Here is a 55,095-nt window from a genome sequence, read left to right as displayed (position 1 = left end):
CCACCAATCCCGCCGCGACGGCGAGCCACGGCAACCGGTGCCGTCGCGCACGCGGGCCCTCGTCCACGGGGGCCACGACGTCGGTCGGCCTGGTGTCTACAGTGGCTGGCATCGGGGAATCGGCCGCGGAATCGGCGACGGCCGCCGTCCGGCTGTCGTCCGGCACGACGTGGACCGTCACCGACCGTTGAGCGTCCTCCCATCGGCACCGCCACTGCGCCTCGTCGGCTTCGCAGACGCGGACGAACTCGCGGGTGGTCTCCCACGAGGGAAACCTCGTCCCGGCGGCGGCCTCGTGCAGCGTCGTGTGGGAGATCCGGCCCGATCGGCCGGCCATCTTCCGGAATGACGGATTGCCCGCGGCAGTCCGTAATGTCCGCAACTGCCCGGCGAACTCTTGGGCGACCATGCCGTCTTGCGGCGGCTCGGCGGCCGCACGCTGGTCTTCCATCCGGTCCCCCATGTCAGACACCGCAGTCAGGACTTGTCAGGCCGCGTAAGAGCGTACCGAAAGCGACGGGACGGGTATCAATGTGATGGCCGTGACATCGATGGCCCGGAGGCCTACCGACCGTCGTGATCGGCCCGGCTGGTGGTGCCCTCGCGGAAGTCGGTCGCGCTGCCGGGGAGGCTGTGCCAGGTGTGCCAGAGGGCGGCGTAGGTGCCGCCGGCCGCGACCAGCTCGTCGTGGGTGCCCAGTTCGACGATGCGGCCCTCGTCCATCACCGCGACCCGGTCGGCGTCGTGGGCGGTCTGCAGGCGGTGGGCGATGGCGATCACGGTGCGGGAGTGGAGGACCGCCGCCAGGGCCCGTTCGGCGGTGCGGGCGGTTGTCGGGTCGAGCAGGGCCGTCGCCTCGTCGAGGATGACCGTGTGCGGGTCGGCCAGCATGACGCGGGCCAGGGCCAGTTGCTGGGCTTCGGCGCCGTTGACGGGGTGGGCGCCCAGGTCGCGGTCGAGGTCGGTGGCCCAGGTCGCGCCGACCGTCGCCAGGGCCTGTTGCAGGGCGGCGTCCGGGCGGGGGCTCATCAGGTTGGCCCGCAGCGAGTCCCGGAACACGTGGTGTTCCTGGGTCACCAGCACGACCTGGCGGCGGAGCCGGTCGGGCGGCAGGTCGGCCACCGGGACCCCGCCGACGGTCACCGAACCGCTGCCGGGGCGGTCGACCCCGGCGAGCAGGCGGCCCAATGTGGACTTCCCGGCCCCCGACAGCCCGACGATCGCCAGGCGCTCGCCGGGCCGGACCGACAGGGAGACGCCGCGAAGCACGTCCGGGCCTCCGGCGTACGCGTAGTGGACGTCCCGAACCACGATGCTGTCGCCGGACGGCTCGCCCGGGTCGGCCGCCCGCGGCCGTGGCACCGCCGCCAGCCCCTCGACCCGCGCGAACGACGCGCCGCTGCTCTGGAGCTGCTCCACCCAGATCATGATCGAGTCGAGCGGGCCGGCGATCTGGCGCAGATAGAAGACGGCGGCCACCACCGAGCCGAGCGACAGCAGCCCCCGCAGGTGCAGGATGCCGCCGACGAAGAGCGCGACGACGACCGGTACGCCGTACGCGATCTCGGCCACCGGAAAGAGCACGTTGCGCAGAAAGAGGGTCCACAGCCGGGTTTTGCGGCTGTGGTCGACCGCCGCCTCGCCGGAAGCGAGCCGCCGGGCCTGCAGGCCGAGCGCCTCGATGGTGCGGGCGCCGCTGACCGTCGCGCCCAGTTCCTCGGCGACGACCGAGTTGGCCGCGCCCTCGGCCAGGTAGCCGTCGCGGGCCCGGGCCAGATACCAGCGCAGCACGAAGTAGATCAGGGAGAGCGTGGCGACGCCGATGCCGCCGGCCAGTGGTGAGACCACGATGACCGCGACGGCCAGGAACAGCACCTGGAGGATCGCGATGAAGACCGTCGGTACCGCTTCGGCGACGGTCTCGGCGACCGTGCCGATGTCGCCGGTGCCGCGGGCGCCGAGGTCGCCGGCCGGCACGCGTTCGGCGACCGAGGCGGGCAGGGCGAGGGTGCGTTCGACGAAGGTCTCGCGGATGCGCGCGGCCGTCCGCTCGCCGAAGCGGTGCCCGGTGAGCAGGGCATAGCGGGCCAGCAGGATCTGGGCGGCGGTGCAGGCGAGGATGGCGACGGCGTAGTGGTCGATCGGGGCGTCGCCGTGGCCGATGCCGTCGACGATGCGGCCGAGCAGCCAGGGCGCGGCGAGGCCGGCCAGGGTGGCGAGCACGTTGAGCGCGATCACGGTGGCGACGGCGCGGCGGTCGGCGGCGAGCAGCCGGACCGCGGCGCGGCGGACCTCGGCGCGGCCCGCGATCGGGAGCGCGGTCATGCGGCGCCTCCAGAAAGCACAGCGCCAGCGGGAAGCACGGCACCTGCGGAAAGCACGGGGCCTCCGGGAGATGCGGCCGGGTGCCGCGCGGTGCGGCTGGTCATCCTCGGGAAACCATTGCTCGGTAGTCCGGCACCTCGGCCAGCAGCGACCGGTGGGTGCCGGTGGCGACGACGCGGCCGTCGCGCAGGAAGTGCACGACGTCGGCCTGGTCGAGCAGGGCCGGCGAGGTGGTCACGATCAGCGTGCCGCGGCCCCGGCGGGCCTTGCTGAGCCGTTCGGCGATGGCGGCTTCGGTGTGGGCATCGACGGCCGAGGTCGGTTCGACGGCCAGGAGCATCTCCGGCTCTCGATAGAGCGCACGCGCCAGCCGTACGCGCTGACGTTGCCCCCCGGAGAGATTGCGCCCGTCGGGTTCGATCCGCCCGTTGATGTCGTTGGCGACCGCGATGTTGAGTGCCGCCTCGACCCGGTCCACGTCGACCGCCCCGCGACCGGCGACCACTTCGGCCAGTGTGCCGGCGAACAGGTGCGCGTCGTCGTCGGCGACCAGGATGCGTTCGCGCACCTCACCCCGCTCGATCTCGTCGAGGCGGATGCCGCCCCAGGTCGCGCCGGTCTCCCCGTACCGTCCGAGCCGGTCGACGATCGGCGCGGCACCGGAGCCGGCGAGCACGGTGAGAAGCCCCGGTTCGACGGTGACACCGGAGAACGGGTCGTAGAGCTTGGCCGGGCCGCCGGGCGGCGGGGTGAGGCCGGCGACCGGTTCGGGCTCCACGTTGAGCAGTGCGGTGACCCGCCGGGCGGCCACCACGGCCTGGATGATCTGCTGGCCCGACGAGATGAAGATCTCGACCGGCACGACCAGGATCGCCGCGTAGCCGTAGACCGCCGCGAGTTCGCCGATCGTGATGTCGCCGCGGGCGGCCAGGTGGGCGCCGAGCCACGTGACCAGGGCCAGGAACAGCGCGGGCAGACCGGTGGCCAGGGCTTCGATCCAGCTGGCGGCTGAGGCCACGCGGTAGCCCTCGCCGAGCAGGCCGGTGGAGCCGGCTCGGTAGCGGGCCAGCTGGGCCTCCTTGCCGCCGAGCCCGTTGAGCAGGCGCAGGCCGCCGACGATGTCGAGCAGGCGGGCCGCGAGCTGACCGGCCCGGGTGCGGTAGCGGGCGCCGGCCCGGTGCAGCGAGCCGAGCAGCGGGCCGATGGCCAGGCCCACGACCGGTACACCGGCGAGCACGGTCACCGCGAGCAGCGGGGAGACGCGCAGCAGCAGGACGGCCACCACGGCGTACCCGACAACGGCGCCGACGCCGGGCCCGGTGACGGTGAGCCCCCGCGCGATGATCCAGACGTCGCCGACGCCGATCGTGACCACCTCGCCGGCGGTGAGCCGGCGCGGGAGCGCCGCGCCGAGGTCGATCGCGTGGCCGAGGACGACCCGGATGGTGCGGTAGCCCGCATCCATCCTGATCTTGGTCATCGTGCGGTGCCGGGCCATGCCGAGGAACGCGCCGACGGACGTCAGCGCGAGCAGGACGGCGGACCAGGCGGCGAGGATGCCGTAGTGGTTGTCGCGCAGGCCGTGATCGATGGCCTGGCCGATCACCGGGGGCGCGAGGACGAGGCTGAGTGTCGATGCGCTGCCGAGAAGGCCACCGGCCGCGACGCGAGGCCACTGGCAGCGGGCCAGCCAGAGCAGGTAGCGCACTGGTCCGCGAGTCAAACAGCCCCCCTAGATCAGTTTGTTACTCTCCCGACCGTGGGCGAAGCAAAGAGTACGCGAGTCATCGCTGGGCGTAAATTCGATCTTACGCGACGTGTTGCCGTGATGGCGATCGTCAATCGAACTCCGGACTCATTCCATGACAAAGGCCGAACATTCGCCCTGGAGTCGGCGATCGAGGCGGTCCGGGCCGCGGCCGGGGCGGGAGCCGACTGGATCGACGTCGGAGGGGTCCCGTTCGCCCCCGGACCCGAGGTGAGCGCGGCCGAGGAGATCGACCGTGTGCTGCCGGTAGTCGAGGCGGCGCGCGATCTCGCTGTGGTCTCGGTCGATACGTTCCGGCCCGAAGTGGCCCGCGCGGTGATCGCGGCCGGGGCCGGCGTCATCAACGACACGTCCGGTTTGCGCGATCTCGCGATGGCCGATGCGGTCGCCGGAACCGACGCCCAATTGGTGATCACCCACAGCCTGGCCGCGCCCCGGACCCTGTGGCCTAGTCCGAAATATAGCGATGTAACGACCGAAGTGCGGCTATTCCTGAAAGGCGGGATTAAAAAGGCGCTCGACCGCGGCGTCAAACCCGAGCAGATCATCATCGATCCGGGTCACGACCTGAACAAGAACACCTATCACTCGCTGGAACTGACCCGCCGGCTCGACGAGATCGCCGCGATCGGCTATCCGCTGCTGGTCGCGGTGAGCAACAAGGACTTCATCGGCGAGACCCTCGACGCACCCCCGCCGGAGCGGCTGGCCGGCACGCTGGCCAGCGTCGTCTACAGCGTCCTGCACGGCGCCCGCATCGTGCGGGTGCACGACGTGCGGGCGACCGTGGACGCGGTGCGGATGACCGAGGCGATCATGGGCTGGCGGGAGCCGGTCTATGCCCGCCACAACGTCTAGGACGAACATCTAGGACGAACAGCTAGGCCGTCGAGCTGCCGCAGCCGGTGCAGAACATCTGGCCGGCGTTGACCTTGGTGCCGCACTGACCGCAGAACTTCGACGCCTCGGGCGCCGCCGCCAGCGGCGTGCCGCAGTGCTGGCAGTATTTGCCGCCGCCGCCGCCGCTGTCGTTGTCGCACGACGGGCAGCGGGCGGTGACCGGCTGGCCGTAGGTGACACCCTGCGTCCAGTCGACCTGCTCGATCTTGCCGCGCAACTGGTCGACCTGGGCCCGGGCCTGCATGCCGGCGATCTCCTGGTCGAGCTTGGGCGCGCAGTTGACGCAGACCCCGCGCTCGCCGTTCCAGCACACCTGGCCGCACACCCACTCGCCGCAGCGGTGGCACTGGTCGAAGTGCGGGCGCATCTCGTCGACCGCGGCGGCCAGTGCCTTGTCCCAGGTCTTGCCGCGGTTGCCGTCGCGCATCCACTGCGCGTCCCAGCCGAGCTCGGACGCCTTGCGGCCGATGTCGCCCCCGAGCAGGTCGCCACCCATCTGCAGCAGGCGGCCGCCGAACCCGGTGACCGAATGCTTGAACGACGAGGTGTAGCCGTTGCCGCAGCGCTCGCAGAAGAACTCGAACTGGTATCCCTCGCGCGTGGACCGGTCCTGATAGTTGTCCGTGAAGCCGATCATGCCGCTCATGCCGCCGTGTTTCTCCTCATCCCCCAAGCTCAGGGGCCGTACAGTACCCCGCCTACGCACTTTCCCCGTCGCCCAGGGTGGAGATCAGGTCACTCATCCAGGGCCGTGGCTCGACGGCTTCCGGACCGACCACGCGCATGGCACCGAGGCAGGTCAGGAGCATGCCGATCCCGAAGAAGTCGCGGGCCTCCTCGGCCGTGCACCCGGTCAGCTCCCGGACAGTGTCGTAGAGCCGTCCGAAGCCCTCCCGGACCGGCTCGCCGATCGCCGGATCGGCGCTCGCGGTGAAGCCGTGCAACAGCAGGGTGACCATCTCGCGGTTCGCGAGCAGTTCGTTGTACGCGTGGCCGAGCGTGTGCAGCGAGGGGTCGGGGACGGCGCGCCAGATCTCCTCGATCCGGTCGCAGGCCCGGCCCACGGCCGCGATGAACAGCTCCTGCTTGGTGCGGAAGATCCGGATCACGTACGGCTGGCTCACCCCGGCCAGGCGAGCCACCTGATCGGTCGTGGTGCCGGCGTATCCGCCCAGGCTGAACGCCGTGATGGCGGCGTCGATGAGCTGGTCCGAGCGTTCGGCGGCGGTGAGACGTGTCCGGGGCATGGTTGACAGGTTATCAGTCGATAACTACGCTCGTCCTCGTTAGTTATCAGTCGATAACAACTTTCGGGGAGAACTCTCATGACCGCCGCTACTCTCGCGCCACCCGCGGAGAAAACAGCGAAGACCCGGTCGATGGCGCTGATCCTGCTCGCCATCGGCATCCCGACCTTCATGGTCACGCTCGACAACCTGGTCGTGAGCACCGCGCTGCCGGTGATCCGCACCGACCTGAACGCGTCGCTGGAGAGCCTCCAGTGGTTCGTCAACGCGTACACGCTGCCGTTCGCCGCCTTCCTGCTCACCGCGGCGGCGATCGGCGACCGCATCGGCCGCCGCCGGATGTTCCTGGCCGGCCTGGTCGTCTTCACGCTCGCCTCGGCCGCGGCCGGGCTGGCCACCGAGTCGTGGCAGCTCACCGCGGCCCGGGCGATTCAGGGCCTGGGCGGGGCCGCGGTCATGCCGCTGGCCCTGACCCTGCTCGCGCAGGCGGTGCCGGAGAATCGCCGGACGGCCGCGGTCGGCATCTGGGGCGGCATCAGCGGGCTCGGCGTCGCGGTCGGCCCGGTGGTCGGCGGCGCAGTCGTCACCGGCCTCGACTGGCACTGGATCTTCTTCCTGAACGTGCCGGTCGGCGTGGTCGCGGTCATCCTCGCCGCGACCGTGCTCGGCGAGTCCCGGGGCGGCGCGAAGCGGCTCGACCCGCTCGGCCTGGTGCTCTCGGCGGCCGGCGTGCTGCTGATCATCTGGGGCGTCGTCGACGGCCCGGACCGGGGCTGGAGCTCGGCCCGCATCCTCTCGATGCTGATCGGCGGCGGCGCCCTGATGCTGGCCTTCCTGCTCTGGCAGCGGCGCAACCGGAGCCCGATGCTGCCGCTGACGCTGTTCCGCTCGCGCGGTTTCAGCCTGGTCAACGTCGTGCAGCTGACCTTCTCGGCCGGCACGTTCGGCGCGGTCTTCCTGCTCTCCCAGTTCTTCCAGGTGGTGCAGACGACGACCCCGCTCGAATCCGGCCTGCGCACCCTGCCCTGGACCGCCGCCCCGATGATCGTGGCGCCGCTGGCCGGCATCTTCGGCGACCGGATCGGCAGCCGCAACCTGATCGTGGCCGGTCAGGTGCTGCTCGCCGGCGCGATCCTCTGGATGGGCCTGGTCACCCAGGCCGACCTGGCCTACCCGCGGTTGATCGGCGCGTTCGTGATGGCCGGCGTCGGGATGGGCCTGACCTTCTCGCCGATCAGCACGCTGGCCCTGGCCAGCGTCAGCGCCGAGGAGCGGGGTGTCGCCTCGGGCACCAGCAACACGATCCGCGAACTCGGGGTGGCGGCCGGCGTCGCCGCGCTCGCGTCGATCTTCTCCACCTACGGCAGCTTCGCCACCCACCAGTCCTTCGTCGACGGACTCCGCCCGGCGGTGCTGGTCGGCGCGGCCGTGGTCGCGTCCGGCGCGGTTGTCGCGATCTTCCTCCCCGGTCGGCGAATTTCGGCCTGAAGTCCAGATTGTTGCATCGCTGAGTTCAACTATTGCGTTTCTGTGACGCGGACTGTCACGATGACCGTCGATCCGTTCTCCCCCTAACCGGATCGGCAGGAGTCCCCGATGGCCGTCAGTCGACGCACCTTTCTCTCCACCGTGGCCGCCGGAACCGCGGCGTCCTTTCTGATCGACGCATCCCCCGCCCGGGCCGCCTCCGGCCCGGGCGACGTCGTCGGAAAGATCAGCGTCGGTTACCAGGGCTGGTTCGCCTGCCCGGGCGACGGCGCCCCGATCGGCGGATGGTGGCACTGGAGCCGCGACCGCTCCCAGCCGCCGTCGCCGAGCAACACCACGATCGTTTCCTGGCCCGACGTGCGCGAGTTCGCCCACACCTACCCGACGGCCTACCCGAACCTCGGCAACGGGTCACCCGCGTCGCTCTTCTCCTCCTACGACGCGCAGACCGTCGACACGCACTTCCAGTGGATGCAGACCTACGGCATCGACACCGCCGCGCTGCAGCGGTTCAACCCGGTCGGCGACGAGGGCCCGACCCGCGACGCGATGGCGGTCAAGGTGCGGGCGGCGGCCGAGGCGCACGGCCGCAAGTTCTACATCATGTATGACGTCACCGGCTGGACGTCGATGCAGCAGCAGATCAAGGACGACTGGACGAACAAGATGAAGGCCCACACGGCCAGCTCGTCCTACGCCAGGCAGAACGGCAAGCCGGTGGTCTGCATCTGGGGCTTCGGCTTCAACGACGACGGGCGCCCGTTCACCCCGGCCGTCTGCCTCGACGTCGTCAACTGGTTCAAGGGTCAGGGCGTCTACGTGATCGGCGGCGTCCCGACCTATTGGCGCGAGGGCATCAACGACTCGCGGGCCGGATTCTCCGACGTCTATCACGCGTTCAACATGATCTCGCCGTGGATGGTCGGGCGCACCGGCACCCTGGACGGGCTCGACCAGTTCTATACGAACGTCAACACGCCCGACTACGCCGACTGCGCCGCCCACGGCATCGACTACCAGCCCTGCGTTCTGCCGGGCGATCTGTCGTCCGGGGCCCGTCATCACGGCGACTTCTACTGGCGCAGCCTCTACAACATGATCCGGCTCGGGTCGCAGGGGCTCTATGTGTCGATGTTCGACGAATTCAACGAGGGCAACCAGATCGCGAAAACGGCCGAGAGCGCCGCCTTTGTGCCGGCCAGCAGCGGCATTCGCGCGCTCGACGAGGACGGAACGGCCTGCTCGTCCGACTACTACCTGCGGATCACCACCGACGGCGGCAAAATGCTCAAGGGTCAGATCGCCCTGACCGCCACCCGCCCCACCCCGCCGGTGGCCGGCACCACTCCCCCGCCCCCGACGAGCGGCGACCTCGCGGCCGGGCGCCCGGTGAGTGCGAGCAGTGCCAACGGTCAATACGCCGCCGCCAACGCGGTCGACGGAAATACCGCCACGTATTGGGAGAGCAGCGGTTCCCTGCCGCAATGGATTCAGGTCGACCTGGGGTCTTCGCTGACCGTCAGCCGCCTGGTGCTGCGGCTCCCGTCCGGCTGGGGCGCACGCACCCAGACCATTACGGTCAGCGGAAGCACCGACGGTTCGTCGTTCGCGACGCTCGCCGGCTCCGCCGGCTACACCTTCGATCCCGGGTCGGGCAACAGCGTCACGGTCACCCTCCCCGGCGGCGCGGCCCGCTATCTGCGGCTGAGCTTCGCCGGCAACACCGGCTGGCCGGCGGCCCAGCTCGCCCAGATCGAGGCGTACGCGGCGGGCACCGCCCCACCGCCTCCCGCGGGCGACCTGGCCCGCGGCCGGCCGACGTCGGAGAGCAGCCACACCCAGACGTACGGCTCGGCGAACGTGGTCGACGGCGACGCCGGCAGTTACTGGGAAAGCGCGAACAACGCCTTCCCCCAGTGGGTGCAGGCCGACCTCGGCTCAACGGTGCCGGTCGGCCGGGTCGTGCTGCGCCTGCCGGCGGGGTGGGGCGCACGGAGTCAGACCATTGCCGTTTCGGGAAGCACAGACGGTTCGACCTTCCGCTCGCTTTCGGCCGCGGCCGCCCGCTCCTTCGACCCGGCGAGCGGCAACGCGGTGACGGTCTCCTTCACCGCGGCTTCCGTCCGTTACGTGCGGGCCACTTTCACCGCCAATTCCAGTTGGCCCGCCGGGCAGCTTTCGGCGCTCGAGGCGTACGGGAACTGACCCAGAAACCGCGAGAAACGCGACCAGCGTGCCCACCGGGGCCTCCGACCCGGCGCACGCCCGCCCCGGCGGCCGGCCATTCATCCCCGTCCTCACCGGCCGCCGGGGCATCCTCCGATGAGTTTCGCCCCGCCCCGACGTATCCCTCTCGATCTGCTTTTCTCTCGAGAGGTGCTCGATGAACATCCGGTCCGAATCCGTCGCCGAACGAACCGAACTGGCCGCCATGCTCGCCGCACTGGAACCGTCGCAGTGGACCGCGCCCACGCTCTGCGAAGGCTGGCGGGTCAGCGAGGTGGTCGCCCACATGACCATGCCGTTCCGCATGTCCGCCCCGCGGTTCCTCCTCTCCCTGGCCCGCTCCCGTTTCCGCTTCGACGCGATGGCCGACCGCGTGGCCCGCCGCGACGCCGCCCGGATGTCCCCCGCCGAACTGACCGAATCCATGCGCGTCAATGCCGAACACCCGTGGAACCCGCCCGGCGGCGGCCCGGTCGGCGCGCTCTCCCACGACGTGATCCACGGCCTGGACATCTCGGTCGCCCTGGGCCTGCCCCGGCGGCCGCCGGCCTCCCGCGTCGGGCTGGTGCTGTCCCACATGCGCTCCCGCAACGTCAGCTTCTTCGGGGTCGACCTGTCCGGCGTACGCCTGGAGGCCACCGACCTGGACTGGGAGTACGGCACCGGCGCACCGCTGCGCGGCACCGCCCAGGACCTCCTGCTGGTGATCTGCGGCCGGCGGCTGCCGGCCGACCTGCTCTCGGGGGCGCCCGCGGCCCGCTTCACCGGTCAGTCGTGACAAGCGTTCACCGCGTTGATCGAGGCCGACGGCGCCGATTCCTTCCGGGCGCCCGCCGGGTCGGTATTCGTGACCGACTCGGCTGACGGAAGGGAACAACCATGAACGACGCAGTGCGCGCGGTGATCGATTCCGCGTCGGAGGCGTGGGCCGCCGGGCACGCGGACGTGTTCGTCGATAACTACGCCGCCGACGCCACCGCGATCCTGCCCGGTTTCACCCTGATCGGCCGGGCCGCGATCCGCACCGCGATGGCGGCGGCGTTCGACGGGCCGCTCAAGGGCACCCGGCGCATCCACGAGGTGCGCAGCGTGCGGTTCCTCGACGACCTCACCGCAATCGTGATCACCCGCAGCAGCACCGAGCCGCCGGCCGGCACCTGGTCGAACGCGACGTGGCTGCTGTCCGGCCGGTCCGGGAGGTGGCTGGTCGAGGCCTATCACGACTGCCCGGCGTAGGCCGGGGCGACCTGGCCGTACCGGTCGCCCCAGGCCGGGATGTCCTCGGCGGCCAGGTGGGCGGCCAGCCGGTCGAGGTAGGCGTGCGTGCCGGGGATGAAGCCCTGGGCGTTGCGGGTGCTCAGGCCGTGGTGGGTGAAGACGAGGACGGTGTCGGCGCCGTCCGCGGTCAGCTCGTAGCGCACCACGCCCTCCTCGACGATCCGCTGGTGCCACTCGTGCTCGAACACCGCGGTCCCGGACGGGCCGGGCGGCTGCCAGGTGAGGATGCGGCCGGTCATCTCCTTCGACTCCGGGGCCGCGGGCGGGTCGTCGGGCATCATCGTGATCTGCCCGCCGGCCCGCGGCTCGATCGTCGTCGGGCCGAACCAGGCCGCGCGCTGGTCCCGGTCGGTGATGGCCGCCCACACGGCGTCGATGGGAAACGGCAGTCGGCGGCGGAAGGTCATCGTGGCCTGGTCGCCGCGCCGGTCGAGCCGGCCGAGGCAGTCGTCAGCGGTCATCGTCAGGTCCTTTCGACAGGTGATTTTCGATGGCGTCGAGATGCCGGGCAGGTGGGGCTTTTACCGAACGCGCCCCGTGGGTAGAGGGGTAGCCATGCCCCACCCAGGACAGTTGCTCGGCGATCGATACCGTCTCGACGACCGGATCGCGGCCGGCGGCATGGGCGAGGTCTGGCAGGCCACCGACACCGTGCTCGGCCGGGACGTCGCGGTCAAGACACTCAAGGGCGACCGGGCCACCGACCCGAGCTTCCAGAACCGGTTCCAGCACGAGGCCCGCGCGATGGCCGTGCTGCACCACCCGGGCGTCGCCGACGTCTACGACTACGGCCAGACCACCGACGGCGGCGACGCGTACATCGTGATGGCCCGGGTGCAGGGCGAACCCCTCAACCAGCTGATCGCCTCCCGGGGCCGCCTCACCCCGGTCGAGACGATGTCGATCGTCGCCCAGGCGGCGCGTGCGCTCGAGGCCGCCCACCAGGCCGGCATCGTGCACCGCGACGTGAAACCGAGCAACCTGATCGTCCAGCCCGACGGGACGGTCGTGCTGGTCGACTTCGGCGTGGCCCGCTCGGCCCAGTCGGCGGCGCTGACCGGGGCCAAGGAGGTGGTGGGCACCGCTCTTTACATCGCTCCCGAGCAGGTCTCCAAGCAGACCACCGGCCCGCCGGCCGACGTCTATGCGCTCGGCGCGGTCGCCTACCACTGCCTGACCGGCAACCCGCCCTTCCCGGGAACCAACCCCATCGCGGTCGCGATGCAACACCTTCAAGACCCTCCGCCCGCCCTTCCGGGCGACATTCCCGAGCCCGTACGCGTCCTGGTCGTCACCGCCCTCGCCAAGGACCCCGCCCAGCGCTTCACCTCGGCCGCCGCGATGGCCGACGCCGCGGACGCCGCCCGCCGCCTGCTGGCCGGCCCACCCGACAGCACGGCCGCCCTGGCCGCGGCCGTCGACGCGACCCGGCTCGCCACGGCCACCGCCCTCGGCGTCGATCCGGCGCTCGACCCCGACGGGCGAAGCGCCGGTCACGCGCTCCAACCCGACGGGCGAAGCGTTGGTGGCGCGCTCGAACCCGACGGGCGCGCCTTCGTGGCCGGTGCGGCCAACGGGCGTACATCTGGAGCCGGCGGCTTCGCGGCCGGCTCAGCCACCGTGCCGGTCGCCGGCCCGGCCACCTCGGTGATGCCGGCCCCGCTCGCCGACGCGACGCCGAAAAAACGGCGCCGCACGCTCCTGATCGTGGCCGCCGTCATGATCGCCCTCCTGGCCCTGCTCGCGATCCTGGCGTACGCCAGCCCGGGCGGCCACGACGACAGAAACACCCCGCGCCCGGTCTCCTCGGTCCCCGCCTCCCCCGCCCCGAGCGCCAAGACCAACCCGGCCGGCGCCGCCCAGCAGACCGGCACGAACCGTTCCCACCACACCACCGAGCCCACATCCGGCCATCCGACGACGACCTCGACCCGCGGCGGGGGCGGCGACGAGACCACCACGCCGACCGGAAAGCCCAGCCACACCCCGTCGACGACCCCGACCACCAAGGACACCCCCACGACGGCCCCCACCACCACCGGCGGTGACGGTGGCGATGGGGGCGGTGGGGGCGGCGGCGGTGACGACCCGCCCGCCACCGGCGAGGCCGCCGCGACGCCGGAAAGCTGAGCCGTCAGCCCGGTGTGGGCACGGCCATCCCGGCGACGATCACGCCGGCCGCCAGGTAGCTGAGCGCGCCCCGGGTCCTCAGCTCGCCACGGCGGGGCCCCACGGCGAGGAGCCGGGCGTTGCGCACGTTGAGCGGCTCACGACCAGCGGCAGCCGCACCCACCCGGACCGTGGCGCGCCCGCGACGGAGATGAAGGACCGGCGAGCCGCCGCGCCGCGGATGGCGGCGGCCGCGCAGGCCCTGTGGTCGGCGCGGAACAGCAGCTCGACGACCACGTCGCTGCCCGGAGGTCGAGCAGTGGGTCGACGCCATCGACGGGTTGAGTGGCCGCTGGTCAGCCGACGTGGACCCAGACGTCGTCGAGGCTGCCGTGGAACTGGTCGTTGTTGGCGCCGGCGCCCTTGCCGCCCAGGCGGAACGGCTGGGTCGACGCGACGGCCAGGGTGGCCGGGATGGCGACGCTCGACTGCATCTGGTCGTCGACGTAGACCGACAGCGTCGGGCCGGTTCGGTGGCACTCCACCGAGTGCCACTTGCCGTCGGCGATCGAGACGCGGGAGCGGGCCAGATAGAGCGTGGTCGCCGTCCGGTCGCTCATGCCGCAGCTGGGCTTGCCGGAGACGCCGTCGACCTGCAGCTTGTATTGGCCGCCGCCGGTCGAGTAGCCCTTCTGGAGGACGTTTTCGCCGCTGGTCGTCTCGGCCGCGCCCAGCAGGATGCCGGCGCCGTAGGCGAGCGGGCCCGAGCCCGGGTTCAGGTCGGGGGTGTCGGCCGCCTGCAGCACGAGCCGCGGGCACGTCGTTCCGGTGCACTTCGGCGGGAAGGTCAGCGCCTGGCCGGCGTCGTGCGGGCTCATCACGATCTTGCCGCCGTTGCGGACGACGGCGCGCAGCAGGTGGCCGTGGCCCGAGCCGTCGTCGAAGGTGCCGTCGGCGATGGTCGAGTCGAAGTTGTAGGAGGCGACGTAGGACGACGCCGGCGAGCTCTCCCTCAGAGCGGCCACGTCGAACGAGGCGAACCGTTTCCGGCTGCTGGTGTCGATGCGCGTGAAGTCGCCGCCCGCCGAGACCGTGTGCGAGACCGGGTCGGCGTTCAGGTATCGCGTCCCCACCACCCCGTTGGCCTGGGGCGCCCAGTCGAGCAGATTGCCCTGCTGGTCGATCGCGGCGAGTTTGCCCCGTGACACCGAGCCGTCGGTGCACACGCCCTTGATGCCGTTGTTCGTCGTGGTGCACGCCTTGTCGAAGTGCCCGCCGACGTAGATCGTGCCGTCCAGGGTGGCGATGGCCTGCGCGTCGCCGTCGAAGACGCGGGTCCACCGCAGCGCCCCGCCCGGCGTGTAGGCCACCGCACGGCCGCCCTGGCCGCCGAGCGCGGCATAAACGCCGGCCTGGTCGGTGGCCAGGCCGAAGATCTGCGACACCGGCTTCGGGAGGAAGCTCTTGTCGAGTACGCCGGTGGCCGGGTCGACCGCGGCCAGGCGCAACGTCGACCTGACGCCGTCGGTTTTGTGGAAGCTTCCGCCCACATAGACCCGGTTCGCGGTGTAGGCCAGCGCGTTCACTGTGTCGTCGGTGGTCGGCGCCCACGGGTCGAGGGCGCCGGTGCTCGTCGTGAAGGCGGCCAGGTTGGCCCGGGGCGTCCCGTCGACCGAGGTGATCCGCCCGCCGAGGTAGATCCGTCCCGCGCCGGCGACCAGCGCGTTCGGCTGGCCGAGGACGGTGTGCCGCATCGGGGTCACGGTTCCGTCGGCGGCGTCGATGCCGGCGATCGCGTCCCGCGTGAGCCCGCTGATCTCGTTGAAGTCGCCGGCCGCGTAGACCGTGTTCCCGTCGACCGCGAGGGCCCGCACGTTGTCGTCGGCGGCCGGTTTCCAGTTCAGAAGCGCGCCGCTGCGGGCGTCGAACGCGGCCAGGTGGGCCCGGGCCACGTTCTTGCCGTTGACGATCGCGCTGGTGAACTTGCCTCCGACGTAGACCGTGCCGCCCCGGTAGGCGATCGCGTACACCGGCCCGTTGAACGACGGCGAGGTCGCCGGGTCGGGCGAAACCACCTCGGCGAGCGCGGCCCCACCGGCCGCGACCACGACCGTGGCGACACCGACGATCAGGCTCCGGCGGACGACCGCCTTGACGCTTTTACGAGTGTTGAGCACATTGTCGGCTAACGCCGGGACCGCGCCGAGGACGCGGTACCGGCGCGATCGCAAATCCGACTGAACGGACCAATACCCCAGACCACGTGCGCTTCTCGCTGTCTTCGGTACGCTCCCGGCGTACGGAAATCGAAGAGGGAGAATCCCCATGCCGCAGCGACGCCTCGCCGGCCTGACCCTCGCAATGGTCGCGGCGGCGGCCCTGGCCGCCTGTGAGATCAAGGTCGACCCCGCGTCGATGCCGGCGCCGTTCAGCCAGGCCCCGGTGCCCTCCGCCTCGACCGGCCAGCCAGCCTACGTCTGCACCACGGTCTACCAGATCCTGACCTCGGGCGCCGCCGAGCTGAGCGATTCGATCGGCGGCCGGTCCGCGGCGGCGCGGCAGGCCACACAGCGGACGCTGGCCGACATGGCGACCCGCATCTCGGCCGAGGGCGCGAAGACCGCCGACCCCGGGCTCCGGCAGGCGACCGACGACATCGCGACCGAGCTGACCGCCGCCTCGAAACAGCCCGACCCGTCCTCCTACATCGACGGAGGCTTCACGACGATCAGCCGAAAACTGGACGGACACTGCGACTGACCCCACCCCCGCAAGCTCTTCGGCGCCGGCGGCACGAGGCGCCGGCCGCGTGGGCGCGATCCGCCCGGTGGCCGCGCTGGCGTCGGCCGCACATGCGCCGGATCTCAGCGCCGACGCGGTTATCTTCGCCGCCCGGGGGCCCACGATCCCGATCCAGCCGACGACGAGGCGGCCGAGTTCGCTCGGAGGTACTGCGCGGAGAAAGTAGATCCGCTTTAGGGTTGTCGCATGATCGATCGACCCGTTCGCGTGGGGCTGCAGCTGCAGCCGCAGCACATGGAGTATTCGACCATCCGCGAGACCGTCGCCGAGGCAGAGGAGCTCGGCGTCGACCTGCTGTTCAACTGGGATCATTTCTATCCGCTCTACGGGGAGCCGGACGGATTGCACTTCGAGTGCTGGAGCATGCTCGCCGCCTGGGCCGAGCAGACCTCCCGGGTCGAGATCGGCGCGCTCGTCGCCTGCAACACCTACCGCAATCCCGACCTGCTGGCCGACATGGCCCGCACGATCGACCACATCAGCGCCGGCCGGCTGATTCTCGGCATCGGCGCGGGGTGGTTCCAGCGCGACTACGACGAGTACGGCTACGAGTTCGGCACCCCCGGCACCCGTCTCGACGCGCTGGCCGAGGCCCTGCCCCGCATCGAGGCCCGCTGGGGCAAGCTCAACCCGCCGCCGACCCGGAAGATCCCGGTGATGATCGGCGGCGGCGGGGAGAAGAAGACGCTGCGCATGGTCGCCCAGCACGCCGACATCTGGAACACGCTGGCCAAGGGCGACGATCTGGTTCGCAAGATCGACGTGCTGAAGGGCCACTGCGCCACCGTGGGCCGCGACGTGTCGGAGATCGAGATCTCGGTCGGCATGGCCGACGCGCTCCCGGCCGAGAACGCCCAGGCCTATTACGACCTGGGCGTCCGTCAGTTCATCTGCAGCCAGGGCGGCCCGAAGCCCGACCTCGGCCCGCTGCGCGAGTGGCTGGCCTGGCGGGATTCGAAGAACTAAACCACCAGGCTCAGCAGCATCACGCAGCCGAAACCGACGATCGAGATGATCGTCTCCATGATCGACCAAGTCTTGATGGTCTGGCCGACGGTCATCCCGAAATACTCTTTGACCAGCCAGAACCCGGCGTCGTTGACGTGCGAGAAGAACAGCGAGCCGCACCCGATCGCGAGCGCGAGCAGCGCCACGGTCGGGTGATCGAGCGTGGTCGCCAGGGGCGCCACGATGCCGGCCGCGGTGATCGTGGCGACGGTCGCCGAGCCGGTCGCGACGCGGATGCCGACCGCCACCAGGAAGCCCAGCAGCAGCGCGTTGATGTGCGCGTCCTTCGCCGCGTCGGCGACCACGTTGCCCACCCCGGCGCCGACCAGCACCTGCTTGAACCCGCCGCCCGCGGCGACGATCAGCAGGATCCCGGCGATCGGCGGCAGGGAGCCGCCGATCACCGCCGAGGTCTGACGGCGGTCGAATCCGGCGCGGGCCCCGAGGGTCCACATCGCCAGGAGTACGCCGAGGAGCAGGGCGACCGGCGGATTCCCGAGCACGTCGAGCGCCGACCGGACGCTGTTGCCCTTGTCCAGGGTCAGCTCGGCGATGCCTCGGGCCAGCATGAGAACGATCGGCAGGAGGACCGTCAGGACGGCGGGCCAGACGCCCGGGTTCCGTCCTTCGATCTCCTCCGCCTCGTCCCGCTCCTTCTGCAGGGGCGGCGGCACCGGAACCGGCACCCGCTTGGAGATGAAGTTGCCGAACACCGGACCGGCGATGATCACGGTCGGGATCGCGCAGATCAGGCCGAAGATCAGGGTCAGGCCGAGGTCGGCGTGCAGGCTCGCGATCGCGACCAGCGGGCCCGGGTGCGGCGGCACCAGGCCGTGCAGCACGCTCAGCCCGGCCAGCGCCGGGATGCCGATGCGCAGCAGCCCGACGTCCGTCCGCCGGGCCACCAGCAGCACGATCGGCACCAGCAGCACGACGCCGACCTCGAAGAACAGCGGCAGGCCGATCAGTGCCGCCACCGCGGCCATCGCCCACGGCAGGGCGGCGCCGCCGACCCCGTCGACGATCCGCCGGACGATGCTGTCGGCGCCGCCCGATTCGGCGAGCAGCGCGCCGATCATCGAGCCGAGGGCGATCAGCAGGCCGACGGTGCCGACCGTGGTGCCGAGCCCGGTGGTGAACGAGGTGACGATGTCGCCCGGCCCGACGCCGGCGACCAGGCCGAGCACCGCCGAGCCGAGGATCAGGGCCAGGAACGGGTGCCATTTGGCCCACGCGATGAGCAGGATGACCACCGCGATGCCGAGCACCGCGGCGAGGATGAGTTGTCCGGATCCGGCGTTGGTGAGAGCCTCCGCGGCCAAGGTCGACATGCGGCGGCCCTTACCCACTTCCGTGAATCTCGAACCTTCGATTTTCAACCAGCCGCGGACAGGCCGCTCTTGACCGCGCGGGTGAAGTCGTCGGCGATGATCTCGGCCCGGCCGTCGGCGACGCCGTTGAGCGCGATCTCGGCGACGATCGCCGGATCCGTCTTCTGGTCGGCCGGGATGTGCGCGGCCATGTCGGTGTCCATGTAGCCGACATGCAGGGCGGAGACGGCGATGCCTTTCGGCGCCAGCTCATCGCGTACGGCGTCGGTCTGTCCCCAGGCGGCCGCCTTGGCCCCCGAGTAGGCGCCGATCGCCCCCGGGTGGGCCCAGGAGAGTACGGACAGCACGTTGAGGATCGCGCCGCCGCCGTTGCCCTCGATGACCGGCGCGAACGCGCGGGTGGTCAGCAGCGTCCCGAAGTAGTGGGTCTCCATCTCGAGCCGGATCTGGTCGAGGTCGCCGGCGATCAGGGTCTGCCCGGTCGACGAGCCGGCGTTGTTGATCAGGAAGGTGGCGTCGGGGGCGGCCTTGGCGGCGCGCTCGACGGAGGCCGGGTCGGTGATGTCGAGCCGCAGCGGGATCGCGCCCGGCAGGTCGACCGACTGGGGGTCGCGGGCGGCGGCGTACACCTTGGCGCCGCGGGCCAGCAACTGCTGGGCGAATTGGCGGCCGAGACCGCGGTTGGCACCGGTGACGACGACTACCGAGTTCGTGATGTCCATGCCGATTAGATTAGGATCGTAATCTAATCGCGGCAAGGTAATAGATGACACAAACCATCTAAGCTAAGCTCGGTGGTATGGGACGGGTTTCGCAGGCACAGGCCCAGGAAAACCGGCGCACCGTGGTCCGCACCGCGGGCCGGCTCTTCCGGGAGCGCGGCATCGACGGGGTGAGCGTCGCCGACATCATGGCCGAGGCGGGGCTGACCCACGGCGGCTTCTACAAGCAGTTCGAATCCAAGGAGGCGCTGGTCGTCGAGGCGGTCGCGGAGGCGTTCGCCGAACAGGCCGAGACGCTGCGGCACTACCGGGACCAGCCCGACCGGGCGGCGGCCCTCGCCGCGTTCTTCGGGAGCTACCTCTCGCCCGGGCACCGCGACGATCCCGGGCCGGGATGCCCGACCGCGGGCTTCGGGGGAGATCTGGCGCGGGAGGAGCACGAGACGCCGGCGCGCGAGGTGTACGCGAAAGGCATCGACCGCTACAGCCGCTGGCTGGGCAGCGAGACCGAGCCCGACCTGGTCACCGTCAGCACCATGGTCGGCGCGGTGATCCTGGCCCGGGCGACCGCCGGCCTGGAGATCTCCGACCGGATCCTCGAGGCCGCCCGGCAGGCGCTTACGCCGGGCCGCAGAGACTCCGCCGCAGCAGAGTGACCGCCTCGTCGTAACGCTCGACGTCGGCCGGGTCGACCATGCCTCGCTCGTCGGTCTGGATCGCCATGCCGACGCCGATCATCGCCCCCGCGATGGCCCGGCACTCCAGGTCGGGTTCCGGCTTGCCGGCCCGCTCGGCCAGCACCGAGGCGAAGAGGTCGATCGACGCCGTGACCTGCTGGAGGTAACGCGCCCGCAGCTCGGGCACGCCCTGGAACAGCCGCTGCCGCCGCCGCTCGGCCTTCCAGTCGTCGGGGGTCAGCCCGGAGACCATCGACCGCATCCCCGAGACCAGCGCGTCGGCCGGCGACAGCTCCGGCGGCTGCTCGCGGATGGCCGTCACCATCGGCGCGTCCCAGTCGTCGGCCAGGACCACGTCCTCCTTGGTCGGGAAGTAGCGGAAGAACGTGCTCGGGGAGACCTCGGCCGCCTCGGCGATCTGCTCGACCGTGGTGGCGGCGAAGCCCTGCTGCTCGAAGAGGGTCATCGCCGCCTCGCGGATGGCCGCGCGGGTCTTCGCCTTCTTGCGTTCCCGCAGCCCCGGTAGTGACGACGTCATATCCCGGATTCTGCCAGCACCGGGGACGGCGCTTCGAGCGCCGGCCCGGCCTTTTCGCGGGGCAGGAAGGCCAGGGCCAGGATCGCACCGGCGAGCGCGGCCCCGCCGCCCACCAGCAGGGAGAGGTCCATGCCGTGGACGAAGGCGGCGCGTACGCCCGCCAGCAGGCCCGGATCGCTCAGGGTGACCCCGGCCGAGATCCCTTCCCGGGCCACCGGCGGCGTGCCGGCCGGCAGGTGATCGCGGTAGCCGGAGTTGAGCACCGTGCCGAGAACCGCGACGCCGACCGCACCGCCGACCTGGCGCAGCGCCTGGAGAACCGCGTTGCCGACCCCGCTGCGCCGGGCGGTGAGAGCGCTCATCGCCACGTCGAGCGAGACCGGCATGGTCAGGCCCAGACCGAGCCCGGTCACCGTGATCCAGACGGCGATGAACCCGTAGCCGCTCGACACCGTGGTGAACGCCCCGGCGAGCGACGAGACCGCGATCAGCGCCAGCCCCACCGTGATCACCAGCCGGGCGCCGGTCCGGCGGGCGATCCGCTCCCCCAGCCTCGCCCCGGCCACCAGGCCCGCGATGACCGGGAGCAGCCGCAGGCCGGAGCCGAACGCGTCCTGCCCGCCGATCGCCGAGAAGAACTGCGGCAGGGAGAAGAGCAGCCCGAGCATCGCGAAGCTGGCGATCGTGGCGAGCACCGCACCCGAGGTGAAGGCCCGGGACCGGAACAGCGCGAGGTCGATCAACGGCGCCGCGGACCGGCGCTGCAGGATCACGAAGAGGCCGAGAAGCACCACGCCGGCGACGATGGTGGCCAGCGACCGGACGTCACCCCAGCCGCGGTCGCCGGCCGAAATGACGCCGTAGGTCAGCGCCACCAGCCCCGCGGTGGAGGCGACGATGCCGCCGAGGTCGAGGCGCCCGCCCCGCTCGCCGTGCGACTCGGGCAACCAGGCGGTCAGCGCGAGGATGCCGGCCACCACGACCGGGACGTTGATCAGGAAGACCGAGCCCCACCAGAAGTTGTCGAGCAGCCAGCCGCCGAGCAGCGGGCCGAGCGGGATGCCGAGGGCACTCGCGGTGACCCAGACGCCCATCGCCCGGCCGCGTTCCTTCGGCTCGAACAGCACGGTCAGCACGGCCCCGGACATCGGCATGATCACGGCGGCGCCGATCCCGAGCAGGGCCCGGGCGGCGATCAGTTGGCCGGCGCCCTGGGCGTACGCGCAGGCGACCGAGGCCAGGCCGAAGGTCGCCAGGGCCCCGATCAGCATCTTCTTGCGCCCGGCGCGGTCGCCGAGCAGGCCCGCCGGGAGCAGCGCCGCCGCGAGAACCAGCAGGTAGGCGGTGGTGAACCACTGCAGGTCGCCGGTCGACGCGTGCAGTTCCCGGGACAGGGTGGGCAGCGCGACGCTCAGCACGGTGGTGTCGAGGCCGACCGCCAGCGTGCTCAGTGCGAGTGCGGCGAGCGCGTACCAGCGAGATTTGGAAGTAACCATGTTTTGAGAGTAGCTGTCATTTAGTAGCTGCTGTCAAGTCTGATCTCTCCTACGATGGCGAGGTGATCGACTCCCAGGTGCCGGCCTTCTGGGCCGGCCTCGGCCTCCCCGGCCTCGCCGACGTGCACACCCACTTCCTGCCCCCGCGCATGGAGCGCCGCGTCTGGGCGCACTTCGACGAAGGCAGCCCGCTGATCGGCCGCGCGTGGCCCATCCGCTACCGGGACTCGGCCGAAGCCAGGGTCAAAACCCTGCAAAACCTGGGCGTACGCGTGTTCAGCGCGCTCGCCTACGCGCACCGTCCCGACATGGCCGACTCCCTGAACGCGTGGACGCTCGACTTCGCGTCACGAACCCCGGGGTGCCTGCGCAGCGCGACGTTCTTCCCGGAGCCCTCGGCGCCGGCGTACACCGCGGCGGCCCTCTCCCGCGGCGCCGAGATCTTCAAGCTGCACCTGCAGGTCGGAGCGTTCGACCCGCGCGATCCCCAGCTGGACGAGGTGTGGGGCATCCTGGAAGACGCCGGCGCGCCGATCGTCGTACACGCCGGGTCGGGGCCGGTGGCCCACGGCTTCACCGGGCCCGGGCCGATCGGTGACGTCCTGGCCCGGCACCCCGGCCTGGCCGTCGTGATCGCCCACGCGGGCGCACCGGAATACTCCGGCTTCCTCGACCTGGCCGAACGCTTCGAACGGGTCCGCCTCGACACGACCATGGCGTTCACCGACTTCTTCGAGGAGATGGCGCCGTTCCCGCCCGCGCTGCGGCCCCGGCTGCGCGACCTGGGCCTGGCCGGCAAGGTGCTGCTCGGCAGCGACTTCCCGACCATCCCCTACCCGTACGCCCACCAGCTGGAGTCCCTCCAGCGGCTGAACCTCGGCGACGATTGGTTGAAGGCCGTGTGCTGGTCGAACGCGAACAACCTGTTCGGAACCACGCCGCACGGGTGAAGATCCGCGAACTACATGCGTGGACGTGCCACGATCATGTACGCCACCGCCCGGTCGCGGAAGGGAGCCGGTCAGATGAAGAAGGTCATCGGCTGGATCGTCCTCATTCTCGTCATCTTCTATATCGGCACCAACCCGGGACCCGCCGCCGACATCGCCCAAGGCATCGGCCACGGCCTGGCCGACGCGTTCCGCAACATCGGCGTCTTCCTGCGCAACCTCGCCAGCTGATCCACCACGCTCGGGCATCCCGACCGACCGGGTGCCCGGAGCGCGTTGACATCGCCGCCTTGCCTCCACCAACCGGGGAGGCTGGGCATTCCCGCTGCGGCTGAGCCGGTGCGCGGTCGGACGACCAGGCCGGCAGCGGCGCGGTGAGACGGCCGAGGTTACCGCCGCGGCGCGGTGAGACGGCTGAGGTTACCGCCGCGGTCCGGAGGTCGAGCCGGGGTCCCGGGCGGCGTCGGGTTCGTGCCGGTGCCGGCGCAGCCGGCTGACCCGCCCCGGATGCGCTCAGGCGGCAAGTCCTCCCGGCGATCGGCCGGCAGGCGCCCGTCGCGAAGACGCCGGAACACCGTTTCGCGCCACGGAGCCGCCACTCCGGGGTGACGGCCGGCGGGTCGGCGCTGCTCACCGCCGCGGCGGGCGGGGGTCGGCCGAAAGTCTTAGGGGTGGGGGTGCGATCTGGGACCTCGGACCGATGCCGGCCGGTGGGTACCGCGCGAATGCTGGAGGGCATGACGACGACGGCGCAGTTGACGAGGGCCGACGCGGTGGTCCTGGAATATCTCGGGGAGTTGTGGGCGCACAGCGGTGGGCTGACGCCGCGGCTGCGCGACGAGCTGATGGTGACGGTGGCGCGATATATCACCTCGCACCAGCCGGCGGCCCGGGACACGGCCGAGGTGGTGCGGTGGCTGGGACCGCCGGAGGTGCTGGTGGCGGCGGTCCGCCGGGGTCAGCGGGTCTGATCCGGGTGAACCGGGCCCGGACCGGATGCCGAGGGTGCCGGCCAGCGCTCGGCCCGGCCTGAGCCGGCTGCCGCGGGTGCCGGCCAGCGCTCAGCCCGGCCCGACCCGGCTGCCGCGGGTGGCGGCCCGTGCTCGGTCCGGAATCAGGGCTGACTGAGGATCGCCTCGAGGACGATCGGCCAGAGGGCCTCCGGCGCGTATTCGTGGCCGACGCCCTCGAGCCAGATCAGGCGGGCGCCGGGGATCGCGGCGGCCAGGGCCTCGGCGCCAGCGGGGGCGAAGAACGGGTCGTGGGTGCCGTGGAGCACCAGCGTGGGCGCCTTGATCTCGTCCAGCCGGTCGCGGTAGGGCGGCCCCGGCGCGGCGATGAAGTGGTTGGTCTGGCTGGCCGCCATGTCGTTGGTGCGGTCGAAGACGCGCTCGGCCATCCGCCGCAGTTGGGGCTCCTCGGCCGTGAACGCGCCGCCGATCGACCGGACGCTCTCGACGATGTGGTCGACCGTGGCGCGGCGGTCGCTCCAATCGGGCTGGTCCTCCTCGGAAGGCGCCGAGGCGGCGGGCACCGAAGCAGCGGGCACCGAAGCAGCGGACGACGAAGCAGCGGACGACGAAGCAGCGGACGACGAAGCAGCGGACGACGATGACCGCGGGCCGCGGCTCGTGGAGATCAGGGTCAGGGAGCGGACGCGGTGCGGGCGTTCCAGCGCAATCCGCTGCGCCAGCATCCCGCCCAGCGACTGCCCGACCAGGTGCGCCTGGTGGATGTGCAGCGCGTCGAGCACGCCCAGCGCGTCGTGGGCCAGGTCCACACCCGAATAACCGGGGTCGCCGACCGGGAACGACGTCGTGCGGCCGGTGTCGCGGTGGTCGTAGCGGATGACGTAGCGCCCGCCCGCGGCCAGCCGGCGGCAGAACTCGTCGGCCCACCAGTCCATCGAGCAGGCGGCGCCGCCGATCAGCAGGACGGCCGGATCGGAGCGATCGCCGAACGTCTCGGCGCAGACCTCGATGCCGTTGACCGGCAGCATCATCTCGGTGACCACGATCTCATTCTGGCCTAGAGCCGGCCCAGACGGCGTCCCACGAAGTCGAAGGCGGCCGGAATCTGCCGCGACCAGTAGTCCATGTTGTGGCGGCCGTCGGTGTAGGAGCCGGCGGCGATGGGCTCCGGCAACACCTTCTGCAGCGCCGTGACGTTGCCGAACAGCGGATCCTGGCGCCCGCACCACAGTCCCACCGGGCTGCCCCGCAGCTGGCCGGCCGCCCCGAACACGTCGTCGCCCGGCTGCACCGCGGGCGAGAAGGCGGCCACCGCCGACGCCCACGCCGGGAACGCCTCGGCCAGCGACAGGGCCCCGTAGCCGCCCATCGACCAGCCCCACAGCGCCCGCCGGGACACGTCGAAGCCCCGCTGCACGCACCACAACGGAATCTCCTCGTGCACCATCCGCTGCGGGTCGTCGCCGCCCGCCGGGTGCCACGCCAGGCGGTCACCGTCGGCGCCGGCCAGGACGAACGGGGGCGCCCCCCGGCGTACGGCATCGGTGAGGAATCGGCCGAAGCCGAGCCGGGGAAAATCGGCCGGCCGTGCCGTTCCGCCGTGCAGGACCAGGCAGACCGGCAGGCCTTTGCCGTCGCCGTAGCCGGCGGGAACCGCCGTGTAGAAGTCGACCGTCTTGCCGCGCATGATCGAGCGGCGCTGTTCGACCCGCTCGTCGCCGGTCGGCGCGGCCGGGATGACCGGGTCGAACCCGGGCAGCCGGTGCCGGTAGCCGGAGATCGCCGCCGCCAGGGCGATCACGCCGGCGCCGACCAGCATTGTGCGTCGTCTCACCCCTTTTGCAACGCCCAGTCGTGCTCGGCGGTGACTGGCGGCGCGAGGACTATCAGTGCCACTCCGACGGCGATCATCGCGGTGGCGATCAACTCGCGGGGGCCGATCGGCTCCCCGAGCAGCCCGGCGCCGAGCAGCACCGCCACGACCGGGTTGACGAACGCGTAGGTGCCGGCGACGCGCGGCGCGACGTGGTCGAGCAGCCAGGTGTACGCGGTGTACGCGACGAGACTGCCGAACACGATGAGGTAGCCGAGCGCCGTCACCGAGCGTCCGGTCACGTGGATCCGGCCGGGCTCGCCGGAAACGAGCGCGAGCACGCTCAGCACACCCCCGGCGGCCAGCATCTCGATCGCGCTCGCCTGCAGCGCGTGGGCCGGGCGGGGAGCGTGACCGGCGTAGACCGTGCCGAGCCCCCAGCAGGCGGCGCCGCCCAGGGCGACCACGGTCGACAGCATGCTGCCGCCGCCCGCCGGACGGGCCAGCACGCCCACCCCCGCGATGCCGGCGAGCAGCCCGAGCGCGACCGGAAGGCCGATCCGCTCCCGGTCGGCGACGCGGCGGCCGAGCACGATCCAGAGCGGGATGGTGGCCAGCAGCAGCGCGGTCGTGCCGGACGGCAACTTCTGCTCGGCCCAGGCGGCGCCGCCGGTGCCGGCCGCGGGCAGCAGCAGTCCCTGGATCGCGCCGGCGCGCCACTGGGCACCGGTCGGCCGGGGCCACCGCCGGGCCAGGCAGAACGCGAACAGCAGCGCGCCGGCGATCAGGAACCGGGCGGCGTTCAGGGTCAGCGGCGGCAGCCCTTCCAGCCCGATCTTCTGGGCGAGGTAGGTCGAACCCCAGACGACATAGACGATGAGCAGCGGTCCGATGGAGGTCATAAGGGTCGCTTGCCCACGTTCGAATGGCACCTGTGCCATACCTGCGGCAGAATCTGCCAACATGCTGACCGACGTCGCCGTCGTGGTCGCCGAGCCGGTGCCGGCCTTCGAGGTCGGCGTCCTCAGCGAGATCTTCGGGCTCCCGCGGATCGATCCGGCGCTGCCCCGCTTCCGGTACGCGATCTGTGCCGCCGAGCCGAAGCCGTTACGCACGTCGACCGGCTTCCAGATCACCCCGACCGACGGGTGGGAGCGCCTGGCGACCGCCGACCTGATCGTGGTGACCGGGGCGAACCCGCCGGTGCCGCCGCCCGCACCCGAGCTGGTCCGGGCCCTGAACGACGCGGTCACCCGCGGGGCGACCGTGGCCGCGGTGTGCACGGGCGCCTTCGTGCTCGCCGATACGGGACTGCTCGACGGGCGGGCGGCCACGACCCACTGGGCGTACGCGGAGGAACTGGCCCGCCGGCACCCGGCCGTGACCGTCGTCCCGGACCGGATCCACGTCGTCGACGGGCCGGTGGCCACCAGCGCCGGCTCCTCGGCCGCGATCGACCTGTGCCTGCACCTGATCCGGCGCGAGCACGGGGCCGAGATCGCCGGCCGGGTCGCGCGGGAACTCGTCGTGCCGGCCCACCGTTCGGGCGGGCAGGCGCAGTTCACGCGTACGCCCGAAGCCGAGCCCACCGCCTTCGGTGACCTGCTCGAATGGGTGGCCGCCCACCTGGATGCCGACCTCTCGGTCGGCGCGCTCGCCGCCCGGGCCGCCATGTCGCCGCGCAGCTTCGTGCGGCACTTCACCGCGGCGACCGGGGCGACGCCCGGCGCCTGGGTGCGCGACCAGCGGATTCGCCGGGCCGAGGAGTTGCTGGAGTCGGACCGGGCGACCATCGCCGCGGTCGCCCGGCGGTGCGGGTTCGGCAGCATCGACACGTTGCGGCGGCATTTCCGGAAGGTCCGCGGAGTGACCCCGGAGTCCTACCGGGCGGCCTTTAGGAGTTTTACGGAGAGTGAGACCAGCGGATAGGATGATCATCCGAACGGACAGGTGATCACTCCTTGTCATGTCGCCTACGCTGCCTCCGTGCAGTTGATCCATCTCGCAGTAGCCTCAGCCGTGACCGTCAGTATCGCCGGCGTTTCTTACGCTGCGTTAAAGCCGAAGGATGTGGAGCACCAGGCCCGAGTAGTGGCCGCGCAGGCCGACTGCCGCGCGGTGAACGAGGCGATCGTCGCCTACGTCTCGATCAACGACCGGGATCCCCGATCCGTCAACGACCTGAGAACACTCGTCCAGGGCGACATCTCGGCCTACCGGATCGTGAGCGGCATGGCCGCGGGGCCGGGCTGTTAGCAAACCCAATACCATCCGTGTGAGCAAGGAATACACACACGGGAGTTGACGCGATGGAGACGTTGGAGTTCCAGGCCGAGGCACGGCAGTTACTGCAGCTGATGGTCCACTCGATCTACTCGAACAAGGACATCTTCCTGCGCGAGCTGATCTCGAACGCCTCGGACGCCCTGGACAAGCTGCGTCTGGCCGCGCTGCAGGACGGCCTCGAGGCGGACACCTCGGATCTGCACATCGACATCGAGGCGGACACCGAGGCCCGCACGCTGACCGTACGCGACAACGGCATCGGCATGACGCACGAAGAGGTCGTCGACCTGATCGGCACGATCGCCAAGTCGGGCACCGCCGAACTGCTGGCCAAGCTCAAGGAGGCGACGGACGCCCAGAAAGGCAACGCAGAGCTGATCGGCCAGTTCGGCGTCGGCTTCTACTCGACGTTCATGGTCGCCGACAAGGTCACCCTGGTCACGCGCAAGGCCGGCACCGAGGGCCACGGCACCCGCTGGGAGTCGGCGGGCGAGGGCACCTTCACGATCGACGATGAGCCGGACGCACCGGTCGGCACCAGCGTGACCGTGCACCTGCGGCCGGAGGACACCGAGGACGCGCTGCACGACTACGCCGCCGAGGCGAAGATCCGCGAGATCGTCAAGCGCTACTCCGACTTCATCTCCTTCCCCATCAAAATGCGTTCGGGCGAGCAGGTCGACACTCTTAATTCCATGAAGGCGCTGTGGGCGCGCCCGCGCTCCGAGGTGTCGGACGAGGAATACCACCAGTTCTACCGGCACATCAGCCACGACTGGACCGACCCGCTCGAGATCATCAACCTGAAGGCCGAGGGCACGTTCGAATACGAGGCCCTGCTCTTCCTGCCCTCCCGGGCACCCCACGACCTGTTCCAGCGCGATGCGCGCCGCGGGCTTCAGCTGTACGTCAAGCGCGTCTTCATCATGGACGACAGCTCCGAGCTGATCCCCGACTACCTGCGCTTCGTCAAGGGCGTGGTCGACGCGGCCGACCTGTCGCTGAACATCTCCCGCGAGATCCTCCAGCAGGACCGGCACATCCAGATGATCCGGCGCCGCCTGGTCAAGAAGGTGCTGTCGACGATCAAGGACCTTCTCGCGTCGAACCCGGAGAAATACGCGACCTTCTGGCGCGAGTTCGGCCGCGCGCTCAAGGAGGGCCTGCTCAGCGACCAGGACAACCAGAAGGCGATCCTCGACGTCTCGACCTTCGCCTCGACCGCCGGCTCCGAGCCGACCACGCTGGCCGCCTACATCGAGCGCATGAAGGAAGGCCAGGACGAGATCTACTTCCTGACCGGCGAAACCCGCTCCCAGGTCGAGAACTCGCCGCACATGGAGGCGTTCCAGGCCCAGGGCTACGAGGTGCTGATCCTCACCGACCAGGTCGACGAGATCTGGGTCGAGGCGGTGCCGGACTACGACGGCAAGAAGTTCCAGTCGATCTCCCGCGGCGAGGTCGATCTCCCGAAGAAGGAGGACGAACCGGAGAAGCCCGAGGGCGACTTCGCCGGCGTGCTGGCCTTCCTCAAGGGAGCGCTCGAGGAGCAGGTCAAGGACGTGCGCCTCTCGCACCGGCTGACCACCTCGGCCGCCTGCCTGGTCAGCGACAGCGACGACATGAGCCCGATGCTCGAGAAGATGTACCGCGCGATGGGCCAGGACGCTCCGCGGATCAAGCGGATCCTCGAACTCAACCCCGGCCACCCGCTGATCGAGGGCCTTCGTGCCGCGCACGAGGCCGGCGCCGCCGACGCCGGCCTCACCGAGACGGCCGAGCTCCTTTACGGTACGGCGTTGCTCGCCGAGGGCGGTGACCTGGAAGACCCGGCCAAGTTCGCGAAGGTCCTGGCCGATCGCCTGGCCCGGACCGTCTGAGCCACCGGAACGACACGACGCGCGGCCCCACCCCCAGATGTGGGGGCGGGCGGCGGTTGGTGGCCCGACAACCGGCCCACGGGACGGGCGAGCCGGCCCCGCATTTCGGGCAGGGTGAGGGGAGCGGGTCTTTCAGTCTTATGCGGTGAGGTCGCGGACCGCCGAGACCAGCGCGGTCAGCGAGATCAGCGCCTCCGTGCCCGGACGCACGTAGCGCATCAGCTCCTGCAGTGCCTGACGGCCGCGGGCGTCGTACGGATCCTGCTCCAAAATGTCCAGCTCGCGGCGCGCGGCCGGCGGATCGGCGAATTCATCGAGCCGGGACCGGACAGCGGTCAACGCGGCGGTCAGCGCGGTGCGCTGACGAAACTGGTCGGCGGTGAGTGGGCGCTCACCGGAGACTCTGCCGAGATGCAACTCGGGCAACGGGGCCTCCCAGACGAGATCGAGGGGTTACGCAACGCCCGGGAGCAGGCGCAACGTCTGGCCGGTCGCGAACGGCGGGGCCGCACGCACGACCGGACCGTGATCCTGAGAGGACGACAGTAATCTTGATCACACTGTGTCGTCAATGGACTACTCGGACGATGGTCAGAGCGCGTCGAGCCACGCTCGCGGCCCGGGGTGGACGACGCGTACGCCCGCCACCCGCACCGCCGACGCAAGCGCAACCGGCAGCTCCTCGCCGCGGGCGAGGGCGACCGCGAGGGCGCCGTGAAAGGCGTCCCCCGCACCGGCGGTGTCGACCGCCGCGACCCTCGGCACCGCGACCACGCCCGACCGGCCGCCCGAGAACCAGGTCACCGGCGCCGGCCCGTGCGTGACCGCGACGTGCGGCGCACCGATCGCCGCCGCGACCGCGGCGTCGGCCCTCGCGGATGACCCGGTTACGGTTGCCGCCGACGTCGCGGCGGCGGCTGGATGGCGGAACGCCGCGGAACAGGCGACGACTTCGGCATGCGGAAAAATCTCCCGGAACACCGGACGCCAGCTTCCGGCGTCAACCAGCAGGCGCCGCGCGGCCCGCGCCGCGGCCACCGCCAGCGCGGGATGATGCCCGTCGACCAGCGTCAGGTCCGCGTCGGGCAGGCCCCCTTCCGGTACGCGGGCCGCCCGGTCCCCACCGTTGCGGCTGACGATGGTCCGCTCCCCGCCCGGCTCACGGACGATCACCGAGGAGACCGGCGGAGGCCCCGGATAGTGCGGATCGACATCGACCAGCCGGACGCCGCGCTCGCGCAGATCCTCGCGGACGAGATCCCCCAGCGGATGCGCCCCGACCGCCGTGACCAGAGTGACCTCCGCACCCAGCGCCGAGGCCGCAACCGCCGCGTTGGCGGCCGGCCCACCGGCGGCGATGACGAGGCTGGAGGCCTGCGCCTTCTCATCAGCCCTCGGAATCACCGGCACCCCGTAAACCAGATCAACGGTGGCCAGCCCAACGCAGAGAATCCGAATCACGCGCCCATTGTGCGCAGCCCACTCCCCCGCCGACCCACCTCACCCACGCCGCGGCCGCATCGACGGCGCCCCACCGCACAGCCTGCCGACACCGCCCAGCCTGCCGACACCGCCGCGCCTGCCGACACCCGGCCCGCCTGCACCCACGTGGCCCGGCTGCACCCACCCGCCCGGCGCACCCACTCGGCGCCTGCACCACCCGGCCGGCCTGCGCCCACCCGGCCCACCTGTCCTGGCCACGGCCGCCCTGGCCGGGCTCAGCCGGCTCGCGTAACCGATCGGACGGCTTCGCGGATCGCGGTCGCTCCCGCCGCGGCGATCGCGGCCGCGCCCAGCACCGTCTTGCCGACCAGGTGCAGCTCGGCCGGCACACGATCGACGATGGCCAGCCACTGGTCATGGTCGAGCGGGAACGGATTGCCGCCACCGGGCATCCGCAGAATCAACGCCTTCGCGAACCGGGGGTCCTCTTTGAGCAACTCACGCCGGATCGCCGGAAAGGTGCGAACATTCTCGATCTCGATCCCCATGCCATCGGCAACTCCGCCCACTGCGCCCTCGGCTTGACCGGCCGCGCCGCCCACCGCGCCCTCGGCTTGACCAGCCACGCCGCCCGCCGCACTCTCGGCCGATCTGACCGGTGAGCCCTTTGCCCGTTTGACCCGGCCCAAGCCGACCACCCCGCCACCAGGCCCGCTGGCCCACAGCGCGACCTCATCCCCCACCCGGACCCGGTCGCGGTAACGCCGGACCGGCCAGTAGTCGCCGGGCTGCTCGTGGGCGGGGTTGTACTGGAGAAGCCACATACCCTTCACCCTCACCGCTTTACCCGATTTTTCGTGATAAACGCGTGATTATCATGCGGCGGGGAACTCCTCGGCCAGCGCCGCGAATTCGGCGATCAGCGGGTCGCGGCGGGTGGACTCCCAGGCCAGGCTGACCCGGTTGGGCGGGATGTCGGCGATCCGCACCCACACCACGTCGGGCCGCGTGTAGAAGCGGGCCGTCGACAGCGGCAGCACCACGATGCCCCGCCCCGCCGCCACGTGCTCCAGCTTCTCCTCGACCGCGTAGGACGGTGGCGACGCCGAGGGAAGCGCGGGCCACTCCGGCACCGCGGCCGGGTCCTGCAACAGTCGGTCGTCGGCCAGCTCGGCGATCTCGATTGTCTCCTTGCCCGCCAGCCGGTGGACGGCCGGCAGCATCGCCACCCGCGGTTCGCCGAGCAGCGGCCGCAGTGTCAGCCCGCGCTTGTCGACCGGCAGCCGCACATAGCTCACGTCGACCCGGCCGTCGTGCACCACGTCGGTCTGGTCGTTCCAGCCGGTGCGCAGCAGGTCGACGGTGAGGCCGGGGTGCCGTTCGCGGAGCGCCCGCACGGCGTCGGTCACGATCAGGCCGGGCATGAAGCCGACGACGAACCGGTTCGGCCCGCGGGCCGCCCGGGTGACTCTCCGGCGGAGCGCTTCGGCGCCGGCCAGCAGGGGTACGGCGTCGGCCAGTAACTGGCGGCCGGCTGAGGTCAACTCGGTGGACCGTTTGTCGCGCCGGAACAGCGGGGCGTGCAGTTCGGTTTCGAGCGCCCGGATCTGCCGGGACAGCACCGGCTGGGCGATGTGCAGTTCGGCGGCCGCCCGGCCGAAGTGGAGGTGCCGGGCGACGGCCACGAAGTAGCGCAGTTTGCGCAGGTCGACGTCGATACCCTCAGGGTATTACAGAGGGCGGAACAGGTCTTGGACGGGCGCTTCCCGCCGGGCGCATCGTCGAGTCATGGAAATCAAGGATCAAAGCGTGGTCATCCTGGGTGGCACCAGCGGCATCGGCTACGCCACGGCCGCCTTGGCGGCCGCGCGCGGTGCGTCGGTCACGGTCGTTTCGAGTACGCCGTCGCGGGTCGCCGAAGCCGCGGCCACTCTCGGCGTCGCGGGCCGGGTCGCCGACCTCCGCTCCGCCCCGGTGTCGGTGTTCCAGGAGATCGGCCCGTTCGACCACCTCGTCTACACGGCCGCCGACCGGCTGTCGCTGACCCCGCTCGACGACCTCACACCGGAGAGGGTCCAGGCGTTCTTCGGCCTGCGCTACTTCGGGGCGCTGGCCGCGGTGCGGGCGGCCCGGCCGTTCCTGCGCCCGGGCGGCTCGATCACTCTGACCAGCGGTACCGCCGCCGACCGGCCCGGCCCGGGCTGGGCCGCCGCGGCGAGCGTCTGCGGCGCCATGGACGGCCTGACCCGGGCCCTCGCCGTCGAGCTGGCACCGATCCGGGTCAACGCGGTCAAGGCCGGCGTCACGCGTTCCCCGCTGTGGGGTGACGGCGCCGAGGTCGAGGAGATGTACGCGATGCTCGGCAGGTCGCTGCCCCTGGGCCGGGTGGGCGAGGTCGACGACGTGGCCGAGGCCTACCTCTACCTGATGAGCCAGCCCTACGCCACCGGCACGATCACGACGATCGATGGAGGTTCCGTCCTGGCTTGATCTTCGGCCCCTTCTGTAACTTATATTTACTGTTATGGATGGGATGAAGATCAGTCGCCGAGGGCTGCTCGTGGCCGCCGCTGCCGCCGCGTTGCCGATGCCCCGAGCTGCCACCGGCCGCCGCTTCTACGCCGGCAGCTACACCTCCTCCGGCGGCCCCGGCATACTGCTGGGCACGGCCGACCCGGCCACGGGCGCGCTGACCGTGCAGACCGGGAGCGCCGCGATCGCCGACCCGTCCTGGCTGGCCCTCGGCCCCCGGTCCCTCTACGCGATCAGCGAGTCCAACGGCACCGTCAGCGCCGTCGACCCGACGACGCTGGCGGTCCGCAACACGGTTCCGACCGGCTCCGGCCCGGCCCACGTGGCCGTCCAGCCGGGCGGGGCGTTCCTGTTCACCTCGCTCTACGACGGCGGCGCCACGGTCACCCACCCGATCGCCACCGACGGCACCGTCGAGGCCCCCACCGACACCCGCCGGCAGGGCAGCGGCTCGCACGCCCACGAGGTCGTCGCCGACCCCACCGGCCGCTACCTGCTGGCCATGGACCTCGGCCGGGACAGCGTCTTCGTCTATACCCTCGGCGGCAACCGGCTGACCCTCGCCCGGCAGGTGCCGTTCCCGGCCGGCACCGGCCCTCGCCACCTGGCCTTCCACCCCAACGCCGGGTACGCCTACCTGGCCGGCGAGAACGGCAACAACGTCACCGTGTGCTCGTGGCGGAACGGCGTCCTCACCCCCGGCCAGGTCCTGCCAGCGGCCACGGTCACGCCCAACTACCCGGGCGAGATCGTCACCTCATCCGACGGCCGCTTCGTCTACGTCAGCAACCGCGGCGCCAACACCGTCGGCGTCTTCACCGTCGGCGGCGACGGCGCCACCCTGACCCCGCTGGCCGCCCCGCCCTGCGGCGGCGACTGGCCCCGCAACCTGGCCCTCACCCCGGACGGCACCTGGCTCTACGTGGCCAACCAGAACTCGGGCGGCATCACCTGGCTCCCGGTCGACGCCACGACCGGCATCCCGGGCGCGGTCGCCGGCCACCTCACCGTTCCCGGCGCCGCGCAGATCGTGTTCTAGCGCCGGGCGAGCCGGCGGGCCCCGCCGCCGACCTGGTAGGGCAGCTCGTAGTGGGCGAAGACCCCGGGTTCGTCGGCGGCGGTGAGTTCGCCGTCGACGTCGATGCTCGGGCCGTCGCCGACGAGCTTCTTGGCATATCGCACCCGCACCGCGTCCGGTCGCACCGTCGCACCGCCGAGCGGCACGAAGACCAGCCGGTGCCGGCCGATCATGCCGACCCGGACGGTGGCGAAGCTGGGCTCGTCGGTGGCGGTGTCGACGTAGACGGCCTCCAGGTCACCGATCCGGTCGCCCTCGGGATCGATGACCTTCTGGCCGCGCCAGTCACGCAGGTTCTCAGCGGGGAACATGCACGCCACATACCCGGCAGGATGGATGGCATGCGCCTGGTCTCTCTGCTGCCGTCCGCGACCGAGATCGTCTACGCCTTGGGGCTCGGAGACGACCTGGTCGGGGTGACCTTCGAGTGTGACGAGCCGCCCGCCGCCCGCGCCGAGAAGACCGTCGTCGTCGGTGGCCGGGACACCCGGGGGATGACGCCGGCCGAGATCGACGCCTACGTCAAGGCTCGGATGGCGGCCGGGGAAGACCTCTATACGCTGCACGCGCGGGCGCTCGCCGATCTCGACGCCGACCTGATCCTCACGCAGGACCTGTGCCGGGTCTGCGCGCTGCCGTCCGGCCAGGTCAGCGACGCGCTCGACTACCTGGGATGTCGCGCCGACGTGTTGTCACTCGACCCGTACTCACTCGCCGAGGTTCTCGCGACCATCGTTGCGGTCGGGGAGGCTTCGGGCGTACGGGAAAGGGCGCTCGACCTCGTCGAGGCGCTCCGGGCCCGCCTGGCGCGGGTGGCCGCCCAGGTCGCCGGCGAAAGACGGCCGCGGGTGGCGGTCGTGGAGTGGGTCGATCCGCCCTTCACCGCCGGGCACTGGGTCCCCGATCTGGTCGTCGCCGCCGGCGGCGAACCGGTGGGCGCGCACGGCGGGCAGCGATCGGTCGAGACGACGTACGCCGAACTGGCCGCCACGTCTCCCGAGATCGTGCTGGTCACGCCGTGCGGCTTCCACCTGGACGGCGCCGCCGAGCAGGCGCACCGGATCAGACACCACTTCCCGAATGCGCAGGTGTGGGCGATCGACGGGGATGGACTGGTGGTGCGGCCGGGACCCCGCCTGGTCGACGGGGTCGAGGCGATCGCCGCGATCCTGCACCCGGACAGGCTGCCCGCGGCGAAGCCGGGTCAGCTCACGAGAGCGGCCTGACGCGGGCCCGACCAGCGCCCCCGGGCCGCCTCGCGGACCCGTTCGGCCCGGTAGAGCCAGGCGACGTCACGACCGAACGACCAGGTCAGCGACGCGAAGGCGATCGCCAGGGCGGCCACCGTCACGGTGTACGGCAGCAGGTGCGCCGTGGCGACCGCGAGCACGACGCCCTGCAGAGCGGCGACGACCTTGCGGGAGAACTTGGGCGGCAGCGCGGCGTTCAGCCAGGGCAGCGCCCACGAGGCGGCGACGAACAGGTAGCGGTAGGCGCCGAGGGCCACCGTCCACCAGCCGAAACGGTCACCGGCATAGACGCTGAGGACCAGGATCAGGAACGCGTCGATCTCCATGTCGAACCGGGCGCCGAGCGCCGATGTGCTTCCGGTTCGCCGGGCGACCTGCCCGTCCACCCCGTCGAGCGCGAGGGCGACGCCGGCGACCACGACCAGCACCGGCGTGCTGATCGGGTGGGTGAACGACGTCACCACCAGGGCGGTCACTCCGCCGACCAGAATCGCCCGGGCCAGCGTGACCGTGTTGGCCGGGCCGAGTTTCGCCATCGCCGCCCGCTGGAGGCCGGTCGACAGGAACGCGCAGAGGGCGAGGCCGTAGACCGCGCCGGCCAGCAGGCCCTCGGCGGTCAGGCCCTGGGTGACGGCGAGCGTGGCGAGCAGCACAACTTGGAGTGCAAGACCAGCCGCCGGCCCCCGTGAGGGGGTGGTCGTGGTCACTGCGGTACTGAGTGTCACCGTGCCTCCAGGTGCAAGATCGGCCGCCGCGTATGGTTGCCGCTGTCAGCGCTTTACACGCGCGGGGAACGCGATCGGTTCAGCGGTTGAGGAGACATCCCATGTCGGATGACGCGTCAGCGTTCTGGCTCGCTTCACCCGGAGCGGGTGAGATCCGCCCCGAACGGGTGCCGGCACCGGCCCGCGACGAGGTTCTGGTGCGGACTCTGCACAGCGGGATCTCCCGGGGAACCGAGACCCTCGTCTTCGCCGGCCGGGTGCCGGAGAGCCAGTGGGCCGCAATGCGGGCACCCTTCCAGGAGGGCGAGTTCCCGGCACCGGTCAAATACGGATATCTCAATGTCGGCGTGGTCGAGGACGGCGTGGCCGACCTGGTCGGGAAGACCGTTTTCTGCCTCTATCCGCACCAGACCCGCTATGTGGTCCCCGCCTCGGCGGTGACCGTGGTGCCGCCCGGCGTCCCGGCTCACCGGGCCGTCCTGGCCGGGACGGTCGAGACCGCGGTCAACGCTCTCTGGGACGGTTCCCCGCAGATCGGCGATCGAATCGCGATCGTCGGGGCGGGCATGGTGGGCGCGTCGGTCGCGGCCGTCGCGGCCGGGCTTCCGGGCGTACGCGTGCAGCTGGTCGACCCCGATCCGTCGCGTTCCGCCCTGGCGGACGCCCTCGGGGTTTCCTACGCCGCCCCGGCTGATGCCGACGGCGACTGTGACCTTGTCGTGCACGCCAGCGCGACCTCGGAGGGCCTGACCCGGGCCCTGGAGTTGCTCGCGCCGGAGGCCACGGTCGTCGAGCTGAGCTGGTACGGCGACCGTCAGGTCTCGGTGCCGCTGGGTGAGTTCTTTCACTCCCGCCGGCTGACCGTGCGCAGCAGTCAGGTCGGCGGCATCGCCCCGAACCGGCGCCGCACGTATGCCCAGCGTCTGGCCCTGTCCCTGGAGCTGCTGCGCGACCCGGTCTTCGACGCCTTGATCACCGGCCGGTCGCGGTTCTCCGAGCTGCCCGAGGTGATGCCGCGGCTCGCGGACGGTAGCCTTCCGGCCCTCTGCCATGTGATCGACTACCCCGAGGAGTAGACCCTTGTTCAGCGTCACCGTCCGCGACCACATCATGATCGCGCACAGTTTCCGGGGCGACGTCTTCGGACCGGCCCAGAAGCTGCACGGCGCGACCTTCGTGGTGGACGCCACCTTCCGCCGTCCGTCGCTCGACGACGACAACATCGTCGTCGACATCGGCCTGGCGCTCGAGAAGCTGCACGGCATCTGCGGCGCCCTGAGCTACCGCAACCTCGACGACGAACCGGACTTCGCCGGCATCAACACGTCGACCGAATACCTGGCCAAGGTGATCGCCGACCGGCTGGCCGCGGCCGCCGCGGACGGGTCGCTGGGCGCGGGCGCGTCGGGGCTGACCGGCATCGCGGTGACGCTGCACGAGTCGCACATCGCCTGGGCGTCCTACGAGCGCGATCTGTGAGTTCCCCGCTGTGGGCGGTGCTGCCGGGCGGGATCGACGACCCGGCGGCGCCGAGCGGCGGCAACCGGTACGACCGGGTGGTCTTGAGTCTGCTGGCCCGGGACGTGCACGAGGTCGCCATCCCCGGTTCCTGGCCGTCCCCCGGGCCGGCCGCACAGTCGGCTCTTGCCCGGGCTTTGACTGATATTCCCGATAAGTCTGATGTGCTGATTGACGGACTGGTCGCGTGCGGGGTCCCGTCGGTGCTGGAGCCGCACGCCCGCCGGTTGCGCCTGCTGGTGCTGGTCCACCTGCCGCTGAGCGACGAGACCGGTCTGCCGCGCTCGGAGCGGGACCGTTTGCGGGCTCTCGAACGCCGCACCCTGCACCTGGCCGACACCGTGATCGCCACGTCCTCCCCCGCCGCCCTCCGCATTTCCGAAATGCACGGCTTATCGGGCGTCGAAGTGGCCGCACCGGGAGTCGAGATGGCAGCGGCCGCGACGCCCGGCCCCGGCGGCCGACGGCTGCTCTGCGTGGCGTCGGTGACCCACCGCAAGGGCCAGGACCTGCTGGTTTCGGCGCTCGAGCAGCATCTGGCCGACCTCGACTGGCGATGCACGTTCGTGGGCGCCCTCCGGGAGCCGGTCCGCCACGCCGACCCGCGCATCACGTTTACGGGCCCGCTGGCCGGCGCCGATCTCGACGCCGCCTACGCCGGCGCCGACCTGTTCGTGCTCCCGTCGCGAGCCGAAACCTACGGCATGGTCGTGACCGAGGCCTTGGCCCGCGCCCTGCCGGTGGTAGCGGCCGAGGTCGGCGGGGTGCCCGAAGCGCTGGGCCGGGCGAGCGACGGCCGCCGCCCGGGCGTGCTGATCCCGCCCGATGATCCGTCGGCTCTGGCCGCCGCGCTGCGCGAGTGGCTCACCGACCCCGATCTGCGCGACCGCTGGCGAACCGCCGCCCGGGACCGCCGCCAGACCCTACCGACCTGGGCCGAGACCGCCCGTAGCCTCAGCGACATCATCGAAGGAGTCCCGCGATGACCGGAGAGTTCAGCGAGACCTGGCTGGGCCTGCGCGAGCCGGCCGACGCCGCGGCCCGCGCCAAGGACCTCGTCCAGCTGCTGCCCCCGACCGTCCGCACGATCCGCGACCTCGGCTGCGGCACCGGCTCCCTGGGCCGTTGGCTGGCACCCCAGCTCGCCACCCCCCAGCACTGGATCATGGCCGACCGCGACCCGGTGCTCCTGGAGTACGCCCAGGCCAACATGCCCTTCGACGGCGTCACGGTCACCACCGAGCTGAGCGATGTCACCGCGCTGACCGCATCGGATCTCGACGGCACCGACCTGGTCACCTGCTCGGCCCTGCTCGACATTCTCACCGCCGACGGGCTCGACAAGCTGGTCCAGGCGTGCGCCGACAGCCGCACCCCCGCCCTGTTCACGCTCAGCGTCACCGGCGAGGTGCGCCTGGACCCGGCCGACCCGAACGACACGTCGGTCCAGGACGCCTTCAACGAGCACCAGCGGCGGGACGGCAAGCTCGGACCGGACGCCCCCCGGGCCGCCAAGGCCGCGTTCGAGAAGGCCGGTGCGACCGTCGTCACCCGGGAGAGTTCCTGGCGGTTGGACGAAAACATGGCCGAGCTCACGGCCGAGTGGCTTCGCGGCTGGGTCGGCGCGGCCCAGGAACAGCGCCCTGACCTGCGGTTGGACGCCTATCTCGAGCAGCGCCGGCGGCCGATCCCGACCGCCACCGTCGGACACATTGATCTTTTAGCGATGTTCGGCTGAACCCTTTGTGCCCGCCCCGGCGTACTAGGGGATAACGGCCGAACGAGGGGACGAACGAACGTGACGCGATCGATCTGGGCTTGGCTGCGCATCCTGGGCGGGGCGGCGATCATCGCCGTGCTGCTGTGGCGGCTCGGCACCGGCGCGTTCCTCGACGGCCTGCGCGTGATCTCCGCGCCGGTTCTCGCCCTCGCGTTCGTCATCGGCGTGGTCACCACCGTGTTCAGCGCCTGGCGCTGGTGCCTGGTCGCGCGGGGCATGGGTCTGAAGCTGCGGATGCCCACCGCGGTCGCCGACTACTACAAGGCGCTCTTCCTCAACGCCGCGCTTCCCGGTGGCGTCCTCGGCGACGTCGACCGGGCGGTTCAGCACGGCCGCGACGAGGGTGACGTCGGCCGCAGCGTGCGGGCGGTCGTGCTGGAGCGCACCGCCGGCCAGATCGTCCTGCTCGGCGTCGGGGTGACGGTGCTGCTCACGGTCCCGTCACCGGTCCTCACCGAGCTGCACCGGCACGGCGCGACGGTCGCGGTCATCGGCGGCGCGGTCGCCCTGGCGGGCGCCCTGGTCTTCCTCGCCTGCCGGCGGTTGCGGCAGGGGGGTTCCAAGCTCGCGTCGGGCGTACGCACGACGCTGTCGGAGATCCGCACGGGCCTGCTCGCCCGGCGCAACTGGCCGGGGATCACGCTCGCCTCGACCGTCGTGCTGGCCGGGCACCTGGCGACGTTCGTGGTGGCCGCCCGGGCCGCCGGTTCGTCCGCTTCGCTGATCCGGCTGATCCCGCTGATGCTGCTGGCGCTGCTGGCCATGTCGCTGCCGGTGAACGTCGGCGGCTGGGGGCCCCGCGAGGCGGTGACGGCGTGGGCGTTCGGCGCGGCCGGCCTCAGCGCCACCCAGGGCCTGACGATCGCGGTGGTCTACGGCCTGTTCGCCTTCGTCGCGGCCCTGCCGGGCGCGATCGTGCTGGTGGCCCGGGCCGTTGCGCGGCTGCGGCTGGCCGCGACGGCTCGCGCTCTTCAGACCGTACGCACGGTGGCCCCGGTGTCGCCCGCCCCGGTCATGCGTTCGGCGGTCGCGCCGGAGCGCGAGCTGGCCCGCACCGGCGCCTAGAGGGACGCCGGTTCGTTGCCCCTAATCCGACAGCGTCCGATCCGAAGAGGCCCGACCCGAAAGGGCCCGGTCCGACAAGGCGTACCGCAGCAGCACCACGTCTCCGATCTGACGCACCGAGGCCAGCGTGGCCCGGTGCGTCGGCCCCCACGGGAACTTGCCGTCGGTGACGAAGCGGGGCGCCCGCGAATCGCCGACGAAGAACGGCGCGACGACCAGCTGGAGCTCGTCGACCAGTCCCGAGGTCAGGAACTGGGTGTGCATCGTGCCGCCGCCCTCGACCATGAGGCGGCCGACGCCGCGGCGGGCCAGGTCGGCGACGATCACGGCCACGTCGACCGGGTCGCCGCCGTCGGCCACCGTCGCCACCGCGCCGAGCCGCTCCCGGACCGAGGCGACCGCCGGGGCGGCACAGTAGACCAGCTTCTCGACGTCGCCGGCGGTGAAGAACTTCGCGGCCGGATCCAGGGCACCCCGGCTCGTCACGGTCACCTTCACGGGGGTGGGCGCCAGGCCGCGGGCCTCGCGGGCGGCGCGACGGTGCTCCGCGCGTACGAGAAGGCGCGGATTGTCCGCGCGGATCGTCGCCGCACCCACCAGGATCGCGTCGCAGGTCGCGCGCACTTCATCGACCCGGTCGAAGTCGGCGTCGTTGGAGAGCAGCAACCGCTCCGGACCGGTGTCGTCAAGATAGCCGTCAAGCGACATTCCGCAGCTCAGCAGCGTGTAAGGACGCTCAACCACCGATGATGCCTCCAGTCGAGCGACGATCGTCACCCAGCTCACAAGTTGCGTCCAAGATAATCCGGGCGACGATTACAGGCACATTTGCTGTCAGTCGCGGTGTCGTGACACGAGCTGCCGGCGGGGCGGATCAGCGGGGAACCATAAAGGAGGACCGATGTTGAAAGCCACGGTGAGGCAGCAGGTCACTGTCCCGCTGCGCTTCGGGGACGGATATTCCACCACCGCCCAGGTGATGACCTTCGACGGCCTGGTCGACAAGGAGGAGCATCTCGCGCTCGGGCTGGGCGACTGGCAGCGCGCGCTGAAGAAGTCGGCCGCCGGGGGCCGGGCTCCGCTCGTGCGCCCCCACAGCGAGTGCCTGACCGGCGACGTCTTCGGCAGCCAGCGCTGCGACTGCGGCCCCCAGCTGCGCGAGGCGGTGGAGCGGATCGCCGACCAGGGCGGCTTCCTGCTCTACCTCCGCCAGGAGGGCCGCGGCATCGGTCTGTACGCCAAACTCGACGCGTACGCGCTGCAGGACTCGGGGCTCGACACCTACGAGGCGAACGTGGCGCTCGGCCGGGGCGAGGACGAGCGCGACTACGCGGCGGCGGCCCAGATGCTGTCGGCGCTGGGCTGCGAGCGCATCCGGCTGCTCAGCAACAATCCCGACAAGGCGGTGCAGCTCGAGTCGTACGGCATCGACGTGACCCAGCGGGTCCCGACCGGGGTGCACATGTCGTCGGCCAACGTGCGCTATCTCGCCACCAAGGCCTCGCACACGGCTCACACGATCGAGCTCCCCCTGGCCGAGTAACGCGACCGGTCCACGGTCAGGCACCATAAGGTGACGGCCCGGCCGCACGCGCTACGCGAGCGGCCGAGCCGGCCCGGTTGTGCCGGATCGATGTAGTTCACTTCTTGCGGCAGTTCTGTCCAAGACTTGCCCATAATTGTCAACACCCTTTACGATCCCCCGGTACAACGGACGGGGGACGGGGGACGCCGCGCGCGTCCCCCGGGTTGTCCACAGGTGTGCGACCGATTGTCGGTCCCCCTCTGTACTGTCGCGGGGTGACTTCTCCCGCCTTCGAGGTCCTCAGCACGGTCTTCGGCTATTCCGAGTTCCGTGGGCAGCAGCGCGACATCATCGAGCACGTGATCGGTGGCGGCGACGCGCTGGTCCTGATGCCGACCGGCGGCGGCAAGTCGCTGTGCTATCAGATTCCGGCCCTGGTGCGCCCGGGCACCGGCGTGGTCGTCTCGCCGCTCATCGCCCTCATGCAGGACCAGGTCGACGCCCTGCGCACGGCCGGGGTCAAGGCCAACTTCATCAACTCCTCGCAGGACTTCGAGGAGCGCCGCATCGTCGAGGCCGAGTTCGTCAACGGCGACCTCGACCTGCTCTATGTCGCACCCGAGGGCCTGGGCACGGCGAACGTGCAGCGGCTGCTCGACCGGGGCAAGATCTCGCTGTTCGCGATCGACGAGGCGCACTGCGTCTCCCAGTGGGGCCACGACTTCCGCCCCGACTACCTCGGCCTGTCGATGCTGCACGAGCGCTGGCCCGACGTGCCGCGCATCGCGCTCACCGCGACCGCGACCAGCGCCACCCGCGAAGAGATCGCGACCCGCCTCGAGCTGACCGGCGCCCGCCACTTCACCTCCAGCTTCGACCGGCCCAACATCCAATACCGCATCGTGCCCAAGGCCGAGCCCCGCAAGCAGCTGCTCGACCTGCTGCGCACCGAGCACGCGGGCCACGCCGGCATCGTCTACTGCCTGTCCCGCGCCACGGTCGAAAAGATCGCCGAGTTCCTGAGCGCCAACGGCGTTCCCGCCCTGCCCTACCATGCCGGCCTCGACAGCCGCACCCGCGCGTCCAACCAGTCCCGCTTCCTGCGCGAAGACGGCCTGGTCATGGTCGCGACGATCGCGTTCGGCATGGGCATCGACAAGCCCGACGTGCGGTTCGTCGCCCACGTCGACCTGCCCAAGTCGGTCGAGGGCTATTACCAGGAGACCGGCCGGGCCGGCCGCGACGGGCTGCCGTCCACGGCCTGGCTGGCGTACGGCCTGCAGGACGTCGTCCAGCAGCGCAAGATGATCGAAAGCTCGGACGGCGATGTCACGTTCCGGCGCAACGCGTCCAGCCACCTCGACGCCATGCTGGCCCTGTGCGAGACGGTCACCTGCCGGCGCGCGCAGCTGCTGGCCTATTTCGGTCAGGACCCGTCCGGCGCCAACTGCGGCAACTGCGACACCTGCCTCACCCCGCCCGAGTCGTGGGACGGCACGGTCCCGGCGCAGAAACTGCTGTCCACGGTGTTCCGGCTGCAGAAGGAGCGCGGGCAGAAGTTCGGCGCCGGCCAGTCGATCGACATCCTCCTCGGCAAGAAGACCGACAAGATCGCTCAGTTCCGCCACGCCGAGCTGTCGGTCTTCGGCATCGGCGCCGACCTGGGCGAGGCCGAGTGGCGCGGCGTGGTCCGCCAGCTGCTGGCCGCGGGCTACCTGGCGGTCGAACCCAACTATGGCGCCCTGGTCCTCACCGAGCGCAGCGCCGAGGTCCTCCGCGGCGGCGCCAAGGTCATGATGCGCCGCGAGGTGAAGCCGGCCCGCCCGTCCCGCTCGTCCCGCAGCGCGGCCCCGGCGGCCGTCCCGGTCGACTTCCCCGAGTCGGCGACCCCCCTGTTCGAGCACCTGCGCGCGTGGCGGGCGGCAACGGCCAAGGAACAGGGCGTCCCGGCCTACGTCATCTTCCACGACGCCACGCTCCGCGCGATCGCGACGCTGCGCCCGGCCACCCTGACCCAGCTGGGCACGATCAGCGGTGTCGGCCAGAGCAAACTGACCAAGTTCGGCCAGCCGGTCCTCGACGCGATCGCCGAGCTGCCCGACACCCCGTCCACCACCCCCGGCCCGGCCGGAGGCTCGCGCTTCGAACCCGGTTCCGGCGCCGGAGCGGGCTCGCGATGGGAACCCGATCGCTTCGCGGGGAGCGGCTCGCGCTCCGAGCCGGATCGCGCCACCACGCCCTCACCGGCCGCGGGCTCGCCGCCCGCTTCCGGCCGGGCCGGCTCAGGGGGCGGCGCCCGGCGCGGGGCCGGCTCGCGGTTCGGCTCCGAGGGTGCGCGGCCGCCCGTTCCGGCCCAGCCCGGCGTGCCGGGCGGGGAGTCGCTGTGGGCGGAGGGCGAGCTGGACGAGCCGCCACTGGAGGAGCCCGACTACTACGAGTTCGGCGACGACGTGCACTGATTCCGGCGTGCTCAGGCCGGCCGGTCTTCGTCGTCGACGACCGTCGCCGCCAGGGCCGGCGCGAGTTCCCGCATGCGGCGGATCGTCGGCTCGTCGGCGTGCCGCACCTCGATCACGTCCTCGTCGTGGAAGAACGGCACCACCCGGCCCGAGGGGTGTCCGGTCCAGCAGGCCACGGGCGGGCAGGCGATCCAGCGCCGGCCGGACGGCACCGTCGCCTCGATGCGGGCCATCGTCCGGAAGTCCGGCTCGGCCGCGGCCAGCCGCTCCCACTCCTCCGGCCGGATCGGCGTTCCCCGGGTCAGGTAGCGCGCGTTCACCACGAACGCCCCGGGGCCGCGCTGGCGTCTGACGACCTGCTCGCCGTCCCGTTCGAAGACTTCGCCGTCGTCGCCGATCACCCACGCGTCCAGCCGCGACGCCAACTCCGTCATCCGGCGGATGAACTCCTCTCGCGGGTTCTTCGACCGGAGCCGACCGTTGTCGAACATCAGCCCGCCCTCGCCGGCCGTCCACTCGACGAAGCACAGGTCCGCCCGGCACGGTGCGTCGTCCGGCACGACCAGGTCGGGCTCGTCCCGCAGGACGGCGACGACCTCGGCGAGAAGAATCGGGTACCGCGAGCTGTCGAACGACGTGAACGCCCGGGTGATGTGCAGGTCGTAGCCCATCCCGCGATCCTGGCAGTCCGCCCGCGCGGCGGGAAGCCCGGTGATCACCACCGGCGGGCGGCCAGTCGATGCCCCGATCATCCGCCGGCCTGGGCCTGGGCGTGCGGGCCTGGAGCCTGGGCGTGCGGGCCTGGGCGTGCGGGCCTGGGCGTGCGGGCCTGGGCGTGCGGGCCTGGGCGGGTGGCCCGCTGAGTCAGGGGTTCTGGATCGCCCGGGCCAGGATGCGGGCGGTCGCCGCCGCGTCGGCGGCCGCGTCGTCCACCGTGGCCTGACGGTCGGCGTAGAGGCCGCTGCGCCACAGCGTGGCATAGCCGTGTGCGGCGGCGAACGCGCGTTCGACGAGGTTGAGCGCGGCCTTGGCATCGCCGCCGGTGATGGACAGGGCGGCCTGAAGCGGCGGCTCCATGACCGCGCGGCCGGCGTCCAGCAGGTCCTCGTCGCTGTCGCCGCGCAGCTCCGCGGCGAAGATCAGGTCGAGGCCGAAGCCGTGCTCGGCGGTGAACAGCGTGTAGACCGCCGCGGACGCCCCCAGGTTCGCGACCGGGTCGGATCCGGGCAGGCCGGTCCAGGGGCAGGTCGCCTCGAACCGGGCGGTGAGGTTGCGCGCGGCCGTGGTCGCGGCCGCGACCAGCAGCGCCTGCCGGCTCGGAAAGTGCCGGTACGGCGCGCCGCTGCTGACCTCGGTGCGGCGGGCGACCTCGGCCACCGACAGCGCCGCGACTCCCCGTTCGGCGATCAGCGCGAGCGCGCTCTCGACCAGCGCGGCCTTCAGATCGCCGTGGTGGTAGGCGGCACGCTTCGACACGACGCCAGCCTACATGCGGTCGATCACACTCCGTTGCCTCCGGCGTAAGAGGTCTCTTACATTGTGAGAGCACTCTTACATCGAACTCCGGAGGTCCTCGTGACATCAACCATCACCGCTCTGACGTCGACCGTCGCCCTGGTCACGGGGGCCAGCAGCGGCATCGGCCGGGCCACCGCGCTGCGGCTCGCCGACCGGGGCTCCGCCGTCGTCCTGGTCGCCCGGCGCCAGGACCGCATCGACGTCCTGGCCAAGGAGATCGCCGACCGCGGCGGCCGGACGGTCGCGCTGGCCGCCGATCTGACCGACCCGGGGCCCGCGACCGGCGCCGTCGACGGCGCCGTCGAGCGGCTCGGCCGCCTGGACATCCTGGTCAACGCGGCCGGCGTCATGCTCACCGGCGATTCGGTCGCGGCCCCGCTGCACGAGTGGCAGCAGATGGTCGACATCAATATCAACGGCCTGCTCTACGTCACCAGGGCCGCCCTGCCCCACCTCATCGAGGCCGCCGCCGACAGCCCCCGGCAGGTCGCCGACGTCGTCAACATCAGCTCGATCGCCGGCCGCTTCCCCATCCTCAACGGCGCGGTCTACAACGCCACGAAGTTCGGGGTCACCGGCGCGACCGAGGCCTGGCGGCAGGAGTTCACCCGGCGCAACGTCCGCTTCTCGGTGGTCGAGCCGGGCCTCACCGAGACCGAGCTCTTCGGCCACCAGCAGCCGGCCGTCCAGGAGCGCCTGGCGGCCCGGTTCGCCGACGTGGAACGCCTGCACGCCGACGACATCGCGGAAGCCGTGGAATACATCGTCACCGGCCCCCGCCGCCGCGCCGTGGCCGAAATCGTCCTTCGCCCCACCGACCAGGTCTGAACACGAAGCCCCACCGACCAGGTCTGAACACGAAGCCCACCGACCGGGTGTGAACACGAAGCTCCACCGAGCAGGCGTGAACACGAACCGGCCGGTCCCGCGGAAACACGGGACCGGCCGGGGCGAAGGCCGCGTCAGGCCGGCTTGCGCCACATCCGGAAGAACGGCGTGCCGTCGGGCAGCGGCATCTCGAACGGATCCATGTCGACGTAGCCGTGGCGGCGGTAGAGCCGCACGTTGTCGGCGTTCGTCGCCTCGAGGTAGGCCGGCGTGCCGGCCGCGTCGAGTTCGGCATGGGTCCGCCGCATCAGCAAGCTGCCGAGGCCGTGGTGCTGCTCCTCGGGGTGCACGGCGAGGAAGGCGAGGTGCCAGTGCTCGTCGTGCGGGTGGTGCTTGGCGAACAGCTCGTCGAGGGCCTGGAACCGGTCGAGGTACTTTCCGGCCAGCGCGGCCAGCCGCTCCTCGTAGTTTTCCGGGTCGGGTGCCTCCCGGGTGTAGTCGAACCACACCGCGGTGGCGGCCAGGCCATCGCCGCCGGGACGGTCGATCACGTCGATCCGGCCGTACGACTGGGCGTGCTCGGTGAGCAGGGTGAAGAAGTCGGCCATCACGTTCACCCGGTCCGCCAGCGGCGGCACCAGGTAGGCGTCGGCGAGGAGGTCGTTGAAGGCGTACGCGATCAGATAGCCGACCGCCGGGATCTCGTCCTCCCGGGCGGGCCGGATCACGAACTGATCACTCATGCGCGGGGGTCCTCCTCGTTACCGGACATCGCGGCGGAGAAGCCGCCGGTCGAGCTGACACTGCGGGCGCCGAGGCCGATGCCCGCGTAGATCTGCGGGCGGCTGCCGCGCAGCACGAGGGCCCAGATGATGCCGGCGACCGTGACCACGGCGAAGGCGGTCGGCACGACCCAGGTCGGCTTGCTGCCCGGGTCGACGCCGAACAGCTTCGCGATGTTGCTCAGTGTCAGGTACGACATGACCAGCAGGAGAATCGTGCCGAGGACCGGTGCGCCGACGCGGTGCCACACGTCCTCGCCCTCCGGGTTGCGGGCGAAGTAGCCGATGACCGCGATCGACGTGACCGTGATCAGCAGCAGCACGCCGATGCCGCCGCCGGTGCCGCCCCAGAAGAACAGCTGGACGAGCGGGTCCCACCCCATGAACGCGTAGAGCGCGATCACGACCAGGCCGACCACCGACTGGGCGATCGAGCCGTTCTTGGGCGCGCCGGTGCCGGGCACGGTCTTGCCGAACAAGCGGGGCAGCACACCTTCGCGGCCGAGCGAGAACGTGTACCGCGCGATGATGTTGTGGAACGAGATCATCGCGGCGATCAGCGAGGTCAGGAACAGCGCGTGGCCCAGGTGCAGCGCGGCCGAGCCGAGCCGGTCGGACGCCACGTTGAAGAACAGGTCCGGGCCTTCCTTGCCCGCCCGGTCGACCACGCCGGAGCCGGCGGCCGAGATCATCGCCCACGAGGCGAAGCCGTAGAGCAGGGCGATCAGAGCGATCGCGATGTAGGTCGCGCGGGGGACGGTACGCCGCGGGTCGCGCGACTCCTCACTGAAGACGACCGACTGCTCGAAGCCGACGAAGCCGGTGACCGCCATCGCGAGCAGCGCGCCCGCCCCGGCACCGACCAGGCTGTGCGGGTTGATGGGGGCCGACGAGGCGTGGAAGTTGGGCGACAGGATGTCGCTGAAGCTGAACACGACGACGAGCACGATCTCGGCGACCAGCAGCGTGGCCAGCACCTTGCCGTTGACCGCGACGTCGCGTACGCCCAGGATCGCGACCAGCGCCCAGCAGATGAGCGCGAGCCAGTACCACTTGATGTCGAAGCCGAACCAGTCCTTGAACAGCGGCGCCGCGATCGCACCGAAACCGCCGTAGGACGCGCACTGGAACATGTTGTAGGCGACCAGCGCGACCCACGACGCGCCGACACCGAGGGGCTTGCCGATGCCCCGCGCGATGTACGCGTAGAACGCGCCCGCGTTGGCGATGTGCCGGGCCATCGCGACGTAGCCGACCGCGAAGATGGCGAGCACGAGGGCGACCGCGATGAAGGCGATCGAGATGCCGGTGAGGCCGGTGACCGCGAGGCCGGTGGGAACGACGCCGGCGACCACGGTCAGCGGGGCGGCCGCCGACATCACGAAGAACACGACCGCCGGGACCCCGAGGCGGTCCTTGGCTAGCGCATTCGATAACTGACTTTCTTCCGAAACGGAGCTTGCGGTGGTAGCCACGCGGTTTCTCCAAGAGGGGGTTGGTTGAGGGGAAGGGTGGTTCAGGCGCGTCGGGCCATCACGGCGTCGCCGACCGCGGCCTCGGCGTGCGCGACGAGTTCCTGCAGCATCGCGGGCATCCGACGGCGGAGCTGGTCGAACAGCGCCGGGCGGCCGCGCGCGTCGAGGGTGACGAAGGCCTGCTGGTCGAGGCCGGTGGCCAGGATCAGGCCGGAGAGCACCAGGTCGGAGACGTCGAGCAGCTCGCCCCGGGACACGCAGGTGCGCACCCGGGTGGCCGGCCAGCCGGCCGTCATCGAGTCGGCGGGCACGAAGTAGACCTTGGTGCCGCCGATCAGGCTGCGTTTCTCCTGCCGGGTGACGTGGCCGCCGCGGGAGAGCCGGCGCTCGACCAGGTCGACCGCGACTCCGGTGGCCAGAAACGAGATCCAGTCGCGGACCACGCGGTGGCTGCCCTCGCGAAGCAGCTGGTCGAGGACCGCGGTGGTCGCCGGGTCGCCGGTCGGGCGATCGTCGATGATCACGATCTTGCTGTCGACGACGTCCAGCCGTCGCCAGAGCACGAGCTCGGCGAGGAGGGCGGCGGACAGACCGAGGCCGAGTGTCGCCGGGGAGAGCAGACACTTGCCGCGGACCGTGTCATGCGCGGTGAGGAACAGGTCGTCGGCGAGAGGCAGCTGCGGCGGTGACGCCACGGCGGGCCTCCTCTCCAGGGAAGGGACCCCAAAAGTGATTACGCAGGGTCACTCGAATGGGGTACAGCTGAGGGTTACTGTGAGCGTTCCCCCGCACGACCCCGCGTAGCATGCCAAAGTGACGGGATCGGCGCAATGTCCTGTGCGGACAAACCTGAAGTCCACCTAGGATGCATTCTGCATGTCAGTGTTACCAGCGCATTTATAAAAACGGTTGAAAAGACATCGAGTAATTTCAACCGATTGGCGTACGTCCTCCAAACCCGGTCCGAACGGTTCTCTTACGTGCCGGATCTACGTTCGGCACATGACGGACCGTCGCGAGATGTCTCATCTTCTACGCCGGGTAATGTTCGGCCCGACCTCGGCCGAGGTCGACGCGGCACTGCGGTCCGGCGTCGAACGCACAGTCACGACGATGCTCGCTCCAGCGACACCGGTCGATCTGCCGGATGTCGGGGCGGAACCACAGGTCTCCGCCGACAGCGACAAAACAGCGCGCCAGCAGGCACGCCAGGCCCAGCAGAAGCAGGTCGCCGCCGCTCTCGACTGGTGGCTGGGGCGCCTGGCCGCCGGCCGGACCGGCGCCGAGAAGCTGGTCTTCTTCTGGCACGGCCACTGGGCGACCAGCGCGCAGAAGGTGCGCTCGGCCCACCTCATGCTCGGCCAGCAGCAGACTTTCCGGCGCTACGGCCCGGGCGACACCGGCGCGCTGACCCGGGCGATGTTGCGCGATCCTGCCCTGATCATCTGGCTGGACGGGCAGAAGAACACCCGCAAGGCCCCGAACGAGAACCTGGCCCGCGAGCTGATGGAGCTGTTCACGCTCGGGGTCGGGAGCTACACCGAGAACGACGTCAAGGCGGGCGCCCGCGTGCTGACCGGCTGGGTGGTCGACAAGGCGACCGGCCGGGCGACGCTCAAACCGGCCCGGCACGACGACGGAACGGTCACCCTGCTCGGGCGGACCGGCACGTTCGACGTCGACGCGTACGCGGATCTTCTGACTCAGAATGAGCACCACCTGCCGTTCCTGGCCCAGCGGCTGTGGGTCCGCTACGGCTCGGGTGCCGCGCCGTCGGCGGCGGCGACCGGCCGCATCGCCGCGGCCGGGCGCACCGGCGGCGCACTGCTCAAGGCGGTGCTGACCGACCCCGAGTTCCCGGCCACCAACGGGCAGCTGGTCAAGCAGCCGGTCGAATGGCTGATCGGGGCGGTGCGCCAGCTCGGGCTCGACGTCACCAAGGTCAAGGCCCCGGCCGCGCTGAAGGCGCTGGGCCAGGTGCCGTTCCGGCCGCCGTCGGTCGGCGGGTGGCCGGCCGGCGACGCCTGGCTGACCACCTCGTCGACCGAGGCACGGATCAGAACCGGTCAGGCGCTGGCCGCGCAGGCGAAGGCGGCGACCGACCGGCTGACCGGCGCCGACCGCCTGGAGGCGCTGGCCGACCTGCTCGTCGTCGACGGCTGGAGCGACCGCACCCGGGCCGCGCTGACCGGCATCAAGGACCCGCGCCGCCTGCTCGCGCTCGGCCTCGCCAGCCCCGAGTACGCCGTCCACTGAGGAGACCCGAGAACATGGACACGATCACCCGTCGGCGGTTCCTGATCGGAAGCGGCGTGGCGGTCGCCGCCGGCGCCACCGCCTATGGCATCAAAGACCTTCTCGCCACCGCCGGCGAGCGCCCGGCGGACGCCAAAACCCTCGTCCTGGTCACCCTCTACGGCGGCAATGACGGCCTCAACACCGTCATTCCGTACGCCGACGACGCGTACACACAAGCGCGACCGGGGCTGGCCTACCAACCCGCCCAGGTCCTCGAACTGGACGACCATTTCGGTCTCAACCCGGGGATGGCCGGGCTGCACAAGCTGTACGGCGAGAAGAGGCTGGCGATCGTCCGCGGCGTCGGCTACCCGAAACCGGATCACAGTCATTTCCGGTCGATGGACATCTGGCAGACCGCCCAGCCGGACCGCCCCGGCACCACCGGCTGGCTCGGCCGCTGGCTCGACGCGGCCGGCGGCGACCCGCGGCTGGCCGTCTCGTTCGAACCCGTACTGCCCCCGCTGCTCGCCGGGGCGAAGAGTGCCGGCGCGACCGTTCCCGGTGGCGACGTGAAGCTGCCGGCCGCGGTGACACCGGCCCTGCTCAAGCAGCTGGGCCTGCCCGCGGCCGGCGAGTCGCCCGCGCTGGCCCGGGCCGCGACCTGCTTCGCCGACCTGGTCCGGGTCCAGGATCTGATGGCCGATGTCGACATCGACGATGACGAGGCCGACACGGGCGCGACCGCGACCGGGGGCGCCGCTCCCCCGCTCGACCAGCAGCTGGCCCTGGTCGCCAAGTGCGTCGAGGCGGGCGCCGCGACCCGGGTCTACTCGGTCTCGCTGGGCGGCTTCGACCTGCACGCCGACGAGAAGAGCGCGCAGGAGATGCTGCTGGCCAAGCTCGACAAGCCGCTGTCGGCGTTCGTCGAGCGGATGGCCGGCCAGGGCGTGGTGGTCGCGGTCTATTCCGAGTTCGGGCGCCGGGTGAAGGCGAACGCCTCCGACGGCACCGACCACGGCACGGCCTCGAACATCCTGCTGGCCGAGGCACCGCTTCGCGGTCCCGGAGGTTCAGTCATTCCGGGCGGCCTGTACGGCGAGGCGCCCAGCCTGACCGACCTCGACGACGGCGACCTGAAGTTCACGGTCGACTTCCGCGACGTGTACGCCCTGCTCCTGCACGACGTGCTGGGCAGCGACCCGGGGCAGGTGCTCGACGGGTGGAAAGGCCGCCTGACGTTTAGTTGACGACACAACTTTCCCGCAGTAAGGTAAGCGGTAGTTAGTTGAAGCGTCAACGGAGGTCGACGTGAGCCGCATGCCCGCCCTGTTCCTCAGCCACGGCGCCCCGCCGCTGGTCGACGACGAGCGCTGGGTGGGTCAGCTGAAAGAACTGACCGCCACGCTGCCCAAACCCAAGGCGATCCTGATGGCCTCGGCCCACTGGGAGTCGGCGCCGCTCATGCTCGGCGCGACCGAGACCGTCCCGCTGGTCTACGACTTCGGCGGGTTCGAGCAGCGCTACTACGAGACGAAATACCCGGCTCCGGGCGCATCCTCGCTCGCCGCCCGGATCGAGAAGCTGATGCCGGACGACGAGCGCGTCACCCGGACCAACCGCGGCCTCGACCACGGGGCGTACGTGCCGTTGACGGTGATGTATCCGGACGCCGACATCCCCGTACTCCAGATGTCGCTGCCCACCCTGGAGCCGGACCGGCTCCTTCAGATCGGCCGGCGCCTGGCGCCGCTGCGCGACGAGGGTGTGCTGATCGTCGGATCCGGGTTCACCACGCACGGCCTGCCGTTCCTGCGCGACTGGCGTACCGACGCCCCGGCGCCCGGCTGGTCGAGCGAGTTCGACGCGTGGACGCGGGAGACCCTCGCCCGCGGCGCGGTCGACGAACTGGCCGACTTCCGCACCCGGGCCCCCGGCATGCCGTACGCGCACCCGACCATCGAGCACTTCGCGCCGATGTTCCTGACGCTCGGGGCATCCGACGACCCGGAGCGGGCCCCTTCGCAGCCGATCGACGGCTTCTGGCTCGGGCTCGCGAAAAGATCGTTTGTAGCGGCATAAGGATCTACCAGGGACTTCCCAGGGGCAGCGGAGACAATCTTCGAAACAACTGCCGCTGGGAGGTCCCTTTTCCATGGAGGTCACCGCGCTCGGCTGGACGCTGACCATCGCCGTCATCGTCGCCCTGCTCGCCCTCGACCTGACCCTGGGTGTGCTGCGCCCGCACGCCGTCGGCTTCCGCGAGGCGGCCGTCTGGTCGGTCTTCTACATCGCCGTCGCCGTCGCGTTCGGCTTCGTGCTCGCCCACGTCTCGGGCTGGGAGTACGGCACCCAGTACTTCGCGGGTTACCTGGTCGAGAAGAGCCTCTCGGTCGACAACCTCTTCGTCTTCGTGATCATCATGGGCACGTTCGCGGTGCCGTCGAAATATCAGCAGGAAGTGCTGACCTTCGGCATCGTCATCGCGCTGCTGCTGCGGGTCGCCTTCATCGCGCTCGGCGCCACCCTGCTGTCGCTCTTCTCGTTCATGTTCCTGATCTTCGGGCTGGTGCTGATCTGGACCGCCGTCCAGCTCTTCCGGCACCGCTCCGAGGAGCGCAAGGTCGACGAAAACTTCCTGGTGCGGGCGGCCAAGCGGGTGCTCCCGGTGACCGACGACTACGTCGGCGGCAAGATGGTCGCCCGGGTCGGCGGCCGCCGGGTGGTCACTCCGCTGCTCATCGCGCTGATCGCGATCGGCAGCACCGACGTGCTGTTCGCCCTCGACTCGATCCCGGCCGTCTTCGGCGTGACCGACGAGGCGTACCTGGTGTTCGTGGCCAACGCGTTCGCGCTGCTCGGCCTGCGGGCGCTCTTCTTCCTGGTCAAGGGCCTGCTCGACCGCCTGGTCTACCTGTCGGCCGGGCTGTCGGTGATCCTCGCGTTCATCGGGGTCAAGCTGGCGCTGCACTGGGCGCACAGCGACCTGAGCCACGGCGTGCCCGAGATCGGCACCCCGCTCTCGCTCGTCGTCATCGTGGCCGTCCTGGCCGTCACCACCGTG

The 55,095-nt window shown here is 71.2% G+C and carries 56 protein-coding genes and 1 pseudogene (2 of these 57 only partly in view); 30 read left to right on the top strand and 27 right to left on the bottom strand.

Annotation, left to right across the window (positions count from 1 at the left end; translation table 11 throughout):
- The 3 genes from AB0M88_RS02500 to AB0M88_RS02490 all read right to left on the bottom strand — a co-directional run.
- Window positions 1-451, bottom strand: partial view of an NBR1-Ig-like domain-containing protein gene (locus AB0M88_RS02500; RefSeq protein ID WP_364094232.1) — the start only. It extends 461 nt beyond the left edge of the window; the window shows 451 of its 912 coding nt (coding positions 1-451); its start codon is at window positions 449-451; its stop codon lies off the left edge, out of view.
- A 113-nt stretch (window positions 452-564) separates the two neighbouring features.
- On the bottom strand, window positions 565-2,325 hold the full coding sequence (locus AB0M88_RS02495; protein WP_364094229.1) for an ABC transporter ATP-binding protein: 1,761 nt from the start codon (window positions 2,323-2,325) through the stop codon (window positions 565-567).
- 100 nt (window positions 2,326-2,425) lie between these two features.
- A complete protein-coding gene (locus AB0M88_RS02490; protein ID WP_364094227.1) occupies window positions 2,426-4,048 on the bottom strand; it encodes an ABC transporter ATP-binding protein in 1,623 nt (540 codons plus the stop codon).
- A 105-nt stretch (window positions 4,049-4,153) separates the two neighbouring features.
- Between AB0M88_RS02490 and folP the strand changes: the two genes are divergently transcribed.
- Complete coding sequence (folP, locus tag AB0M88_RS02485) at window positions 4,154-4,951, top strand: dihydropteroate synthase (protein WP_364094224.1); 798 nt, start codon at window positions 4,154-4,156, stop codon at window positions 4,949-4,951.
- Between the two features lie 22 nt (window positions 4,952-4,973).
- Here the strand turns inward: folP and AB0M88_RS02480 are convergent, their stop codons facing one another.
- Together AB0M88_RS02480 and AB0M88_RS02475 are read right to left on the bottom strand one after the other, a co-directional pair.
- On the bottom strand, window positions 4,974-5,639 hold the full coding sequence (locus AB0M88_RS02480) for a hypothetical protein (protein WP_364094221.1): 666 nt from the start codon (window positions 5,637-5,639) through the stop codon (window positions 4,974-4,976).
- A gap of 52 nt (window positions 5,640-5,691) precedes the next feature.
- On the bottom strand, window positions 5,692-6,240 hold the full coding sequence (locus AB0M88_RS02475; RefSeq protein ID WP_364094219.1) for a TetR/AcrR family transcriptional regulator: 549 nt from the start codon (window positions 6,238-6,240) through the stop codon (window positions 5,692-5,694).
- 78 nt (window positions 6,241-6,318) lie between these two features.
- Here AB0M88_RS02475 and AB0M88_RS02470 point away from each other — a divergent pair, with 78 nt between their 5' ends.
- The 4 genes from AB0M88_RS02470 (at window position 6,319) to AB0M88_RS02455 (ending at window position 11,190) form a co-directional block, all read left to right on the top strand.
- A complete protein-coding gene (locus AB0M88_RS02470) occupies window positions 6,319-7,728 on the top strand; it encodes a DHA2 family efflux MFS transporter permease subunit (protein ID WP_364094216.1) in 1,410 nt (469 codons plus the stop codon).
- A 108-nt stretch (window positions 7,729-7,836) separates the two neighbouring features.
- Window positions 7,837-9,933 carry a discoidin domain-containing protein gene (locus AB0M88_RS02465; RefSeq protein WP_364094213.1) on the top strand — a complete coding sequence of 699 codons (2,097 nt, stop codon included), beginning with the start codon at window positions 7,837-7,839 and terminating at the stop codon, window positions 9,931-9,933.
- Window positions 9,934-10,111: 178 nt separating this feature from the next.
- On the top strand, window positions 10,112-10,732 hold the full coding sequence (locus AB0M88_RS02460) for a maleylpyruvate isomerase family mycothiol-dependent enzyme (RefSeq protein ID WP_364094210.1): 621 nt from the start codon (window positions 10,112-10,114) through the stop codon (window positions 10,730-10,732).
- Between the two features lie 101 nt (window positions 10,733-10,833).
- Window positions 10,834-11,190 carry an SgcJ/EcaC family oxidoreductase gene (locus AB0M88_RS02455; protein ID WP_364094207.1) on the top strand — a complete coding sequence of 119 codons (357 nt, stop codon included), beginning with the start codon at window positions 10,834-10,836 and terminating at the stop codon, window positions 11,188-11,190.
- On the opposite strand, the gene AB0M88_RS02450 is transcribed toward AB0M88_RS02455, so the two are convergent.
- On the bottom strand, window positions 11,172-11,693 hold the full coding sequence (locus tag AB0M88_RS02450; protein WP_364094205.1) for an SRPBCC family protein: 522 nt from the start codon (window positions 11,691-11,693) through the stop codon (window positions 11,172-11,174). The genes AB0M88_RS02455 and AB0M88_RS02450 overlap by 19 nt on opposite strands.
- Before the next feature lie 94 nt (window positions 11,694-11,787).
- On the opposite strand from AB0M88_RS02450, the gene AB0M88_RS02445 reads away from it, so the two are divergent.
- The gene (locus AB0M88_RS02445) at window positions 11,788-13,362 is read left to right on the top strand and encodes a serine/threonine-protein kinase (protein WP_364094202.1); all 1,575 of its coding nucleotides are present in this window, start codon (window positions 11,788-11,790) and stop codon (window positions 13,360-13,362) included.
- 4 nt (window positions 13,363-13,366) lie between these two features.
- Here the strand turns inward: AB0M88_RS02445 and AB0M88_RS02440 are convergent, their stop codons facing one another.
- Window positions 13,367-13,525 carry a hypothetical protein gene (locus AB0M88_RS02440; RefSeq protein WP_364094199.1) on the bottom strand — a complete coding sequence of 53 codons (159 nt, stop codon included), beginning with the start codon at window positions 13,523-13,525 and terminating at the stop codon, window positions 13,367-13,369.
- A 172-nt stretch (window positions 13,526-13,697) separates the two neighbouring features.
- Window positions 13,698-15,518 carry a LamG-like jellyroll fold domain-containing protein gene (locus AB0M88_RS02435; protein WP_364094197.1) on the bottom strand — a complete coding sequence of 607 codons (1,821 nt, stop codon included), beginning with the start codon at window positions 15,516-15,518 and terminating at the stop codon, window positions 13,698-13,700.
- Window positions 15,519-15,666: 148 nt separating this feature from the next.
- Here AB0M88_RS02435 and AB0M88_RS02430 point away from each other — a divergent pair, with 148 nt between their 5' ends.
- Window positions 15,667-16,101, top strand: coding sequence for a hypothetical protein (locus AB0M88_RS02430; RefSeq protein WP_364094194.1), 435 nt, complete (start codon window positions 15,667-15,669; stop codon window positions 16,099-16,101).
- 228 nt (window positions 16,102-16,329) lie between these two features.
- On the top strand, window positions 16,330-17,109 hold the full coding sequence (locus AB0M88_RS02425; protein WP_364094191.1) for an LLM class F420-dependent oxidoreductase: 780 nt from the start codon (window positions 16,330-16,332) through the stop codon (window positions 17,107-17,109).
- On the opposite strand, the gene AB0M88_RS02420 is transcribed toward AB0M88_RS02425, so the two are convergent.
- Window positions 17,106-18,482, bottom strand: a complete 1,377-nt coding sequence (locus tag AB0M88_RS02420) for a gluconate:H+ symporter (protein ID WP_364094189.1) — start codon at window positions 18,480-18,482, stop codon at window positions 17,106-17,108. The two genes, AB0M88_RS02425 and AB0M88_RS02420, sit on opposite strands and share 4 nt — an antisense overlap.
- 44 nt (window positions 18,483-18,526) lie before the next feature.
- Complete coding sequence (locus tag AB0M88_RS02415; protein WP_364094186.1) at window positions 18,527-19,204, bottom strand: SDR family oxidoreductase; 678 nt, start codon at window positions 19,202-19,204, stop codon at window positions 18,527-18,529.
- Window positions 19,205-19,281: 77 nt separating this feature from the next.
- Between AB0M88_RS02415 and AB0M88_RS02410 the strand changes: the two genes are divergently transcribed.
- Window positions 19,282-19,860 carry a TetR/AcrR family transcriptional regulator gene (locus tag AB0M88_RS02410; RefSeq protein WP_364094183.1) on the top strand — a complete coding sequence of 193 codons (579 nt, stop codon included), beginning with the start codon at window positions 19,282-19,284 and terminating at the stop codon, window positions 19,858-19,860.
- Here AB0M88_RS02410 and AB0M88_RS02405 read toward each other — a convergent pair.
- Window positions 19,823-20,419: a TetR family transcriptional regulator gene (locus AB0M88_RS02405; protein ID WP_364094180.1), complete on the bottom strand. Its 597-nt coding sequence runs from the start codon at window positions 20,417-20,419 to the stop codon at window positions 19,823-19,825. The genes AB0M88_RS02410 and AB0M88_RS02405 overlap by 38 nt on opposite strands.
- Entirely contained in the window at window positions 20,416-21,915 is a 1,500-nt protein-coding gene (locus tag AB0M88_RS02400; RefSeq protein WP_364094178.1) for an MFS transporter, read from the bottom strand. The genes AB0M88_RS02405 and AB0M88_RS02400 overlap by 4 nt, the downstream gene beginning before the upstream one ends.
- Window positions 21,916-21,977: 62 nt before the next feature.
- Here AB0M88_RS02400 and AB0M88_RS02395 point away from each other — a divergent pair, with 62 nt between their 5' ends.
- The 3 genes from AB0M88_RS02395 (at window position 21,978) to AB0M88_RS02385 (ending at window position 23,836) form a co-directional block, all read left to right on the top strand.
- Window positions 21,978-22,865 (top strand): amidohydrolase family protein, encoded by an 888-nt coding sequence (locus tag AB0M88_RS02395; protein WP_364094175.1) that lies wholly within the window; start codon window positions 21,978-21,980, stop codon window positions 22,863-22,865.
- Between the two features lie 15 nt (window positions 22,866-22,880).
- Window positions 22,881-23,096, top strand: a complete 216-nt coding sequence (locus tag AB0M88_RS02390) for a hypothetical protein (protein WP_364094173.1) — start codon at window positions 22,881-22,883, stop codon at window positions 23,094-23,096.
- A gap of 506 nt (window positions 23,097-23,602) precedes the next feature.
- Window positions 23,603-23,836: a hypothetical protein gene (locus AB0M88_RS02385; protein WP_364094170.1), complete on the top strand. Its 234-nt coding sequence runs from the start codon at window positions 23,603-23,605 to the stop codon at window positions 23,834-23,836.
- Between the two features lie 143 nt (window positions 23,837-23,979).
- On the opposite strand, the gene AB0M88_RS02380 is transcribed toward AB0M88_RS02385, so the two are convergent.
- From AB0M88_RS02380 to AB0M88_RS02370, 3 genes are read right to left on the bottom strand one after another with little or no spacing between them, the layout of a single operon-like run.
- Window positions 23,980-24,879, bottom strand: coding sequence for an alpha/beta fold hydrolase (locus AB0M88_RS02380; RefSeq protein ID WP_364094167.1), 900 nt, complete (start codon window positions 24,877-24,879; stop codon window positions 23,980-23,982).
- 14 nt (window positions 24,880-24,893) lie between these two features.
- The gene (locus tag AB0M88_RS02375) at window positions 24,894-25,670 is read right to left on the bottom strand and encodes an alpha/beta hydrolase-fold protein (protein ID WP_364094164.1); all 777 of its coding nucleotides are present in this window, start codon (window positions 25,668-25,670) and stop codon (window positions 24,894-24,896) included.
- Window positions 25,667-26,551, bottom strand: coding sequence for an EamA family transporter (locus AB0M88_RS02370; protein ID WP_364094161.1), 885 nt, complete (start codon window positions 26,549-26,551; stop codon window positions 25,667-25,669). Before AB0M88_RS02370 ends, AB0M88_RS02375 begins: the two co-directional genes overlap by 4 nt.
- Window positions 26,552-26,612: 61 nt before the next feature.
- On the opposite strand from AB0M88_RS02370, the gene AB0M88_RS02365 reads away from it, so the two are divergent.
- The 3 genes from AB0M88_RS02365 to htpG are packed head-to-tail and all read left to right on the top strand — an operon-like array spanning window position 26,613 to window position 29,815.
- Window positions 26,613-27,578, top strand: a complete 966-nt coding sequence (locus AB0M88_RS02365; RefSeq protein WP_364094160.1) for a helix-turn-helix domain-containing protein — start codon at window positions 26,613-26,615, stop codon at window positions 27,576-27,578.
- Window positions 27,579-27,635: 57 nt separating this feature from the next.
- Window positions 27,636-27,905: a hypothetical protein gene (locus AB0M88_RS02360; RefSeq protein WP_364094159.1), complete on the top strand. Its 270-nt coding sequence runs from the start codon at window positions 27,636-27,638 to the stop codon at window positions 27,903-27,905.
- A 53-nt stretch (window positions 27,906-27,958) separates the two neighbouring features.
- Window positions 27,959-29,815: a molecular chaperone HtpG gene (gene htpG, locus AB0M88_RS02355; protein ID WP_364094156.1), complete on the top strand. Its 1,857-nt coding sequence runs from the start codon at window positions 27,959-27,961 to the stop codon at window positions 29,813-29,815.
- 138 nt (window positions 29,816-29,953) lie between these two features.
- Here htpG and AB0M88_RS02350 read toward each other — a convergent pair whose 3' ends face one another.
- The 4 genes from AB0M88_RS02350 to AB0M88_RS02335 all read right to left on the bottom strand — a co-directional run bounded on the left by AB0M88_RS02350 (window position 29,954) and on the right by AB0M88_RS02335 (window position 32,955).
- Window positions 29,954-30,241: a hypothetical protein gene (locus AB0M88_RS02350; RefSeq protein ID WP_364094153.1), complete on the bottom strand. Its 288-nt coding sequence runs from the start codon at window positions 30,239-30,241 to the stop codon at window positions 29,954-29,956.
- A gap of 165 nt (window positions 30,242-30,406) precedes the next feature.
- A complete protein-coding gene (locus AB0M88_RS02345; protein ID WP_364094151.1) occupies window positions 30,407-31,276 on the bottom strand; it encodes a PfkB family carbohydrate kinase in 870 nt (289 codons plus the stop codon).
- A 257-nt stretch (window positions 31,277-31,533) separates the two neighbouring features.
- Complete coding sequence (locus AB0M88_RS02340; RefSeq protein ID WP_364094148.1) at window positions 31,534-32,082, bottom strand: hypothetical protein; 549 nt, start codon at window positions 32,080-32,082, stop codon at window positions 31,534-31,536.
- A 51-nt stretch (window positions 32,083-32,133) separates the two neighbouring features.
- Window positions 32,134-32,955: a LysR substrate-binding domain-containing protein gene (locus AB0M88_RS02335; protein WP_364094450.1), complete on the bottom strand. Its 822-nt coding sequence runs from the start codon at window positions 32,953-32,955 to the stop codon at window positions 32,134-32,136.
- Between the two features lie 91 nt (window positions 32,956-33,046).
- On the opposite strand from AB0M88_RS02335, the gene AB0M88_RS02330 reads away from it, so the two are divergent.
- Window positions 33,047-33,748 (top strand): SDR family oxidoreductase, encoded by a 702-nt coding sequence (locus AB0M88_RS02330; protein WP_364094145.1) that lies wholly within the window; start codon window positions 33,047-33,049, stop codon window positions 33,746-33,748.
- A gap of 34 nt (window positions 33,749-33,782) precedes the next feature.
- Window positions 33,783-34,829 (top strand): lactonase family protein, encoded by a 1,047-nt coding sequence (locus AB0M88_RS02325; protein WP_364094142.1) that lies wholly within the window; start codon window positions 33,783-33,785, stop codon window positions 34,827-34,829.
- On the opposite strand, the gene AB0M88_RS02320 is transcribed toward AB0M88_RS02325, so the two are convergent.
- Entirely contained in the window at window positions 34,826-35,179 is a 354-nt protein-coding gene (locus tag AB0M88_RS02320) for a PRC-barrel domain-containing protein (protein WP_364094139.1), read from the bottom strand. The two genes, AB0M88_RS02325 and AB0M88_RS02320, sit on opposite strands and share 4 nt — an antisense overlap.
- Window positions 35,180-35,209: 30 nt before the next feature.
- Here AB0M88_RS02320 and AB0M88_RS02315 point away from each other — a divergent pair, with 30 nt between their 5' ends.
- Window positions 35,210-36,094, top strand: coding sequence for an ABC transporter substrate-binding protein (locus AB0M88_RS02315; protein WP_364094136.1), 885 nt, complete (start codon window positions 35,210-35,212; stop codon window positions 36,092-36,094).
- Here AB0M88_RS02315 and AB0M88_RS02310 read toward each other — a convergent pair.
- Window positions 36,073-36,771 carry a CDP-alcohol phosphatidyltransferase family protein gene (locus AB0M88_RS02310; RefSeq protein ID WP_364094133.1) on the bottom strand — a complete coding sequence of 233 codons (699 nt, stop codon included), beginning with the start codon at window positions 36,769-36,771 and terminating at the stop codon, window positions 36,073-36,075. The two genes, AB0M88_RS02315 and AB0M88_RS02310, sit on opposite strands and share 22 nt — an antisense overlap.
- Before the next feature lie 173 nt (window positions 36,772-36,944).
- Between AB0M88_RS02310 and AB0M88_RS02305 the strand changes: the two genes are divergently transcribed.
- The 5 genes from AB0M88_RS02305 to AB0M88_RS02285 are packed head-to-tail and all read left to right on the top strand — an operon-like array spanning window position 36,945 to window position 41,206.
- Window positions 36,945-37,919 carry a zinc-binding alcohol dehydrogenase gene (locus AB0M88_RS02305; protein ID WP_364094130.1) on the top strand — a complete coding sequence of 325 codons (975 nt, stop codon included), beginning with the start codon at window positions 36,945-36,947 and terminating at the stop codon, window positions 37,917-37,919.
- 4 nt (window positions 37,920-37,923) lie between these two features.
- Window positions 37,924-38,322: a 6-carboxytetrahydropterin synthase gene (locus tag AB0M88_RS02300; protein ID WP_364094128.1), complete on the top strand. Its 399-nt coding sequence runs from the start codon at window positions 37,924-37,926 to the stop codon at window positions 38,320-38,322.
- Window positions 38,319-39,347 carry a glycosyltransferase family 4 protein gene (locus AB0M88_RS02295; RefSeq protein ID WP_364094125.1) on the top strand — a complete coding sequence of 343 codons (1,029 nt, stop codon included), beginning with the start codon at window positions 38,319-38,321 and terminating at the stop codon, window positions 39,345-39,347. The genes AB0M88_RS02300 and AB0M88_RS02295 overlap by 4 nt, the downstream gene beginning before the upstream one ends.
- Window positions 39,344-40,099 (top strand): class I SAM-dependent methyltransferase, encoded by a 756-nt coding sequence (locus AB0M88_RS02290; protein ID WP_364094122.1) that lies wholly within the window; start codon window positions 39,344-39,346, stop codon window positions 40,097-40,099. The genes AB0M88_RS02295 and AB0M88_RS02290 overlap by 4 nt, the downstream gene beginning before the upstream one ends.
- Before the next feature lie 60 nt (window positions 40,100-40,159).
- The gene (locus AB0M88_RS02285; protein ID WP_364094120.1) at window positions 40,160-41,206 is read left to right on the top strand and encodes a lysylphosphatidylglycerol synthase transmembrane domain-containing protein; all 1,047 of its coding nucleotides are present in this window, start codon (window positions 40,160-40,162) and stop codon (window positions 41,204-41,206) included.
- Between the two features lie 21 nt (window positions 41,207-41,227).
- Here AB0M88_RS02285 and AB0M88_RS02280 read toward each other — a convergent pair whose 3' ends face one another.
- Window positions 41,228-41,950: a dihydrofolate reductase family protein gene (locus AB0M88_RS02280; RefSeq protein WP_364094117.1), complete on the bottom strand. Its 723-nt coding sequence runs from the start codon at window positions 41,948-41,950 to the stop codon at window positions 41,228-41,230.
- Between the two features lie 157 nt (window positions 41,951-42,107).
- Here AB0M88_RS02280 and ribA point away from each other — a divergent pair, with 157 nt between their 5' ends.
- A complete protein-coding gene (gene ribA, locus AB0M88_RS02275; protein ID WP_364094115.1) occupies window positions 42,108-42,749 on the top strand; it encodes a GTP cyclohydrolase II in 642 nt (213 codons plus the stop codon).
- A 242-nt stretch (window positions 42,750-42,991) separates the two neighbouring features.
- Window positions 42,992-44,818, top strand: a pseudogene (recQ, locus tag AB0M88_RS02270) (DNA helicase RecQ); the annotation flags it as partial.
- A gap of 383 nt (window positions 44,819-45,201) precedes the next feature.
- On the opposite strand, the gene AB0M88_RS02265 reads toward recQ, so the two are convergent.
- Both AB0M88_RS02265 and AB0M88_RS02260 read right to left on the bottom strand, forming a co-directional pair.
- Window positions 45,202-45,861: a hypothetical protein gene (locus AB0M88_RS02265; protein ID WP_364094113.1), complete on the bottom strand. Its 660-nt coding sequence runs from the start codon at window positions 45,859-45,861 to the stop codon at window positions 45,202-45,204.
- 193 nt (window positions 45,862-46,054) lie between these two features.
- Entirely contained in the window at window positions 46,055-46,666 is a 612-nt protein-coding gene (locus AB0M88_RS02260) for a helix-turn-helix domain-containing protein (protein WP_364094112.1), read from the bottom strand.
- Between the two features lie 99 nt (window positions 46,667-46,765).
- Here AB0M88_RS02260 and AB0M88_RS02255 point away from each other — a divergent pair, with 99 nt between their 5' ends.
- Window positions 46,766-47,536 (top strand): SDR family NAD(P)-dependent oxidoreductase, encoded by a 771-nt coding sequence (locus AB0M88_RS02255; protein WP_364094109.1) that lies wholly within the window; start codon window positions 46,766-46,768, stop codon window positions 47,534-47,536.
- Between the two features lie 134 nt (window positions 47,537-47,670).
- Here the strand turns inward: AB0M88_RS02255 and AB0M88_RS02250 are convergent, their stop codons facing one another.
- The 3 genes from AB0M88_RS02250 to AB0M88_RS02240 are packed head-to-tail and all read right to left on the bottom strand — an operon-like array spanning window position 47,671 to window position 50,488.
- Window positions 47,671-48,279 carry a GNAT family N-acetyltransferase gene (locus AB0M88_RS02250; RefSeq protein ID WP_364094106.1) on the bottom strand — a complete coding sequence of 203 codons (609 nt, stop codon included), beginning with the start codon at window positions 48,277-48,279 and terminating at the stop codon, window positions 47,671-47,673.
- Window positions 48,276-49,793 (bottom strand): APC family permease, encoded by a 1,518-nt coding sequence (locus tag AB0M88_RS02245; RefSeq protein WP_364094103.1) that lies wholly within the window; start codon window positions 49,791-49,793, stop codon window positions 48,276-48,278. The genes AB0M88_RS02250 and AB0M88_RS02245 overlap by 4 nt, the downstream gene beginning before the upstream one ends.
- A gap of 41 nt (window positions 49,794-49,834) precedes the next feature.
- Window positions 49,835-50,488 carry a GPP34 family phosphoprotein gene (locus AB0M88_RS02240; RefSeq protein ID WP_364094100.1) on the bottom strand — a complete coding sequence of 218 codons (654 nt, stop codon included), beginning with the start codon at window positions 50,486-50,488 and terminating at the stop codon, window positions 49,835-49,837.
- Window positions 50,489-50,795: 307 nt separating this feature from the next.
- Between AB0M88_RS02240 and AB0M88_RS02235 the strand changes: the two genes are divergently transcribed.
- From AB0M88_RS02235 to AB0M88_RS02220, 4 genes are all read left to right on the top strand, one after another.
- Complete coding sequence (locus AB0M88_RS02235) at window positions 50,796-52,049, top strand: DUF1800 domain-containing protein (protein ID WP_364094098.1); 1,254 nt, start codon at window positions 50,796-50,798, stop codon at window positions 52,047-52,049.
- Window positions 52,050-52,063: 14 nt separating this feature from the next.
- Window positions 52,064-53,281 carry a DUF1501 domain-containing protein gene (locus tag AB0M88_RS02230; protein WP_364094095.1) on the top strand — a complete coding sequence of 406 codons (1,218 nt, stop codon included), beginning with the start codon at window positions 52,064-52,066 and terminating at the stop codon, window positions 53,279-53,281.
- A gap of 70 nt (window positions 53,282-53,351) precedes the next feature.
- Window positions 53,352-54,113 (top strand): class III extradiol ring-cleavage dioxygenase, encoded by a 762-nt coding sequence (locus AB0M88_RS02225; protein ID WP_364094447.1) that lies wholly within the window; start codon window positions 53,352-53,354, stop codon window positions 54,111-54,113.
- A gap of 73 nt (window positions 54,114-54,186) precedes the next feature.
- Window positions 54,187-55,095: the 5' portion of a TerC/Alx family metal homeostasis membrane protein gene (locus tag AB0M88_RS02220; RefSeq protein ID WP_364094092.1), read on the top strand. 81 nt of this gene lie beyond the right edge of the window; 909 of the gene's 990 nt are visible here — the first part of the coding sequence; the start codon lies at window positions 54,187-54,189; its stop codon lies beyond the right edge, outside the window.

It is taken from the genome of Actinoplanes sp. NPDC051411, from assembly GCF_040682075.1.
Lineage (GTDB): Bacteria > Actinomycetota > Actinomycetes > Mycobacteriales > Micromonosporaceae > Actinoplanes.
Note: the sequence above shows the minus strand (reverse complement) of the source record. Positions and strands in the feature narration are given on the sequence as shown.

Excerpts from the sequence above, each read along its gene's own strand:
- folP (WP_364094224.1), top strand. The coding sequence starts at position 4,154 with ATGGCGATCGTCAATCGAACTCCGGACTCATTCCATGACAAAGGCCGA.
- AB0M88_RS02410 (WP_364094183.1), top strand. The coding sequence starts at position 19,282 with ATGGGACGGGTTTCGCAGGCACAGGCCCAGGAAAACCGGCGCACCGTG.
- AB0M88_RS02315 (WP_364094136.1), top strand. The coding sequence starts at position 35,210 with ATGCGCCTGGTCTCTCTGCTGCCGTCCGCGACCGAGATCGTCTACGCC.
- AB0M88_RS02430 (WP_364094194.1), top strand. The coding sequence starts at position 15,667 with ATGCCGCAGCGACGCCTCGCCGGCCTGACCCTCGCAATGGTCGCGGCG.
- AB0M88_RS02400 (WP_364094178.1), bottom strand. The coding sequence starts at position 21,915 with ATGGTTACTTCCAAATCTCGCTGGTACGCGCTCGCCGCACTCGCACTG.
- AB0M88_RS02445 (WP_364094202.1), top strand. The coding sequence starts at position 11,788 with ATGCCCCACCCAGGACAGTTGCTCGGCGATCGATACCGTCTCGACGAC.
- AB0M88_RS02320 (WP_364094139.1), bottom strand. The coding sequence starts at position 35,179 with ATGTTCCCCGCTGAGAACCTGCGTGACTGGCGCGGCCAGAAGGTCATC.
- AB0M88_RS02340 (WP_364094148.1), bottom strand. The coding sequence starts at position 32,082 with ATGTGGCTTCTCCAGTACAACCCCGCCCACGAGCAGCCCGGCGACTAC.
- AB0M88_RS02265 (WP_364094113.1), bottom strand. The coding sequence starts at position 45,861 with ATGGGCTACGACCTGCACATCACCCGGGCGTTCACGTCGTTCGACAGC.
- AB0M88_RS02495 (WP_364094229.1), bottom strand. The coding sequence starts at position 2,325 with ATGACCGCGCTCCCGATCGCGGGCCGCGCCGAGGTCCGCCGCGCCGCG.
- AB0M88_RS02470 (WP_364094216.1), top strand. The coding sequence starts at position 6,319 with ATGACCGCCGCTACTCTCGCGCCACCCGCGGAGAAAACAGCGAAGACC.
- AB0M88_RS02330 (WP_364094145.1), top strand. The coding sequence starts at position 33,047 with ATGGAAATCAAGGATCAAAGCGTGGTCATCCTGGGTGGCACCAGCGGC.
- AB0M88_RS02455 (WP_364094207.1), top strand. The coding sequence starts at position 10,834 with ATGAACGACGCAGTGCGCGCGGTGATCGATTCCGCGTCGGAGGCGTGG.
- AB0M88_RS02480 (WP_364094221.1), bottom strand. The coding sequence starts at position 5,639 with ATGAGCGGCATGATCGGCTTCACGGACAACTATCAGGACCGGTCCACG.
- AB0M88_RS02365 (WP_364094160.1), top strand. The coding sequence starts at position 26,613 with ATGCTGACCGACGTCGCCGTCGTGGTCGCCGAGCCGGTGCCGGCCTTC.
- AB0M88_RS02385 (WP_364094170.1), top strand. The coding sequence starts at position 23,603 with ATGACGACGACGGCGCAGTTGACGAGGGCCGACGCGGTGGTCCTGGAA.
- htpG (WP_364094156.1), top strand. The coding sequence starts at position 27,959 with ATGGAGACGTTGGAGTTCCAGGCCGAGGCACGGCAGTTACTGCAGCTG.
- AB0M88_RS02325 (WP_364094142.1), top strand. The coding sequence starts at position 33,783 with ATGGATGGGATGAAGATCAGTCGCCGAGGGCTGCTCGTGGCCGCCGCT.
- AB0M88_RS02450 (WP_364094205.1), bottom strand. The coding sequence starts at position 11,693 with ATGACCGCTGACGACTGCCTCGGCCGGCTCGACCGGCGCGGCGACCAG.
- AB0M88_RS02460 (WP_364094210.1), top strand. The coding sequence starts at position 10,112 with ATGAACATCCGGTCCGAATCCGTCGCCGAACGAACCGAACTGGCCGCC.
- AB0M88_RS02225 (WP_364094447.1), top strand. The coding sequence starts at position 53,352 with ATGCCCGCCCTGTTCCTCAGCCACGGCGCCCCGCCGCTGGTCGACGAC.
- AB0M88_RS02290 (WP_364094122.1), top strand. The coding sequence starts at position 39,344 with ATGACCGGAGAGTTCAGCGAGACCTGGCTGGGCCTGCGCGAGCCGGCC.
- AB0M88_RS02425 (WP_364094191.1), top strand. The coding sequence starts at position 16,330 with ATGATCGATCGACCCGTTCGCGTGGGGCTGCAGCTGCAGCCGCAGCAC.
- AB0M88_RS02250 (WP_364094106.1), bottom strand. The coding sequence starts at position 48,279 with ATGAGTGATCAGTTCGTGATCCGGCCCGCCCGGGAGGACGAGATCCCG.
- AB0M88_RS02230 (WP_364094095.1), top strand. The coding sequence starts at position 52,064 with ATGGACACGATCACCCGTCGGCGGTTCCTGATCGGAAGCGGCGTGGCG.
- AB0M88_RS02305 (WP_364094130.1), top strand. The coding sequence starts at position 36,945 with ATGTCGGATGACGCGTCAGCGTTCTGGCTCGCTTCACCCGGAGCGGGT.
- AB0M88_RS02415 (WP_364094186.1), bottom strand. The coding sequence starts at position 19,204 with ATGGACATCACGAACTCGGTAGTCGTCGTCACCGGTGCCAACCGCGGT.
- AB0M88_RS02465 (WP_364094213.1), top strand. The coding sequence starts at position 7,837 with ATGGCCGTCAGTCGACGCACCTTTCTCTCCACCGTGGCCGCCGGAACC.
- AB0M88_RS02390 (WP_364094173.1), top strand. The coding sequence starts at position 22,881 with ATGCGTGGACGTGCCACGATCATGTACGCCACCGCCCGGTCGCGGAAG.
- AB0M88_RS02475 (WP_364094219.1), bottom strand. The coding sequence starts at position 6,240 with ATGCCCCGGACACGTCTCACCGCCGCCGAACGCTCGGACCAGCTCATC.
- AB0M88_RS02235 (WP_364094098.1), top strand. The coding sequence starts at position 50,796 with ATGACGGACCGTCGCGAGATGTCTCATCTTCTACGCCGGGTAATGTTC.
- AB0M88_RS02370 (WP_364094161.1), bottom strand. The coding sequence starts at position 26,551 with ATGACCTCCATCGGACCGCTGCTCATCGTCTATGTCGTCTGGGGTTCG.
- AB0M88_RS02405 (WP_364094180.1), bottom strand. The coding sequence starts at position 20,419 with ATGACGTCGTCACTACCGGGGCTGCGGGAACGCAAGAAGGCGAAGACC.
- ribA (WP_364094115.1), top strand. The coding sequence starts at position 42,108 with ATGTTGAAAGCCACGGTGAGGCAGCAGGTCACTGTCCCGCTGCGCTTC.
- AB0M88_RS02420 (WP_364094189.1), bottom strand. The coding sequence starts at position 18,482 with ATGTCGACCTTGGCCGCGGAGGCTCTCACCAACGCCGGATCCGGACAA.